This window comes from Blautia sp. MSK.20.85 (assembly GCF_013317245.1).
GTDB lineage: Bacteria > Bacillota > Clostridia > Lachnospirales > Lachnospiraceae > Blautia_A.
The window spans coordinates 1-57,671 of record NZ_JAAIUN010000012.1 but is presented as its reverse complement, the minus strand read 5'-3'; the positions used below and the strand labels follow the sequence as shown (position 1 = coordinate 57,671).

Here is a 57,671-nt window from a genome sequence, read left to right as displayed (position 1 = left end):
CCTGGACGAACTTACACCGGATGAGATCATTGAGATCGTAAAAGAAGCCGGAATCGTTGGTATGGGTGGTGCAGGTTTCCCGACCTGTGTCAAGCTGAAACCTGCAAAACCGGTTGATACCATCCTTCTCAACGGATGTGAGTGTGAGCCATATTTAACAGCAGACCATAAGGTTCTCCTTGAGTTTGCTGATGATATTATTTTCGGTCTGAAAGCGATCCTCAAGACAACAGGTGCTAAGAAGGGCATCATTGTCATCGAGGATAACAAGCAGGATGCGATCGAATTAATGCAGGAAAAAGTTGCCGATATCGGAAATATGGAAGTTTTTGTTGCAAGAACCAAATACCCGCAGGGTGCTGAGAAAACTCTCATCAAGCGCGTCATGGGCAGAAAGGTTCCAAGCGGCGGCCTTCCGGCAGATGTTGGCGTTATCGTAGATAATATCAGTACTGTAAAAGCGATCTCCGATGCGATCCAGAAGGGTATGCCGCTGATCGAGCGTGTTGCAACCGTAACAGGCGAGAAGATCAAGAATCCTGGCAACTTTATCATCAAGATCGGTACCAGCGTAAAAGAGCTGATCGATTACTGCGGTGGATTTACAGATGACGATGTTCTGGTCAAGATGGGCGGACCTATGATGGGATTCCCTCTGAACACTCTGGAGGTACCTATGATGAAGGGCTCCAACGGTATCATCGCCATTGATACAGACGAGACCAAAGAGCAGCCATGTATCAAGTGCGGACGCTGTGTGGACGTATGTCCGATGGAACTTTCTCCTCTGTATTTCGTAAAATATGCGAAAGAAGAGAACTGGCAGGGCATGAAGGACATGAATGTCATGGACTGTGTTGAGTGCAGATGCTGTCAGTATATCTGTTCTTCCAAGATTCCGATCATTAACAGTATCAAAGCCGGAAAAAATGCAGTAAGGGGGATGAAGTGATATGTTGATTACCCAGTTAAAAGCAAAAGAAACTATCGTATCACTGGCAGCCGGAAAGAAAGTTTTTATCATCAACTGCCATGGATGCAAGGAAGTTCGTTTTCCGGAAAAAGAAGCTGTTGAACTTCAGAAGGAGCTTTTCGCTGAAGGAAATGTGACAGGGATCATGACAACGGATTATATCTGTAATCCGGAAAATATGCAGTTACGTCTTCAGAAACACATGGATAAGATCAGGGAAGCGGATCTGGTCCTGGTATTCTCCTGTGGTGTTGGTGTACAGACCATCGCAGAATATCTGGAAGACAAGATGGTATGCGCAGCCTGCGATACATACCCGGTACCTGGTTTCCAGGGTGTAACACCGTTAGAATATAAATGTGACCAGTGTGGTGAGTGTTATCTGAACCTTACCGGCGGGATCTGCCCGATCACAGCATGCTCCAAGAGTCTTGTCAACGGCCAGTGCGGCGGTTCCAAGAATGGTAAATGCGAGGTGGACAGTGATATGGAGTGTGGATGGGAGCGCATCTACAGACGTCTGAAAGAGATCGGACGCCTTGACGCACTGAAATGCCCGACACAGATCCATAATTTCGCTACAGATGATGAAGTGAAATAATAAGCAAAGATTTATTAAGAAGCCAAATTAAATTATGATACGGTTCATCGGAAATATTCCGCAATGTATGTTGCAGAGCAGGTGGACCGTACCCCAAATTTTAAATGATTGGAGCAAATATAATATGAAAATGAAAGAATTATTCGACCGTGGTGAATTTGTAGTTTCTGCAGAAGTAGGACCGCCAAAAGGGATCCATGTAGATGAACTGGTAGAAGAAGCCAAAACTTATCTCAAGGGCGTTCATGCAGTCAATGTAACAGATAACCAGTCTTCGGTTATGCGTCTTGGATCTCTTGCAATGTGTAAAGTTCTCAAAGACGCCGGAATGGATCCGATCTTCCAGCTTGCATGCCGTGACAGAAACCGTATCGCACTGGAGTCTGATCTTTTAAGTGCTGCTATGCTTGGTATTGAGAACATCCTCTGTCTGACAGGTGACCATACGAAGATGGGTGATCATCCGCAGGCAAAACCGGTATTCGATCTTGATTCTGTATCTCTTCTTCATACAGTACAGCTTCTCGAGTCCGGTGTAGATCTTGGAGGAAACCAGCTGGTTGGTGAGCCTCCGAAATTCTCCAAGGGTGCCGTTGTATCTCCATGCAGCGATTCCGTTGACGCTCAGCTTGCAAAGATGGAAAGAAAGGTTGCTGCAGGTGCAGACTACTTCCAGACACAGGCTGTATTTGAGCCGGAGAAATTCATCAAATTTATGGAAAAAGCAAAACAGTTCGGAAAACCGGTACAGGTTGGTATCATCATTCCGAAGTCTGCTGGAATGGCTAAGTTCATGAACAACAACGTTGCCGGCATTCATGTTCCGGATGAGATGATCGAGGAGCTGAAAGCTGACAAAGAGAAGACAAAAGCTGGTATCACAGGTGTTGAGATCGCTGCACGTATCATCAAAGAGTGTAAGCCATACTGCCAGGGTGTACATATCATGGCACTTGGATGGGAATCCAAGATCCCGGCACTTCTGGAGCAGGCTGAGATCTGAGCAGAACGATTGCTTTATAAAAAATAACCAGAAAAGCTGTCCGGAACCGGATGCAGGAGATGCACACCGACCGGGCAGCTTTTGTGTAAGAAAAAGCTTCTCTATACGGAAAAACTCTTCGGGAAGCCTGCGGGATCCACAGCGGAAGAATTCTAGCTTAAGAGGTAAAAAGACGATGGAAAGTATTATTATCGGGATCGCCGGAGGGTCAGGCTCCGGCAAATCTACATTTACAAACAGACTGAAGAAGCATTTCGGAGACGATGTGGTGGTGATCTATCATGATAATTACTACCGCAGACAGGACGGAATTCCTTTTGAAGAACGTGTGAAGGTGAATTACGATCACCCGGATTCACTGGAAACCGATCTTCTGGTAGAGCATCTCAAAGAACTCAAGGAGGGCAAAACCATCCAATGTCCGGTATACGATTACAGTCAGCACAACCGCTCCGACAAAGTGCTGAAAATCGAACCAAGACCGGTCATTCTGGTAGAGGGAATCCTGCTTCTTGCAGATCCGCGTATCCGAGATCTTCTGGATATCAAGGTTTATGTGGAAGCAGATGCAGATGAGAGGATCTTAAGACGGATCTCCAGAGATGTGGAGGAACGTGGACGGGATTTAAACGGAATCATCGATCAGTATCTTACCACAGTAAAACCGATGCATTATCTGTATGTGGAGCCTACACGGGCGAAAGCAGATATTGTGATCAACAGCGGTAAGAATAATGTGGCCTTTGATCTGTTTGTGTCAAAGATCGGGCAGCTGCTGAAAGAACTGAAAAAATAATAAGTAAAATAAAAAAAGCATGTCATACTTTAGGACAATAAGCGGGAATCCTCGGCAATTCAATTACCGAGATGAAAGCGCAGGATTGTGCATATCTGCACATTGAAATAATATAATAATCTCCCAATCCCTTGATATTAATGCCGTAACCGGCATATAATCATTCGAAAATATGTTCGATTTCTGTTGCGCATTTTTACTCGTTATGTTATACTATATGTATGAAAGAAAATCTAATACATTACAGGACTTGTGTGTGTAATATTAATTACCATATGGTGTGGTCGGTGAAATACCGGCGGAAGATATTAAACCCAGAAATTGAGGAATACCTAAAGGAACTGGTGCAGCAGATCGCTGAGGATAAAGGTTTTACTGTTCATTTATTTGAATGTGGTGAAGGTGATCATGTCCACTGTTTTGTATCAGCTCCACCAAAACTGTCCATAACAGCGATTGTCAAGTATCTGAAGGGGATCACCGGCAGAAAACTGTTCGAACGTTTTCCGGAAATAAGAGACCAGCTATGGAAGGGAGAGCTGTGGAACCATTCCTATTATGTGGAAACGATCGGATCTGTATCGGAGGAAAATATCCGCCGTTATATTGAGCATCAGAGCAAGTCGTATTAAACCAAGGTGGAGTGTAGATCTCTATCTGCATAGCTGTCCAAAGGGGGAAGAGGAATGCTGCTGTCACACAGAACATCTGTAAATATCCGGCCGGAATATTCCAATATCATAGGGCATATGTGTTATGCAGCTTCCAAACTCTGGAATGTCTGCAACTACGAACGTCATCATTATAAAGAGCTGGGACTGGAAAAGTATCCTGACTGGTATTATCAGAAAAAAGCGCATAAAGGAGATCTGTGGTACAGACAGCTTCCGTCACAGACAGCACAGGAGACCTGCAAGCAGCTGGACAAAGCATGGAGATCTTTCTATGTCCTGAAAAAGACCAGAGGGATCAAAGATCCAAATCCGCCCCGTTTTAAACAGGACAATATCCCGGTCACATACATGCAGATGGGGATCCGGCATGAGAAAGGTTCAGACCAGCTGCGGCTGTCTCTGCCAAAGGATCTGAAAAGCTATATGGAAGAAACCTATGGGATCCATGAAAGATTTCTATATCTTGAAAATAAGATTTTCAGGGACATGGATCATATAAAACAATTGCGGATCTATCCGCCGGAAAACGGAAAATGTGACCTTATCGTTATCTATGAGATCGAAGGGACAGAGCAGCTTTCCCAGAATGGACATTATTTATCTATTGATCCTGGACTTCATAATCTGATGACCTGTTATGATTCCGGAAATGGCCGGACTTTTATCCTTGGAAGGAAATATCTTTCATTGGAAAGATACTTTCATAAAGAGATCGCCAGAGTGCAGTCTGTCTGGTATGCGCAGCAATCGGAAAGAGGGATAAGATATCCAGGATCATCGAAACATATCCAGAGACTTTACAGAAAAAAGCAGAATACAGTGAAGGATTATCTTCATAAAGTGACCAGATGGATTGCAGAATACTGCAGAAAAGAAGATATCCGCTGTGTGGTTGTGGGAGATATCCGAAATATCCGTAAAGAGAAAGATATGGGGCATAAAGTCAACCAGAAGTTTCACGGACTGCCATATAACAGGCTTTATATCATGCTGGGATATAAGCTGAAACTGTATGGAATCCAATTGATAAAACAGGAGGAAAGCTATACCAGCCAGTGCAGTCCGTTATCACCGGAAGTATCAAAAAGATATGCAGAAGCAACAAACCGAAAAGAACGGGGTATGTATATAACTGACAGAGTAAGCTACAATGCAGATGCAGTAGGCGCATTTAATATCCTGCGGAAATATCTTTCCGTATCCGGAAAGCAGAAGGAACTGTCCGTAACCGGACTAAAAAATCCAGAAGTAATAAAAGTAGCTGTATAGCCGAAAGGCAAGCAGTATTGGTGTCATGGACGCACCCTGAAAAAAGGCGGTATCCCGCCAGATTTCAGATGCTCTGGTAACTAAGTTGCCGAGTAGTTCACGACAGAGCGGATCAAGTTATATCCGTCTGGCTGTGTATGACATGCTTTTTTGAGCGGTTCAGGTGAAGCTGCCTGTATTCACACGCTCTGTATAAATTTTTCTACATAATATAAAGCTGCACCAATGGCAGGTGTATACTGTCCGTGGGTACCGACCAGAATCTGATCTTTATCCAGGGTAAAGGGTGCGCCTGTGTTGATGTGTTCCAGCAGATAAGTGATGTCTTCTTCCGTAAAATAAGGTGCCAGATATCCGCTGATGATGATCGGCGCATCGATGATCAAGTTCAGGTTTTTCATGGCAAAGGCCAGATGGTTCAGGTAATCTTCCCAGTGCTCAGCATGCTGGGGGGATTTTTTTTCGCGGAGCAGCGGGAAAAATTCCTTCACATGCATCCCGGCAGACTGTTCCAGAGCATTGGCAGAGCAGTAGGTCTCCAGACAGCCACGGTTTCCGCAGTAGCATAAAGGGCCGTCAGGGTTCACGCATATATGCTCAAGGGTTCCGCTGTGCATGGAGCTTCCCTGATGGATCTGATGATTGGTGATAATGGCACCGCCCAGGTTTCGGTTCAGAAGGAACACGACAGCACTGTCGAGCTCCGGGTGATTCCACAGCTCCAGAAAAGCGGCGGATTTGGAATCATGTTCCAGATGACAGGGGTAAGGAAGATGCCGGGAAAAATCCTCCAGCTTCATTCCGGTATTGTTCATGATGTTTCCATAGATCACAGTGGAATTATCCGGAGAAGTGATCCCCTGTGTGGCGATGGAAACGCCCAGAATCTTTTCTTCCGGATAGTGATTCTCTGCGATGAATTCCCGTATTTTATTGGTCAGCTGTCTGTAATACTCTTCTGTGTTGGAATAGGGAAGAGCAATGGTTTCTGTATAAAAAGCATTTCCATATAAGTCAATGGCTGTGATATGGAACATGTTTTTCAGGATCCCGATGCCAATGGAAATTCGAAAATCCGAGGCAATCTGGATGGCCTGTGCCTTCCTTCCGCCCGTGGAATCAAAATATCCGTTTCTGTCAATAAGCCCTTCTTTTTCCAGCAGGTTCAGGTTCTGGCTTACGGTGGAAAGCCCCATCTGAAGGTCTTGGACGATCTGCATTTTGGAAGTCTGGTGTGTTTGGTATATATATTGGTAAACCTTGGAGCGGTTTATTTTTTTTAAATTGATGGTGGTTAATCCTTTTTCACTCATGAGCTTCTCCTGATAAAAGTAATTATAGATATGTTTAAGTCTTAAATGTATTTTAGTATAAATCTGCGGGAAATGCAATGTCAGTGCATGAAGCAGAGCAGAACGAAAGTTTTTTTCGAGGAATAATAAGTAACGGTGTATAGATTGGTAAAGAATATATATCTTGTACATAAGTAAAAGTAAACAAAAATATAAGAGCAAAATTAGGTGTTTTGTCAATGGATTTTTTAAAAAAATAGTTTTATACTCTACTTACAGTTAAGATATAAGCATAAGTAAAAACTTAAATGATAACGAAATAGAAGAAAACAGGGAGGTTCAAGATTATGAAATTAACAAGAAATGGAATCAAGGAACGTGAAGCATGGAAGAAAGCAGGCATCGATCTTCCGGGATACGATGTAGAGGCTGTGACTGAGAAAGCGAAAAAAGAGCCAGGCTGGGTACATTTCGGAATCGGAAATATCTTCCGTGTATTTATCGGAGGTATTGCAGATGGTCTTTTGGAAGAGGGAGTTCTTGACAGAGGTATCACATGTGTAGAGACCTTTGATTATGACGTAGTAGATAAGATTTACGCGCCATATGATAACCTTGGCTTAAATGTCATCCTTCACGGTGATGGAACTCGTGAGTACAAAGTTCTTGGGGCACTTGCAGAAGCAGTGAAAGCACAGTCCTCTGATGCAGTACAGTGGAATCGCCTGAAGGAGATCTTCACAGCTAAGTCCCTGCAGCTGGTTTCCTTCACTATTACAGAGAAGGGCTATGCACTTCAGAAAGCAGACGGAACATGGTTCCCGTTTGTGGAAGCAGATATTAAAAACGGACCGGATAAGGCAACCGGAGCAATGGCAGTTCTTGTGGCTATGCTGAATGAGAGATATAAAGCAGGGAAATATCCGATCGCTCTGGTATCTATGGATAACTGCTCACAGAACGGTGCCAAGCTTCGTGAGTCCGTGCTGACTATGACAGAGGAATGGCATAAAGCAGGCTTTGTAGATGATGGCTTTGTAGATTATGTAACGGATGAGAAGGTGGTTGCATTCCCGTGGACCATGATCGACAAGATCACACCTCGACCAAGCGAGCAGATCGCAGCAGACCTTGAGAAGCTTGGCGTTGAAGACATGCAGCCGGTGATCACAGTAAAGAAGACATACATAGCACCATTTGTTAATGCTGAGAAGCCACAGTATCTTGTTATCGAGGACAGCTTCCCTAACGGACGCCCTGCTCTGGAAAAAGGCTTCGGCGTATACATGGCGGACAGAAATACCGTCAATCTTTCCGAGAGAATGAAAGTAACCGTATGCCTGAATCCTGTACATTCCGCAACCGGCCCTCTTGGTGTGGTACTTGGCTATGATCTGTTTGCACATATGCTGAACACGAACGAAGATATGATGAAAATGGCCCGTATGGTTGCTTATGACGAGGGACTTCCGGTAGTTGCAAATCCTGGAATCCTTTCCCCACAGGCATTTGTGGATGAACTCTTTAATGACCGTTTCCCGAATGAGTATCTTGGAGATACCAACCTTCGTCTGGCTGTAGATGTGTCCCAGATGGTAGGTATCCGTTTCGGTGAGACTGTAAAAGCATATGTGAAGAAATTTGGAGATGCTTCCAGACTGACAGCAATCCCGCTGGGAATCGCAGGCTGGCTGAGATACATGCTGGCTGTAGATGACGAAGGAAACAAATTTGAGCTTGCACCGGACCCGATGAATGAGGAGATCACAGAGCAGCTTGGCGATATCGTGATCGGAAAACCGGAAACCTTCAAGGATCAGCTGAAGCCGATCCTTTCCAATGAGAGACTGTTCTTCACAGACCTTTATAAAGATGGTGTCGGAGAGAAGATCGAGGATATGTTCCGTGAGATGATCGCAGGACCCGGAGCTGTAAAGGCAACTATTCATAAATATGTAAAATAAAACCAGGGTTACGAAAATAGCTTATGTAAGTATTGAATAAAGAGAAATCCAGAGCTTGCACAGGTAGAACGCAGAATTGCAGATTGATCGCATTTCTGAGCATGCAGTAAAGCGGGATGCGAACACCGGATTTATGAAAGGATGGGGTTTTGAAATGAATTTAAAAGATCAGATGAACGGAGTTCAGCACGTAGGCGTGCCAACCAATGACATTGAGACAACCATTAAATTTTATGAGGCACTGGGATTTAAGATCGCTTTCCAGACGGTGAACGAGGCTGCCAATGAGAAGGTTGCTTTCCTGAAGCTTGGAAATCTTGTGATCGAGACTTACGAGAACAAAGCAGCAAAAATGGAATCCGGCGCCATTGACCATGTTGCCATTGATGTGAAGGATGTGGAGAAAGTCCACGAGCTGGTGACAGCAGCCGGACTGAATACTACCAATGATGAAGTCCATTTCCTGCCGTTCTGGGAGAATGGTGTGAAGTTTTTTACTATTGAGGGACCGAATAAGGAGAAGGTGGAGTTTAGCCAGTACCTATAAGAAGTAAATAAAATTGTGTTCATGAGTGTGAAACAGAGTACAATACAGAGGTTCGTTTTGTGTTGCATACAGCCTGTCAGATATAAGATGATTAAAGATCATCGTGTATCCGGCGGGCTGTTTTATGTATTAGACAGAATTTGGGGCCGAGGGAAAATTTCTTGCATGAAATGGATAATGAGACTACAATGAGATGCAGATGTGCTATAGAAGATCGGGATCAGCAGTAGATGAGATGATTCCTGAAGAATAAAAACGGGAAATGGATTTCGGGTATCTGTTTCTTGGTATGATGGAGAATTATGAAAATACATTACAGAGTCAAAAATAATACAATAGAAATTATCCGTTGTTACGGAACAGACAGCCGGGTGGTGCTGCCGGAAGAGATCAATGGTCTTCCGGTAGTCAGTGCGGCGCCGTATACGTTTTCCGCACACAAGGATGGAGAAGAAGATGCAGAAACCTGGGAGAGCGAAGATGTAATTTCGTTCGGAGAAGAGAGGCTTCTTGCCGGAGAGGAAGTGCAGGAGATCGTTTTTCCCGATACACTGAAGGAAATCGGAAGATATATTTTTTATGGATGCAAAAAACTGGAACGGCTGGAATTTTCGGATACGCTGATGCAGGTGGGAACCGGGGCGTTTACGGGATGCAGCGGGCTGAAGGAGCTTGTGATCCATCAGAAAAAGGGAATCAAATCCTGTGCAAAGGAAATCCTTGGGGAACTGTGGCAGAAGATCGATGTGGATTTTCTGTATGAAAATGGTGAGGCAGGTGGAAAACGTGCGCATATGGTTTTTCCGGAGCATTATGATGAGGCGGTGGAGAATACGCCTGCGAGAATTTTGTTTACGGAGTATCATGGCTCAGGGACCAATTACCGGCAATGCTTCTACAGCAAAGAACTGGATTTCGCAGAGTATGACAGCCTGTTTGATATGGCAGTGGTAATGGATAAGCTGGAGGTCCTGGTGGATATGAGCTTCGGACGACTTTGTCATCCGTGGCAACTGAGTAAAAAGGCGAAGAAACAGTATGAGGATTATATCCGGGGAAATCTTAAGGATATCGGGGAATTTCTGGTGGAAAGCGGAAGCTTAAATGGTCTGGAGCTGCTTTCTCGGGAAAAACTCTGGAACAGAGAGGGACTGGAACATAGTATTGATGTGGCGTCCGGGAAGAAGGATATGGAGATTTCCGCATTTCTGATGAATGAACGCAGCCGGATGCAGAAGGAAGAGCAGAAGGTGGCCGGGGAGACAGAAAATGAGAGGTGCCCTGTTAAAAGGAGAAAGAAGTTTCAGTTATGAGTGATATAGAAACAACTGAAAACAATAAAAATAACTTCCTGCCCGGTCAGGGATCCAATTCCCAGGAGGCAGCCCAGCGTCTCCAGGACATCGGCAGCAGCATCCTCCGGGCGGCAAGAGACGAGCTGTATCTTGGCATGCGTTTTCTGGATGTGGCGCTGAGCAGCTTTATTTATCAGATGGATGGTTCGGTCAGTCCGTTTGGAACAGACGGGGCTGTGATGTACTTCCATCCGGCACAGCTTGGCGGGCTTTATAAAGAAAACAGGATTCTTGTGAATCGAGGATATCTCCATATGGTATTTCACTGCATTTTCCGGCACTTTGGGAAGCCGGGAATAGAGAAGCGTTTGTGGAATTTAAGCTGCGATATTGCAGTGGAGCATATGATCGACGGGATCTATCACCGCTCAGTCCGATATTCCAGAAGTCTTCTCCGGAGGGAAACCTACCGTCTTCTGGAAAAGGAAAAGAAGACGCTGAATGCAGAGAGAATCTACAAGATTCTGAAAGAAGAATTTCTGAAGGAAAAAGAACTGGCACAGCTTGAAAAAGAGTTCTATGTGGACGACCATAAATACTGGGCAAACCAGCAGCCTGACCGGAAACCCAATCCCCTGATGAGCAAAAAATGGGGAGATATCAGCGATGGGATCGAGACAGATCTGGAGACCTTTTCCAGGGAGTCAGGAGAGCAGGACGGAGATTTTCTGGACCAGCTGAAAGTGGAAAACCGGGAACGATATGATTATCGGGAATTTCTGCGGAAGTTTGCAGTATTTCGGGAAGAACTAACTGTAGATCCGGACAGCTTTGATTATAATTTTTATACCTACGGGCTTTCCCTTTACGGGAATATGCCGCTGATCGAACCCCTGGAAACCAGAGAAGTGAAAAAAGTTTCGGAATTTGTCATTGTGATCGATACCTCCATGTCCTGTTCAGGAGAACTGGTACAGAGATTTCTGGAGGAAACCTATGGGATCTTAAGCGACAGCGGGAATTTTTTCCAGAAGGTAAATATACACATTATCCAGTGTGATGAGAAGGTGCATTCGGATGTAAAGATCACCGGTGCAGAGGAATTGCAGGAGTATATGAACAGCCTGGAACTTTACGGTGATGGAGGTACAGATTTCCGTCCGGCTTTTGCTTATGTGGAAGAGCTGATGGAAAAACGTGAGTTTGAAAATCTTAAGGGCCTGGTGTATTTTACAGACGGATACGGGCTTTTTCCGGCAAAGATGCCGCCATACCGGACAGCATTTGTATTTATGGAGCAGGAGCCTGAGGATGTGGATATCCCGGCCTGGGCCATGAAGCTGGTGATCACGGAGGAAGAATTGTAAAGAATTATATCCATATCTTATGTCATGAATCTGATATTTTAATCTTTTATTTTGTATATTGCTATCTGCATATCAGTTATAGTGTAGAAAATAGGTAACAACAGACAATGTTACGGAAAATATACAGAACAGGAGATTGTATGGCATGAGATATGGGTATTTTGATGAAGAAAAAAAGGAATATGTGATTACCAGGCCGGACACACCTGCTCCGTGGGTGAATTATTTGGGATCGCCGGAATACGGAGCAATCGTTTCCAATAATGCAGGGGGATACAGCTTTGCAAAATCCGGGGCGAACGGCAGAATCCTGAGATATATTTTTAATCAGTTTGATCAGCCGGGAAGATATATTTATCTCAGGGATAATGACACAAAAGATTATTGGTCAGCATCCTGGCAGCCGGTTGGCAAAGATCTCAGTGAGTATAAAAGTGAATGTCATCATGGCACAGCCTATACTAAAATGATGGCAGATTACAGCGAGATACATTCAGAGGTGAGATACTATGTACCGCTTGGGCAGTCCTACGAGGTATGGAATCTGAAAGTTACCAACTGCTCAGACAGAAAACGTGAGATCAGTGTGACTGGATATGCAGAGTTTACAAATAACAGCAATTATGAACAGGATCAGGTGAATCTGCAGTATTCCCAGTATATTACAAGAACAGTATTCTGTGGAGATCGTGTACGTCAGATGATCCATGCGAATCTGGACGGCCTTAAGGATGGGGAAGAGGTTGATAACAAGAACGTGTTCAACCGATTCTTCGGCCTGGCTGGAGAGAAGGTTTCTTCCTGGTGTGGTGACAGGGAAAAATTCCTTGGAAGATATCACGGATACAACAATCCAGCAGGGGTTGAAGCCGGAGTATTATGTAATGAGGGAAATTATAATGAAAACAGCTGTGGAGCTCTTTCAACTGTAATTACTCTGGAACCGGGAGAAAGTCGGGAAATGGCTTTTCTGGCAGGAATGAAGGAGGATAATGAAGCAGCGGAGATTATAGCACATTATGCAGACTGTGAAAAAACATGCGCGGTGGAGCTTGAAGAACTGATCAGTTACTGGCACGGACAGCTTGCACATTTTCAGATCAGAACACCAAGTCCGGAATTCGATACCATGATCAATACATGGAACGCATATAACTGTTTTATGACATTTATCTGGTCACGTGCAGCATCTTTTACTTATTGCGGACTTCGTAACGGATATGGATACCGTGATACTGTACAGGATATCCAGGGTGTGATCCATCTTGCACCCGAAATGGCACTGGATAAGATCCGTTTCATGTTGTCAGCACAGGTAGATAACGGCGGCGGTCTTCCACTTGTGAAATTCACACATAATCCGGGACATGAGGATACACCGGATGATGCGTCCTATGTACAGGAAACCGGTCATCCGGCATACCGCGCAGATGATGCACTCTGGCTGTTCCCTACTGTATACAAATATATTTCAGAGACAGGAAATTTTGCATTCATCGATGAAGTGATCCCGTTTGCAAACAAGGATGAAGGAACTGTATACGAGCATCTGAAAAGAGCTATTGACTTCTCCATGAACCATCTTGGCAGACATGGAATGCCGGCCGGACTTTATGCAGACTGGAATGATTGTCTGAGACTTGGAAAGGATGGGGAATCTACTTTCGTTGCATTACAGTTCTATTATGCAATGACTATCCTGAAAGAGTTTGCAAAGTACAAAAAAGATGAAAAATATATAAAATACCTGGAAGAAAAACAAGAGCAGCTTGGAAAATTGATCCAGGAACTCTGTTGGAATGAAGATCGTTTTATCCGTGGGTTTACGGAGCGGGGAGAGGTTATCGGAAAGAGAACTGACCCGGAGGCAAATATGTGGCTGAATCCACAGAGCTGGGCTGTGATCAGCGGCCTTGCAACAGAGCGGCAGGCAGATTTGGCCCTTCAAATGGTTTATGAAAGATTGAATACAGAATACGGTGCAATCCTTATGGATCCTCCATATCATGCAAATGCTTTCGACGGAGCACTTGCGGTTATCTACAATGCAGGAACAAAGGAAAATGCGGGAATCTTTTCACAGTCACAGGGATGGCTCATTCTGGCAGAAGCACTTTGCGGACATGGTGAGCGTGCATTTAATTATTTCCTGGAGAATGCTCCGGCAGCGCAGAATGACAGGGCTGAGATCAGACAGCTGGAGCCATACTGCTATGGACAGTTTACAGAAGGAAAAGCAAGCCCGAATTTCGGACGATCTCATGTGCACTGGCTGACAGGAACAGCATCTACTGTGATGGTAGGATGTGTAGAAGGAATTCTTGGCATGCGTCCGGATTTCTATGGCTTACGTATAGCACCATCGATTCCAAAAGAATGGGAGAAGTTTGAGATAAGCAAGGATTTCCGTGGATGTCATCTCCATATCACTGTGAAGAATCCGGGACATGTGGAAGCTGGATGTAAAAAACTCTATGTAAATGGAGAAGAACTTCCGGGTAATTATATTCCGCAGGAGAAACTTACCGGTGAGACAGAAATTGAATTCTATATGTCATGACATAATGGATATAAATTGCGAGGAGATCACATTTATGAATACAAAGTAAAATGGAATATAAATACCGTTTTATTTTGGCAGGAAGGAGATCACAGAATGAAATATATAAAATTTCAGGATAAAAATGGAAGCTTTTCCATAGAAAATCCGGAGAATTACAGCGGTTTATATATACCTCTGGCCGGAGAAAACGGATTGAAATCCGCGATCACCCCTTCTCTGGGAGGAGACAGCAAACTGGATCAGAATCATTTTCTGCTGGAACCGGTAAGCATTGAGAATCTTCATAATAATCGAAACACCAGAAATTTCTGGTGCAAGATAAAAGGAAAAGGTTACTGGTCAGCATGCGGAGTTTCGGCAGAACAGGAATTTCAGAAATATACTGATAAACAGGATAAAAGCAGCCTGGAAGCCGGATTTATGTGGCAGAAGCTGCACAGAACTTCTGAGAAATACGGACTTCAGTCAGAGATTTTGTCTTTTGTGACAGTGAAAGGTGATGCGGAGGTCCATCTTGTAAAGATTACCAATATTGAAGAGGAAGAACAGGAGATCACACCGGTTGCTGTAATACCTGTATATGGAAGAAGTGCAGACAATCTCAGAGATCACAGGCATGTGACTTCCCTTTTGCACAGGATAAGAACAACGGAGTACGGTGTTGAAGTAAAACCGGTGCTTTCTTTTGATGAAAGAGGTCATCAGAAGAATAATACTACATATTTTGTATATGGATCTGAAGGCGAAGGAACGGAACCGGAAAGCTTTTATCCTGATGTGGAAATGTTTATCGGAGAAGGCGGTTCTTTCCTGATTCCGGAGGTGGTCAGAGAAGAGAAAAAAGGTGTTCCGGCAGGAACAGAAATTGAAGGAAAGGAAGCTGTCGGTGGTATTCGTTTTGCATCCAGGGTTCTGAGACCACATGAAACAGCTGTATATGTTGTGACAGCGGGAATATCTGAAAAAAATCAGCTGCCGGAGGAGACTGCACGGTTTTACAGAACTGAAAAACAGGTTGCAAGAGAATTTGAACATGTAAAAAAACACTGGACAGAAAAAGTGAATGTTTCTTTTGAGACAGGTGATGAGGACAGAGATAATTATCTGAAATGGATCTGTTTCCAGCCGATATTAAGAAGAATTTACGGTTGTTCATTCCTCCCGTATCATGATTATGGAAAAGGTGGAAGAGGCTGGCGTGATCTTTGGCAAGACTGTCTGGCACTTCTGATCATGGATCCTTCTGTTGTACGTCAGATGATCGTCGATAATTACGGTGGAGTACGCATCGATGGAACCAATGCCACGATCATCGGAAACAGACAGGGTGAATTTATCGCAGACCGTAACAACATTGCCCGCGTGTGGATGGATCATGCTTTCTGGCCATTTGTGACAACGCAGCTTTATATGGATCAGACCGGGGATATGAATGTCCTTTTTGAGAAGATTCCATATTTCAAGGATCTTCAGACAAAAAGAGGAACTGCGCATGATGAAAAATGGAGCAGTGCCTATGGAGAAAATCAGAAAACAGAATCCGGTGAGATTTATTACGGAACGGTTCTGGAACACATTTTGCTGGAAAATCTCTGTGCTTTTTATGATGTAGGAGAGCACAACGAGATGAAACTTCACGGGGCAGACTGGAACGATGCCATGGATATGGCATGGGAAAATGGTGAGAGTGTGGCATTTACCTGTGCATATGCTGGAAATATGAAGAACATCGCAGAATATCTGAGAAAACTTCAGGAAAAGGAAATGTTTGACAGGATTGAAGTTGCGGAAGAAATGGAAATCTTGTTTACCGGAGACCGTGAGCTTTATGAAAGCCCGGAGAAAAAGCAGCAGCTTCTGAGACAGTACACAGAAAAATGTGCACATGATATCAGCGGAAATACTATTGTGATCCGTCTGGACCAGCTTAGCCGGAATCTGGATGAAAAGGCAGACTGGATGATGGAAAACATCCGCAGAAGAGAATGGGTAAAAGACGGAGAAAACGGCTGGTTCAACGGATATTATGATGATCATAAACGTCCTGTGGAAAGGGCAGAAAACAGCCAGGTACGTATGATGCTTACCAGTCAGGTATTTGCGATCATGAGTAAAACCGCACAGAAAGATCAGATTGAGTCTATCTGTAAAAGTGCGGATAAATATCTTTTTGACCGTCAGGCAGGAGGATATCGCCTGAATACCAATTTCCATGAAGAAAAATTTGATCTGGGAAGAATGTTCGGGTTTGCTTATGGAGAAAAGGAAAACGGAGCGGTATTTTCCCATATGGCTGTTATGTATGGCAATGCACTGTATAAAAACGGCTATGCAAAAGAAGGACATAAGGTTCTGGAAACGCTTCTGGACGCTGCCATGGATTTTGAGAACAGCAGGATGTATCCTGGAATTCCGGAATATTTTGATAATCAGGGAAGAGGATTGTATGCATATCTTACCGGTGCTGCAAGCTGGTATATGCTGACTATGATCACAGAGGTATTTGGCGTCAGAGGAGATCTTGGAGATCTGGTGATCGCGCCGGCACTGATGCCGGAGCAGTATAATGAGAATGGACAGGCATCTCTTACTATGGAATTTGCCGGAAGAAAGCTGGAGATCTGTATCTGCAATCCGGAGAAAAAACTTCCTTCAGAATATAAAATAAAAACAGTATGGTGCGATGAAAAGGAAATGAAAAACAAACAGAGTACCTGTGTACGTATAGAGCGGGAACTGCTCGAAAAGCTTTCTGTAAAAGAAACACACAGGATCAAAGTGGAACTGATGTAACCGAAATCGGTTATACATAATTGTTAAATTACAGAAACAGAAGTATCAATAGGAAAACGGCATCCCACAGTTGTAAAAAGCTGCGGGATGTCGTTTTTGATGCTGATAAAAATATCAGCCATAATAATAAGGATGTTTACCACATGGATTTGTAATATTTGTCACGGTACTTCTTTGGGGTAAGGCCGGTGAAGTTTTCAAAGATCTGGATAAAATGACTCTGTGAAGAGAAATTCAGATAATTGGCGATATCAACGACTGCTTTATCAGAGTATCGGAGCAGGTGAGTGGCTTTTTCGATTTTTTTTTCGCGGATGTAATCACTTATGGATACTCCAAGATTCTGTTTGAATACTCTGGACAGATAACTGGGAGAGAGTCCGGTATGTTCTGACAGATCTTGAATGGTGATACGCTCCTTAATGTGACCGTAAATATAGTCCACGCATTGCATGACCGGTCTGGAAAGAATAGAGCTTTTTTTCTGGAGGATCATTTTTCCGGTAAAATCTCTGGCCATAATATGATGCAGATCTGCAATCTGGCGTACAGTGGTGCAGGAATCCATTTTCAGAATGTAAAAATCGCTGAGACGATATGCCTGTTCAGACTCCAGTCCACCGTCAATACAGTAACGGGTGAGCATGGCAGTAGTGACAACGAAATGATACTTCAGGTTGGTCAGAGGATTTTTGGAGAGGATACCGGTTCCCTTCAGATGAAGAAAAGAGTCTTCCTCGCAGTTTTTGTTTACAGCTTCCATATCACCGGCTCTTACGGCATTGTAAAAAGAATATTCCACAGAGGGAGAGCGATGAAGAGCTTCCAGTTCTGTATCTTCCAGTTCATTAGTAATCCAGTCTTGGGAAATGGACATATTGATATCCTCCTTATATGTTGATGTTTAAGGAATGTGTTGGTTTTTTATATTATGACATGAATTTGACATTTTGTTAAGATTAATAATATAATCGCAGATAAAAAAATGGTATATTTTTATCATCAAAGGTAAAGCATCGGGGATGCTACAGAAAAAGGAGGATTTATACTATGAAGAAAAGAGCGGTATCTATGATCCTTGCAGCAGCAATGGTTTGTGGAATGATGGCAGCAAATGTAAGCTGTGTATCTGCAAAAGGATCGGATGAGGGAAAAGTGATCAATATTTATTCCTGGAATGATGAGTTCCGTCAGAGACTGGAAGCTATTTATCCGGAAGTAGAGTCCACTTCCAAAGATGGTACAGTTACAAAACTGAAAGATGGTACAGAGATCCACTGGATCGTAAATCCGAACCAGGATGGCGTATATCAGCAGAAACTGGATGAGGCACTTCTCAACCAGGCTGATGCAAGTGCAGATGATAAGGTAGACATGTTCCTTTCTGAGACAGATTATGTATTCAAATATACAGACAAAGATGCGGATGTTGCAATGCCTCTTACTGATCTTGGCATTGATCCGGACAAGGATCTTGCAGATCAGTATGATTTCACGAAAACAACAGCTTCTGATGCGGATGGAGTACAGAGAGGCGCCACATGGCAGTGCTGCCCGGGTGTCCTTGTATATCGTCGTGACATTGCGAAAGATGTTTTCGGTACTGATGACCCGAAAGAAGTTGGCGAGAAGATGAAAGACTGGGATACAGCTAAAGAAACAGCAGCTCAGCTGAAAGAAAAAGGATATTATACATTTGCTTCTTATGCAGACACTTTTCGCTTATATGGAAACAGCATTGAGAATCCGTGGGTAGAGTCCGGTGATTCTGTGATCAAAGTAGATTCAAAGATCATGGACTGGGTAAAAGATTCCAAAGAGTGGCTGGATGCAGGTTATCTTAACAAAACTGTAAAAGGTCAGTGGAACGATGACTGGAACAAGGCAATGAGTTCTGAGTCCAAGGTATTCGCATTCCTCTTCCCGGCATGGGGTATCGACTTTACTCTGAAACCAAACTGGGATGGAGCAGAAGGTGACTGGGCTGTTACAAATCCTCCGCAGGAATACAACTGGGGTGGTTCTTACATTCAGGCTGCAACAGGAACAGATAATCCGGAACATGTCAAAGATATTATCCTGGCAATGACGGGAAATCAGGATAATCTTCTTAAGATTTCCAAAGAATACTCTGATTTTACAAATACAAAATCCGGTATGAAAGATGCAGCTACAAATGCAGATTTCGCATCTGATTTCCTTGGTGGACAGAACCCGTTTGAGTATTTTGCACCGGTTGCAGAGAATATCAAGATCGCACCGCTTTCCGCATATGACCAGGGTTGTGTAGAGCTGATCCAGAACGCTTTCAGTGATTACTTCCAGGGTAAAGTAGACTTTGACAAAGCAAAAGCCAACTTTGAGACAGCTATTCAGGAGCGTTATCCGGAGATCACAGAGATCCAGTGGCCGGAATAAATACCACATGAGGATAATTGTTGATGCTGCAGGATCTTTGGATCCTGCAGCTTGCTGGAAAGGAAGAGCATTATGAAGAAAAAGAGCGTTAATTACGGAAAATGGGGATACATATTTATTCTCCCGTTTTTTGTGATCTATTTTATCTTTTCGCTGATTCCGCTGTTTGATACAGTGAGATACAGCTTTTTTGAATATTTCCGTTCTGGAATCAAGCAGATTGGTCCTAATTTTATAGGACTTGCCAATTATGTCAGTCTTCTGCATTCTGACATGCTGAAATACGGACTGAATACACTGATCCTTTGGGTGATCGGATTTGTTCCGCAGATCGTTGTTGCACTGGTGCTTGCATGCTGGTTTACTGATGCCAGGTTGAAGCTTCATGGCAAGCAGTTTTTTAAGGTTGTAATTTATCTGCCGAACCTGATCATGGCATCAGCATTTGCACTTCTGTTTTTTACCATGTTTTCCACAAACGGACCTGTAAACTCCATTTTGTGTTCACTGGGCTGGATAAAGGAACCGATTGATTTTCTGGGCTCTGTTCTGGGAACAAGATCATTGGTAGGTTTCATGAATTTCCTGATGTGGTTCGGAAACACGACCATCATGCTGATGGCAGCAGTAATGGGAATCAGTATGGATATTTTTGAAGCATCGGATCTGGACGGATGCAACAGCATTCAGCGTTTCGTCTATATTACGCTTCCACTGATTCGTCCGATTCTTTCCTATACTCTGATCACTTCCATCATCGGTGGCCTTCAGATGTTTGATGTACCGCAGATCCTCACAAACGGACAGGGTAATCCGGACAGAACATCCATGACACTGATTATGTTCCTGAACAGCCATCTGAAGAGCAAGAATTATGGTATGGCCGGAGCATTGTCTGTATACCTGTTTATTATCAGTGCAATCCTCTGCTTCTTTGTATATCGTATGACTAACGACAATGATCCGGACGGATCTAAGAAAGCAGCGAAAAAGAGAGCAAGAGCAGAAAGGAGAAAAACAAAATGATGAAAGATAAGACAGCCAGCAGGATCAGAAGTATCGTGGCACATGTGGTACTTATTATTCTTTCCTTTATGTGTCTCTTTTTCTTTTATGTACTGATCGTGAATGCGTCTCATTCTCATGCAGAGCTTCAGAAGGGATTTTCTGCTCTTCCTGGAAAATATTTCTGGAAAAACCTGATGAATGTTGCAAATGACGGAAGCTTTCCGATGTTCAGGGGAATTCTTAACAGTATTATCGTGTCCGGATGCAGTGCAGTATTATGTACATATTTTTCCTCACTGACAGCATATGGTCTTTATGCCTATGATTTCAAGGCAAGGAATGTAGCGTTTACATTTATCATGGCGATCCTCGTCATGCCGACACAGGTAACTGCAATGGGCTTCCTTCGTCTGATCACAAAGATGGGATTATATGATTCCCTGCTTCCGTTGATTATTCCGTCTGTTGCGTCACCGGCCGTATTCTATTTTATGTACAGCTATCTGCAGTCCTCACTGCCGATGTCACTGGTAGAAGCAGCCAGAATTGACGGCTCCGGAGAATTCCGTACTTTCAACAGTATTGTACTGCCAATCATGAAGCCGGCAATCGCTGTACAGGCGATTTTTACATTTGTAGGCTCCTGGAACAATTATTTCGTTCCTGCTCTGGTTATCCAGTCTAAAAGCAAGATGACTGTTCCAATCCTGATTGCAACACTTCGTGGAGCAGATTATATGAATTTTGATATGGGTAAGATTTACATGATGATCACAGTTGCCATTGTGCCGATCATTATCGTATATCTCCTTCTTTCCAAGTTTATCATCGCAGGAGTGACACTTGGTGGCGTAAAAGAATAACAAAAGGTAGCAGGTAAGATATGACAGTTAAGAAATGGAAACACAGCGGAACAAAGAAACACAGCATGTCAGACCGTGAAATACGAAACGGTCTTCTTTCGGAAAAAGCAGCAGAGGAGGGTATTGTACTGCTGAAAAATGATAAAAAAATACTCCCTCTGAATATTTCCACGAAAATAGGTTTATACGGCGCCGGTGCGGGAAAGACAGTGAAAGGCGGAACAGGTTCCGGTGATGTGAATAACAGAAGTAACATTTCTATTTATCAGGGACTGAAAGAAAACGGTATTCAGATCGTAAGCGAGAAATGGCTGGCCAATTATGAGTCAATATACGCAGAAGCACGTCGGGCATGGAAAGAAAAAATACTGGAAGAAGCAAAGTTTGTGGAAAATCCTTTTGATGCCTATGCGGAAAATCCCTTTGCAATGCCGGAAGGCCGTGCAGTCACAGCAGAAGATACTGTCGATGCCCAGACAGCAATCTATGTAGTAAGCAGGATTTCCGGTGAGGGAAAGGATAGGCGCAGGGTCGAGGGAGATTATTATCTGAGCAGACGGGAGCGGGAGGATATCCGGTTCCTTGATGCACAGAAGATTCCTACAGTACTTATCCTGAATTCCGGCGGTCCGGTAGAACTGACAGATATTCTGGAAGAAACAGAAAATATCTGTGCTGTCCTGAATATTTCCCAGCTTGGACAAAGAGGCGGACTTGCCCTCGCCAATGTCCTTCTGGGAAAGGTAACTCCAGGCGGCAAGCTGACTGCAACATGGGCCAGAAGGTATGAGGATTATCCGTGTGCAGAGGAATACAGCTATCTTAATGGCAAGCTTGAAAGAGAAGAGTACAAGGAAGGAATTTATACAGGATATCGTTATTTTGATACTTTTGGTGTAAAACCGCTGTTTCCGTTTGGATATGGACTTTCTTACACAGAAATGCAGATACGCTTCCATGGGATGAAAACATCAGGGGATGGCGTTGAAGTTGAAGCAGAGGTAACGAATACAGGAGAAACTTTTTCGGGAAAAGAGGTCGTGCAGGTCTATGTGTCTCTTCCACAGGATGAATCAGGGAAGGAATACCGTCGACTGGCTGGCTTTGCAAAAACAAAACTTCTGAAGCCGGGGGAAAAAGAACTGCTGAAAATCAGGATCGACAGAAAGACACTGGCATATTTTTCCGAAGAGCAGCATGCCTGGATTGCTGAAAAAGGTTATTATGCTGTCTGGGTCGGAAACAGCATTGCATCGCTTACGCTGGCTGCAATGCTTGAAGTGCCGGAGAGTGTGATCCTGGATAAAACGAATATCCTTGAGAACCAGACTGATATTATTGAAGAAGTTTATGACCGCCAGAATCTTTCTGCCAGAACTCTGAAATGGAAAGAGAAGGCAGAGAATGAGAAGATTGGAAGATATATCTATTATCCTGAACCAGAGAAGAGAACAGAATGCACCTGCCAACCGGAAAATAAGATTCCTGCAAAGGATCTGCTCCCGCTGTTTTATGGGAATATTGCTGGAATCTCCAGTAATCTGGGGGCGGCAGGAATCCGTGTTCCTGGCTCTGCCGGTGAGACCACGGCTGCTCTTTATGAGCAATATGGCGTTTCCCCACTGATCATGGCCGATGGGCCGGCAGGACTGAGACTTCAGCAGAATTATGAAGTAGACAGAGAAACAGACACAGTATATGGAATCGGTGTCCTTGGATCTCTGGAAAACGGATACCTGAGAACAGATGAGACTCACGAAAACGCAGACAGATATTATCAGTTCTGTACGGCATTTCCGGTTGGAACTGCACTGGCTCAGACCTGGGATACTGCCCTTGTGGAAAAAGTTGGAATAGCAGTGGCAGAAGAAATGGAAGAATTCCACATAGATCTCTGGCTAGCACCTGGTCTTAATATTCAGAGAAACCCTCTGTGCGGCAGAAATTTTGAGTATTATTCCGAAGATCCGCTGCTTTCCGGAACCATGGCAGCAGCCATGACAAAAGGAGTGCAGAGCAGACCTGGCTGCGGTGTTACCGTTAAGCATTTTGCCTGCAACAATCAGGAAGATAATCGTATGGGCGTAGATGCACAGGTATCAGAACGTGCCCTGAGGGAAATTTACCTGCGTGGTTTTGAGATTGCAGTTAAAGAAAGCAGACCAGTGGCAATCATGTCTTCCTATAATTTACTGAATGGTGTCCATGCTGCAAACAGTGTTGATCTCTGTACAGCCATTGCCCGAAAAGAATGGGGATTTGACGGTGTGATCATGTCAGACTGGAATACAACGGTTCCGGAAGATGGAAGTATTCCGTGGAAATGCGTGACAGCAGGAAATGATATTATCATGCCTGGTAATGCAGTCGATGCAGAAAATATCCGAAAAGCTTTTGAAGACGGAAAGCTTTCGGAAGAAGTTGTCAGAATGTGTGCGGGACGTATTCTGAACCTGATACACACACTGACAGCAGAATAAAAAAAATTATATAGTAGTGAAAAACTTGCCTGAATTCAATTTTCGATTTATCATTGGATTCAGGCATATTTTTTGTAGATGTCGCGCAAGGCAACCCGTTTTAGGCGGAGGATCCTGCAGGCAGTTTTTTATATGCCGTGAAAAGGAGAATACCATGAACATAAAACGAGCAAAGCAGGAGATCAGAGATTCCATAGAAGCATATCTTTCAAAGGACGAATTCGGTGAGTACCGGATCCCGGCAATCCGACAGAGACCGATCCTTCTTATGGGCCCTCCGGGAATCGGAAAGACACAGATTATGGAACAGATAGCAAGGGAATGCGGGATTGCTCTTGTTTCCTATACCATTACCCACCACACCAGGCAGAGTGCTGTGGGACTTCCTTTTATTGTAAAAAAGAATTATGGTGAGGAAGAATTTTCTGTCACGGAATATACCATGAGTGAGATCATTTCGTCCGTTTACGACAAAATGGAAAAAACAGGTCTGAAAGAAGGCATCCTGTTTATTGATGAGATCAACTGCGTATCTGAAACACTAGCGCCGATGATGCTGCAGTTCCTTCAGGGAAAAACCTTCGGAAACCAGAAGGTGCCGGAAGGCTGGGTGATCGTCACAGCAGGCAACCCGCCGGAATATAACAAATCCGTCCGGGAATTCGATGTGGTCACTCTGGATCGTATCAAGAAGATTGATGTGGAGGCAGACTTTGATGTATGGAAGGAATACGCCTACCAGCAGGGAATTCATCCGGCGGTGATCTCCTATCTGGAGCTTCGCAGAAAAAATTTCTACAGGGTGGAGAATACCGTAGACGGAAAGATCTTTGCCACAGCCAGAGGCTGGGAGGATCTTTCCCGTCTGATCCAGGTTTATGAGATCCTTGGAAAAACCGTAGACCGTGAGGTGGTCAGCCAGTACATCCAGCACAGGATGATCGCGAAGGATTTCGCCAGCTATCTGGCTCTTTATTATAAGTACAGAACGGATTATAAAGTGGAGGACATCCTGAAAGGAAAGTGGGATTCCATTACTCTGGGTAAAATCCGCACGGCCTCTCTGGATGAGCATCTGAGCATTGTAAGCCTTCTCAATGGAAAGCTCAGCGAGCTTTTTACAGAATGCTATCTTACCGATGCCTATCTCACGAAACTGTATGATTATATGGTGTACTTCAGAGAAGCTCAGGACAGCCTCACAGCAAAAAATCTCATGGAAAAAGCAGAGGCGGATCTTGAAAAGGACAAAAAGAGTGAGCTTCTTACAAAACAGCAGGAGCGTATACAGAAACGTGTTGTGTCATTCTTTGAAAATGCGTCCGGATTGGAATCAGCTTCGGAATCAACCGGATCAGATAAAACCGGATCAGGTTCAGAGCCGGCAGGAGGCAGAAGTGCTGCAGCAGAATCGGAAGTTCTATCGTCAAACAGGAACTATGAGTTTGTGAAAGCCCTCTTTGAATCCGAAACCGAAGCCTACGAAAACCGAACCGACGAAATATCCTTTACTCTTCAGAACGTTTTCGACTTTATGGAAGCTGCCTTTGGGGACAGTCAGGAAATGGTGGCATTTATCACAGAACTGAATGCCAACTATTATAGTCTCTGGTTCATTCGGGAGAACGGTTCTGACCAGTATTACAGGCATAATAAAGGTCTTCTTTTTGACGACCGCCAGAAAATGCTTCTGGGCCAGATGGAGGAAGTAGAAAACATTCTCAATAATGGAATAAAATAATATGTCTTACCAATTTATTATTTACTATTGATTAAATTGGGGAATTATCGTATAATATTTACTATAAAAGTCCGGAAAATAGAGAGGGCAAATAGTCAAAATGCACAGACTGGCTGAATGGCTGCAGAGCGATCATTTGGTGCAGAACTGCATGATGACTGAGAATGGTAAATATCCACTTGTCTATATTCCGGGATTTTTATGTAAAGGAAGGCAACACAATAATAAAGGAAGGCGGCCGAAACGGACGACATGTTTACAAAGATTACAGAAGAACGAGCATTTGACGGAATATTAGCGCAGATCATAGAAAATATCCGGCGGGGAGAACTGAAGCCGGGGGACACTTTACCTGCGGAACGTGTTATGGCAGAATCACTGGGAGTTTCCAGACCTGCTGTCCGTGAAGTCCTGCGGGCACTGGAGCTGATGGGAATTGTCACAACGGTCCGCGGCGGAGCCAACTATATCACCGAGAATATGGATCAGTGGCTTTCAGCACCACTGGCCCTTCTTTTTCAGCTGAATAACAGCCATGTACAGCAGGTGCAGGAGCTTCGTTCTGCGCTGGAGCAGGAGGCTGCTCTTCTTGCAGCCGGGAATTGTACGGAGAAGGACGCATTAGATCTGCGTTCCATTCTGGCACAGCTGGAGAGCGCAGAGGATGAGAAAGCTCGTGCAGGTCTTGATAAGAAGCTTCATACGAAGATCGGCAGGATCGCAGGAAATCCTATGATCTATAATGTTCTGGATGCGGCAGCACAGCTGACAGAGGAGATCATTTCCGGTACTCGAGCCTATATTATGCAGAAACATAATTCCGCTCTTGAGGTGGATGACCAGCACAGAAGACTGGTGGAAGCCATTATTTCCGGAGACCGGAACCAGGCGGAGAAGCTGATGCGCGAACATATGGAAACCATTGAGAAATATATAATTGAGATCGCACAGCAGCAGGGTGAGAACAGCCTTGTATTTCATCGCTGATCCACCTGACAAAAATTAAATAAAATTTCAGTAAAAATCCCGTTGATCTGGTAAGACCACTATTGATTTTGGTAAGACCGAGTGCTATAATAGGGACTGTATTGGTAATACCAAAAAAGTTTGGTATTATGGCAGTAACCTGCCGGAAATATCAGGAGAAAGGACTTACGATTATGGGATATGTAAAATGGAGTTATGACACACTGAACCATTTCTGCGGAGACGTTTTCAAAGCGTTTGGCTTTTCTGAGGAAGAAGGAAGCATCATTAAAGATGTTCTTCTGACTGCTGATCTGTATGGGATCGAGAGCCACGGAATGCAGAGAATGGTTCGTTACCATAAAGGAATCGAGAAGGGGACGATCCATCCCCAGGCGAAACCGGAAGTTGTTTTTGAGACACCGATTTCAGCTGTGATAGACGGACATAATGGAATGGGCCAGCTGATCAGCCATTTTGCCATGGAAAAGGCAATTGAGAAGGCGAAGACAACTGGTGTGGGAATCGTAAGTGTACGAAATTCCAACCATTTCGGTATTGCAGGATATTATGCGAACATGGCCTGCCATGAAGGACTTCTTGGAATGGCATGCACCAACTCCGAGGCGATCATGGTACCGACCTTCGGAAGAAAGGCTATGCTGGGCTCCAACCCGATCGCAGTTTCTATGCCTGCAGATCCGTATCCGTTTTTCTTTGACTGTTCTACGACAGTTGTAACCAGAGGTAAACTGGAAATGTATAATAAGATGGGCAAGCCTCTTCCGGATGGCTGGGCACTTGACAAAAACGGTCATGCCAGCAATAATGCACCGGATGTACTTGCAAACATCGTAGCCAAGAAGGGCGGCGGGATCATGCCTCTCGGCGGAAACGAGGAAGTCAGCGGAAGCCATAAGGGATATGGCTATGGAATGCTCTGTGAGCTGTTCAGCTCTATTCTTTCCATGGGCGTTACCTCCGACAAGTGCTGTACATTCCCGGATAAGACCGGTATCTGCCATGGATTTATGGCGATCAACCCGGCGGCATTCGGAGATCCGGATGCGATCCGCAAGCATTTTTCAGAATACCTTGAGGCACTTCGGGAGAGCCCGAAGGCAGACGGTCAGGACAGGATCTATACACACGGCGAGAAAGAGGTAGCTGCTGAAAAAGACAGAAAAGAGAATGGCATTCCGGTCAACGACAATACCATGGTAGAGCTTGCTGATCTCTGTAGTTATCTGAAGCTTGATTTTGGCTCTTATTTTGAAGGCTATGAGCTTCCGAAGGACAGTAAATTCTTCAATGGTAATTATTAATTCAGGTAATCCTTTTGAAATGAAATATATCATAATTATCCAAGGAGGAAAAGAAAATGGATTATGCAAAAGAGTCATTAAGACTGCACGGAGATTGGAAAGGTAAGATCGAGGTTGTTACAAGAGTTCCGGTTGAGAATAAAGACGACCTTTCTCTTGCATATACACCAGGTGTAGCTCAGCCTTGCCTTGAGATCCAGAAAGATATCAATAAATCCTACGAACTTACAAGAAGATGGAATATGTGTCTTGTTGTAACAGATGGTTCCGCAGTTCTTGGTCTTGGTGACATTGGACCGGAAGCTGGTATGCCTGTAATGGAAGGTAAATGTGTGCTTTTCAAGGCATTCGGTGATGTAGACGCATTCCCGCTTTGCATTAAGAGCCATGATGTAGACGAGATCGTAAATACTATTTACATGATCTCCGGATCCTTCGGTGGTGTTAACCTTGAGGATATCTCCGCTCCGAGATGCTTTGAGATCGAGAAAAAACTGAAAGAGAAATGTGATATCCCGATCTTCCATGATGATCAGCACGGAACTGCAGTTATCACACTTGCAGGTCTTACAAACGCTCTGAAAGTTGTTGGAAAGAAGAAAGAGGAAGTACGTATCGTTATGAACGGTGCAGGTGCTGCAGCAATCTCCATCTGCAGACTTCTCCTGAAAGCCGGCTTTAAGGATGTTACACTCTGCGACAGAAAGGGTGCCATCTATGAGGGACGTACAGAGGGAATGAACCCGGTTAAAGAAGAGATGAGCAAGCTCACAAACCTTCAGAAGAAACAGGGCTCCCTTGCAGATATGCTTGTTGGCGCTGATGTATTTATCGGTGTTTCCGCTCCTGGAGCAGTTACAACAGAGATGGTTAAGACCATGAACAAAGATGCCATCATCTTCGCATGCGCGAACCCGACACCGGAGATCTTCCCGGATGACGCAAAAGCAGGCGGAGCTAAGGTTATCTCCACAGGAAGAAGTGACTTCCCGAACCAGATCAACAACGTTCTTGCATTCCCTGGAATCTTCCGTGGTGCATTTGACGTAAGAGCAAGCGATATCAACGATGAGATGAAGATCGCAGCTTCCAAGGCTCTTGCAGATCTGATCACAGACGAGGAGCTTTCTCCGGAGTATATCATTCCGAAGGCATTCGACAAGAGAGTCGGACCGGCTGTAGCCAAAGCAGTAGCAGAGGCAGCAAAAGCAACAGGCGTAGCACGTATCTGATTACAGATACAGCACGGATATCCGTCCGATACAGACCAGAACAGCCCTTCATAAGTTAAGAAAATAAATCAGACACCCGTACCCTGTAACCCGGTACGGGTGTCTTTTTGCATCTGACAGGTGGTATTACCCTTTGACAAATGTCCTTCCAGTGAGTACAATAGCAAAAGAATATGATAGGAGGTCAAGCACAGCATGAAACCATGGGAAGCTAATATACGAAAAGTAGTGCCGTATACTCCTGGCGAGCAGCCAAACGAGAGCGGTATGATCAAACTGAATACAAACGAGAATCCATATTCACCGGCCCCGGGTGTGGAGAAGGCACTGAAAGCCCTTGATACCGACACTCTGAGACTTTATCCGGACCCGACAGCCGGAGACCTGGTACACAGCATTGCTGCGTTTTACGGGCTGAAGGACGAGCAGGTATTTACAGGCGTTGGATCTGATGATGTACTGGCAATGTGTTTCCTGACATTTTTTAATTCAGAGAAACCCATCCTGTTCCCGGATATCACCTATTCTTTCTATGATGTATGGGCCGATCTTTTCCGGATCCCTTATGAGCGTCCGGCACTGGATGAAGAGTTCCATATCCGGAAAGAAGATTATTTCCGCGAAAACGGCGGAATCGTATTCCCGAACCCCAATGCACCTACCGGTGTGGAAATGCCTCTTTCCGAGATCGAGGAGATCGTAGCAAAAAATCCGGAGAGCATTGTGATCGTAGATGAGGCTTATGTGGATTTCGGAGCCACTTCCGCACTGCCGCTGATCGAGAAATATGACAATCTTCTTGTTGTGCAGACCTTTTCCAAATCCAGATCTCTGGCGGGCATGCGTATCGGTTATGCCTTCGGAAATCCGGAACTGATCAAATATCTCAATGATGTGAAATATTCCTTCAACTCCTACACCATGGACCGTACCACCATTGCGGCCGGTGTGGCATCTATGAAAGATCAGGCATATTTTGAAGAGTGTTGTAATAAGATCATTACAACAAGAGAGTGGACAAAGACAGAGCTTAAGAAACTGGGATTTTCTTTCCAGGATTCCAAGGCGAACTTCATCTTTGCCACACATGAGAGCTGTCCGGCAAAAAAGCTCTTCGGAGCACTCAGGGAGAAACATATCTATGTGAGATATTTCCCGAAGGACAGAATCGACAATCATCTCCGCATCACCATCGGTACCGATAAGGAGATGAAAAAACTGGTGGAATTCCTGAAGGAATATCTGCAGAAATAAATATTAAGGAGGTACTATGGAAGTACTGGTACAGTGGTTTTCAAACCATCTCTCACAGTTTATCTCTCCGGAGGGAGCTGTGTTCATCATTTCAATGATCCCGATCCTGGAGCTTCGAGGCGGTCTTCTGGCAGCCTCTCTGCTGAAGATCTCAGCGGCAAAAGCATTGCCGATCTGTATCGTGGGAAACATTATCCCGATTCCGTTTATCCTGCTTTTTATCCGGCAGATCTTTAAATGGATGAAAAAAACAAAACTGTTCAGGGGTCTGATCATAAAAATGGAAAACAGAGCCATGGGAAAAAGTGATCAGATCAAACGCTATGAATTTCTGGGACTTCTGCTGTTTGTGGGAATCCCCCTTCCTGGCACCGGTGCTTGGACCGGTGCACTGATCGCATCTCTTCTTGAGGTGGATATCAAAAAATCCTCCATTGCGATCCTGTGCGGACTTTTTATGGCAAGTGCGATTATGTATATTGTTTCCTATGGAATTGTAGGAAATGTAGTGCACTGATTAAGAAAAATAAAAATTCCTCATCACTGTCACGAAGTCTGGTAGGTGATGAGGAATTTTGTATTTTCAGGCATTGTTACATAAGCCGGCGTTTCAGCATATCCGGATTCATTGCATAGCTCACGGCTGTATCCTTAGTGATACGGCCTTTTTTGTATAATTCCAGAAGACTCTGGTCCATGGAACGCATCTGATCCTGGCTGGAAGTGGAGATTACGCCTTCGATCTGGTGGACTTTGTTGTCACGGATCATATTTCGGATGGCAGGTGTCAGGCGCATGATCTCAAAAACAGGAATGTTGCGGCCGTCCACATCCGGGATCAGCTGCTGGGAAATAACCGCCTGAAGGACCATGGAAAGCTGGATAGCGATCTGACGCTGCTGGGAAGGTTCAAAGACATCCATGATACGCTCGATGGTGTTGGCAGCGCCCAGAGTATGCAGACTGGAAAGAACCAGATGGCCGGTTTCTGCGGCAGTCATGGCGGTTTGTATGGTTTCATAATCACGCATCTCACCCAGAAGGATTACATCGGGGCTCTGGCGGAGGGTGGCACGAAGAGAAGTCAAGTAACTCTCGGTGTCGGTGCAGATCTCTCGCTGGCTGACAATGCAGCGGTCATGGCGGTGAAGATATTCCAGAGGATCTTCCAGGGTAATAATGTGGCCTTCCCGGGTGTGGTTAATCCGGTCAATGAGGCAGGCCATAGTGGTAGATTTACCGCTTCCGGCAGAACCGGTGACAAGGACCATGCCGCGTGTATAATCAGAAACACTCATCACATCTTCCGGAATGGAAAGCTCTGCAGGATCCGGCAGCCGGAAGGCGATCACACGGATCACGGCAGCCAGGGAACCACGCTGTTTATAAGCGTTGACACGGAAACGGGAGACGCCGGGAATGGAAAACGAAAAGTCATCGTCACCGGTTTCCAGAAGCCGGGATATATCACGGTTTTCCGCAAGTGTATAGATGGTGCGCAGAAGTGCTTCCGTTTCGGCTGGCATCAATCGGTCACCACTGCTGAAAAGGTGGCCATCAATTTTTTCGGCCAGAGGACGGCCTGCGATGATAAAAATATCGGAGACCCGTTTATTGGCAGCTTCTGCAAGAAATTCAGGAATTGGAGTATCCATTTGTTCACTCTCCTTTAAATAGATTTTGATGATTGTCAGGATTCCAGGTGCCATTAGATTCTGTGCTCCACTGAAGGATCTTCAATACGGAGGTTTCGGTCTTTCCTGGATAAAAAATCTCAAGTATCACCGAAAGCTGCTGACTGTCGGCAAATTTCGTGGAAAAAGACAGGGTGTGATCAGAGGAATTCCAGACAAGATCCTGTTGCGTATCTGCAAAAGTCTTCACCTGGGAAAAATATTCCGCTTTATCTTCTGCGGATGCCAAATATCCGGCCAGTGTACTGCGGATATCGGCTACACGCTCGGTAGCCTCACTGCAGGCTGAATAATATTTTTCTGTCTGTTCCATGGAATGTCTGGCTGTTGTTAAACTGGTCCGTGAACTGGAAAGAGTAAGCAAAGCTAGTACACAGAGGCAAAGTACGGAAAAGATCAGAAACAGCGAAGGAATTCCTACTGTTACGAAAAAAGTATGTTTTTGTTTCAATGGATTTCCTCCTTTCCGTTGCCACAGTCAGGAAAATTTAAGGTGATCTGATAAAGCAAAGTATTTTCCGGGATATTGCGGAAGGAAAGCTCTCCGGATTTTTCAGAGGAGGTTGTGGACAAAACGAAAACCATTTCGTAATCTGCCTCATCTCTGGAACAGTTCTGCCAGGAATGGTCGTAATACCAGATCAGGCTGTTGTCGGTCTGTGTGCCATCCGGAAGAAGAGCAAGAAGCTGTTTGGGAGATCCATTGCTGCCTTCCAGTGCTTCTCCCACAGAAGTGGTGAGTGCCTGAATCTGATTCCACTGTTCTGCCTGTATACGGTTTTTACGGGCTGCCGCAAAAATCTGAATGCAGGCAGCCGAGCAGAGAGAAAGAAATAAAAGCGCCAGGATCATTTCCATAAGAAAAAGACTGGTACTGGAATTATGCTGTGATTTCTTCATGATGCCTCCTTTTTGCCTGCATCTGTACCGGTAACGGAAGATTCGGCTGTGCTGTGCAGCAGAAAGTGTGCAGAGATTCCGGTTGCACTTTTCAGGGAAATGCGGTAAAAACCATTATCCAGGTTTTCTGCCTGAAAATCCGAAAGCTGAGAAATGGAAGTACCGGCCGATGCGCTTGCCTGAGAATCCGCAACGGTGAAAAGTTCTGTAAGATTTCCATCTTTTAGATAAATATAGGTAATATAATCTTTTCCCTTCAGTGTGTCCCGAAAACAAAGTGCAGGGATATCATCCAGGGAACCTGAGAAAATCCCGTCGGCCTGGTCATGCTGCCGGAATTTGGTCGTCAGATAGGTGATGGCAGTCCCAAGCCCGGAATCGGAATCCGTCTGTTTTACAGTCTGCTGGTAAACTCTTGCGGAGAACAACAGCATCAGCATAAGAAACAGCGCAAAAACACTGAACAGAAGGAGTGAAAAAAGAGAGGATATGGAATGGCCGGTATTTTTTTTCAGTTTCATGAAGAAGCGCCTCCTTTCGAACTGCCAGGACGCGCAATAACGCTGATAGAAGGCAGGAGATTGGAACCGTTGGGGATATATTCTACGATAAATCGGTTTTTGTCATAGGTGATATGGTAATCATTAAGGAGCTGTGCAAGATCTTCAGGATATTCACCGGTCATGGCGTAGCTGCGGACAGCACTGTTCTTTAATGCCTGCTCCAGAGCATCCTGTTCTTTCACGAGAGCCTGGCCGGATGTATGACTGACGCCCGCTACAAACAGAATACAGGCAAATATCAGAAGAAATACAGGAAAAAGAAGCAGAAGCCCCCGGAAAATTTTTTTTCGTCGACTTTCAAAAAGTTCCATGTTGTCACCACCTTATATCGCAAAATCTGAAAGGATTCCCAGAAGCGGCATCATTACGGAAAGCAGGACAAGTCCTACAAGCAGGGAAAGCAGGATCACAATAGTTGGTTCCACAACAGATACTGCCTGAGAGATCAGATCTATGGATTTTTCTGTGTACTGCTGAGACAGCCTGCGAAAAGTTTCGTCACTGGTTCCGGAGTAGAAGGAAATACTGATCAGACGTCCCTCCATGCCACTGAACAGTTCGGACTCTGTCAGAGCCTTTGAAAAAGCTTCCCCGTTGTTCAGAAGTTCGGAAGTTTTTCGGAGCTTCTCAAGAATTTCCGGTTGTGTGAGCATTGCTTCTGTAAGCTCAAGACTGGTTTCCGGAGAAAGACCGCTTCGAAGCCCCAGAGACAGTCCCTGCGCCAGACGGCTGTAATCCATGGCAACAGGAATCTCACAAAAAACAGGAAGATGTGTGACCAATTTTCGAAGTTTGGCATGACCTTTTTCTGTGAGACTGAAAAAAAGAATGCAGCCAATGAGAAGTACTGCAAGAATCAGAAAAACAGCAGAATAGCGACTGATCATATTGCCGGCATTTAAAAGTCCCTGTGAGATTCCGTTCATTTCCAGACCCATCTGATGAAAGACCTGCTGGAACACGGGGAGAACTTTTACAAGAAGAACCAGGATTACTACTGCCATCATTCCAAGCATGATCAGCGGATAGGTGACTGCACTTCGTATCTGCTGGGAAATTTCCTGCTCCTGATCATAATGCCGGGAGAGGCTTGTCATGATCTCATCCAGACAACCGGTTTCTTCGCCTGTTTTTATATAGGCGGTCATAGCTTTTGGAAAACAGCCGGAATCCTCAAGAGCCTGGGAAAGAGAACCGTTTTTTTCCATGGAATTGATAAGTGGCTTCAGAATCTCACGATCTGTGTCGGTTTTGCTTTCTTCACAGAGGATATGGAGTCCTTCTGTTGTTGATATGCCGGAATGCAGCAGTATTCCCATCTGCCCGCAGAAATTGGATAATTCCCGGGCTGTCAGTTTAGATTTCATAATAAAGTCTCCTTTTTTGCGGGTGGTTGGTCAGTGTGTATACTGTACCGTGTAGTTGCTTTCGTCTCCGATATATTCCTGGATCGCTTCATTGCCGTTGCTGTTGGCATCAAAGGTTGGGTCCATAAGTTTCCATGTATCTCCGTTAAAGGAGATTGCTTTTGTTACCCAGCCTTTGTTCTGGATGTAGACATCGATCCAGGCATGCTTGATGTCGCCGGAATAGCCAATCTCAAGTTTGCAGGGAATATCCTGACTTCGAAGCATTGCCGCAGTCAGTGCTGCATAATCAAAGCAGATGCCGGTGCCTGACTGAAGGGTTTCGTCTACATCAGGAAGATATCCGGCCTCTACAGAATCTGCCTTATCGTAATCGTAGGTGATATGTTCTGTGACATATGTATAAAAAGCTTTCAGGATTTCCACATCGTTCATACCATCTTTGACCAGTGACTGTGCCAGAGTACAGGCTTCACTTTTGACGGAAAAATCCACATACTGGTTGGGATACAGAAATGGAAGAAACTCATTTTGAAGTTTTACAGTAAGAGTTTCTGCATAAAGTGCGGCATACTGGCTTCCGTCTACCTGCTGGTAACAGGTAATGGAATAATCTCCGGAGCCTTCCGAAAAGGGAATAACAGCCTGTTCCTCCGGCTCCAGAAAATAGGAGTAAAGGACACCGGACGGGGAAGTAAGCTGTATATTCATACGGGAATCTCCTGAGTCGGAGCTGGCAGTCATATAACCCTGGTCCTGATTGGAAATATCCAGGATCAGAGGGGAACTTCCCAGTGTCTGTTTACCGGGTGCCTCCGGAGTGAGAACACGGGCTGGTGAGTAAGACGGAGGCTTGTCACCGGAACTTCCGGAATTCCCGCAGCCAGTCAGAAAAAACACAGTTCCGAAAAGCAGCAGTACAAAAAAGAGACGGGCAGATAAAGTTTTTGACATATTTGCCGTTCTCCTGTCATATAATGTTTTTTTCTTTTTTTACAGATAACAGTATAGCAGATTATGAAAAAAAAAGACAGAACAAGCAGAGAGAACAGGGAGTAAAATGTTGACATTTCGAAAGAAAAAACATATACTATACATATAAAAGGCAAACCTGTTGAAAAGCAGGGACGCAAAGCCAAGGGTCTAAGGTCACAATTGAAAGACTATGACAGCCGGTTGCCGCATTAAATTCCGATTTAGTGACGTAATCAGACAGCATCCAGGTGAAAAGGATTTATGTGTTGACGCGGCCGTTTATTTAAAATAAGCGGTTTTTTTGATGCAGTAAATTCTGCGGCCACCGAATATGGATGACGGTCGGAACGTCCGTTTTCAGAAAGGTGTGAAAAGTATGAAAAAAATGAACCTTAAAAATTTCTTTATGAAAAAGAAGATCGCAGCTGGATGTATTGCAGCTGCTGCACTGATCACAGCAGGAAGCTTTGCAATGGTATGGCAGGACTCACAGGTGCCGGAACTGCCGAATTACACAGATCCGGTAGTCGAGCAGACGATTGAAGATGATGATACACCGCTTGCTTCACAGCCGAAGGTTACAACCAAGACAACCAAGAGCAGCAAGACAACCAAGAAGAACATCAAGTTAAAAGCAGCAGCTACGAAGACTTATACCAAGAAACTTCCGACAACCAAGAAAACTACAAACAAGACAACCAAGAAAAATCAGACTACAACCATAAAGACAACAACAACCGTACAGACAGATACAAGCCGGAAATACACCAAAAAATCTAAAAATGTAGTACAGACACAGAAGGTTACCACTACAGTGCAGACAACTACAACAGTTGTTGCAGCGGCATCTACAACTGTGAATGCTACTACTGCAGGAAGTACAACTGCTAAAAAAGAGAAATACACAGTCAGCAATGTAGCATCTATTGCACCTCAGATGGACAGCAGAGTATTAAATGCATTTACAAAGATGGGATTTACCGTCATTGTTGATCCAAGCGTTTCCTACGCCGGATATTTTGATGGAAGATCAAGAACGATCACTCTTAAAGTGGAGGATGATACGATCTACCATGAGCTTGGCCATTATCTTGCATTTATCGCTGGTAATGTAGATAAGAATGCAGCTTTCGCATCTGTTTATAACAGTGAGAAATCTAAATTCACAGGTGTCAGAAAGGCTTATGCAACACAGAATGCGTCTGAGTACTTCGCAGAATCCGTTCTGGAGTATACAGAGAATCCTTCTGTACTGAAGGCACAGCGTCCTCAGACATACGAAGCAATCACCAATGCACTGTCAAAGGTTACAGACGCACAGGTAAACAAGATCATGAATGTTTATAAGGTAATCTGGAAATAATAAGTTATACAGCCGAATCCCCGGGAGTTTATCCCGGGGATTTTTTGAATAACTGCGCATCGCATTCTCGTTACTTGAGATATCCAGCCCCTCCTTCCGGTAACGGAAGATTCATTGTCGACAAAAATTTCTTGCATTGCTTCAAAAATAGTGTATATTATTATCATAATCATATTTCATAACGGTTCAGATACCAGTGCGGTCATGTCAGACTGCATCAGATTTCCATTATAAAATTACAATTTATCATAATTAAGCAAGAATAGAGGATTTATTTATGAGAGAAAAATATGAATCATTGTCTCTGGCAGTGCTGAAAGATCTGGCAAAGGCAAGAGGGATGAAGGGAATCTCTACTTTGAGAAAACCGGCACTGATCGAGAGAATGCTGGAAGAAGACGCAAAGGAAGCGGTGAAGGAGAAGACGGAAGAAACACCGGGAAATACAGCGGGTGAGAATTCTCTGAAAGAGAAAGTACAGGAAAATGAAAAAAATGAATATCGAACCCGTCCAGCATCTGAAAATCAGCAGGAACGGAAAGAGTATCGTACGGAGCGGAATGATCAGGAACACAGAAATATAAACGGACGCAGAGAGAACAACAGAGAAAGCTACAACCGCAGTGCATATAACAGGGAGAATTACAGAAGGCCGGCACAGGAAGAACGTGCTTATACACGTGATGGCAGCCACGAGGCAGAAGCGCGTCCGGAGAATGGCAATGTTCCTTCAGAATCCACACAGCTGGACAGTGGTGAAAAAGCCAATGGGATCCTGGAGGTACTTCCGGATGGATATGGATTTATCCGCTGTGCCAACTATCTTCCTGGTGAAAACGATATTTATGTTTCGCCTTCCCAGATCCGCCGCTTTAATTTAAAGACCGGTGATATCATCCAGGGAAATATCCGGATCAAGACCCAGGGAGAGAAATTCAGTGCACTTCTTTACGTGTCCTCCATCAATGGATTCCATCCGAGTGAAGGCCAGAGAAGATATAATTTTGAAGATATGACACCGATCTTTCCTAATGAGAGACTGGTTATGGAGCGTGCAGGCGGTACAACTGCCATGCGCATTGTAGACCTGATCAGCCCTATCGGAAAGGGACAGAGAGGAATGATCGTATCTCCGCCGAAAGCCGGTAAGACAACCCTTCTGAAGGACGTTGCAAAGTCCATCCTTAAGAATAATAAAGATATGCATCTCATTATCCTTCTGATCGATGAGCGTCCGGAGGAGGTTACCGATATCAAGGAAGCAATCCAGGGACCTAATGTGGAAGTGATCTATTCCACGTTTGATGAACTTCCGGAGCATCATAAGAGAGTTTCCGAGATGGTTGTGGAGCGTGCCCGTCGTCTGGTAGAACATAAACAGGATGTGATCATCCTTCTGGATTCCATTACACGACTTGCCAGAGCCTATAACCTGATTATCCCGCCAAGTGGAAGGACTTTATCCGGTGGTCTTGATCCGGCGGCCCTTCATATGCCTAAGAGATTTTTTGGCGCAGCCCGTAATATGCGTGAGGGCGGAAGCCTGACGATTCTGGCAACGGCACTTGTGGATACCGGAAGCAAGATGGACGATGTCATCTACGAGGAGTTCAAGGGAACCGGTAATATGGAGCTTGTCCTTGACCGTAAATTACAGGAAAAACGTGTATTCCCGGCCATCGATATCCAGAAATCCGGAACCAGAAGAGAGGATCTTCTTCTCAGCAAGGATGAGCAGGAAGCTGTTTATATTATGCGAAAAGCACTCAACGGAATGAAGTCCGATGAGGCGGTAGAACAGATTCTGAATACCTTTGCCAGAACCAGGACCAATGCGGAGCTGGTACAGACTGTAAAGAAACAGAAATTTTTATAAAGTCCTTGCATTTTCAGGAAAGCTGTGTTATACTTAGCAAGCTGTTTAAAATGGAATTCGTCAATTGTATACGAATAATATTAAATTATATAGAGAGGTGAAAATCATGAGAGAAGGAATCCATCCGAACTACTATCAGGCAACTGTAACCTGCAACTGCGGAAACACTTTCGTAACAGGTTCTACTAAAGAGGACATCCACGTTGAGATCTGCTCCAAATGCCATCCGTTCTACACAGGACAGCAGAAGGCTACACAGGCTCGTGGACGTATCGATAAGTTCAACAAGAAATACGGCCTGAATAAGTAATTATTGCGAATACAGGAAATGAGAAGGTTGAGGTTGGGAAATCTCAACCTTTCTTTAACTGAAAAATTTTTTCAGTTTGCACAGGAGAGAATGAATGAAATCATCGAATATTGGCGGACAGGCCGTGATGGAAGGCATCATGATGCGCCACAAGGACAAATATTCTATCGCAGTGCGCCGTCCGGACCAGGAGATCGAGCTGAAAGTAGAAGACTATAAATGTACCTTCGGAAACCATGCGTTTCTGAAGAAGCCCATCATCCGTGGTGTGGTAAGTTTTGTGGATTCTCTTGTGGTAGGCACGAAATGCCTGATGTACTCTGCGGAGATCGCAGGTGACGAGGAAGATGAAGAAACTGCGAAGAAGAATGAGCAGCTTACAGAAGAGGAGCTTTCCGCAAAGAAAGCCAAAGAAGATAAGCAGTTCAAGTGGCTTCTTTACATTACGGTAGCTGTTTCTATGGTAGTATCTGTGGCTGCTTTTATGTTTCTTCCGTATATACTGGCCAGTCTGATCCGCAAGGTAGGCGCTTCGGAATTCCTGGTTACTGTAGTAGAAGCTTTTGTAAAGCTGGCACTGTTTATGGGATATATGTTCCTGATCTCTAGAATGAAGGATATCCAGAGAACTTTTATGTACCACGGTGCGGAACATAAATGTATCAACTGTGTGGAACATGGACTGCCACTGACTGTGGAGAACGTACTGAAGAGTTCCAGGCTCCATAAGCGCTGTGGAACCAGTTTTCTGTTCCTGGTCATGCTGGTAAGTATTGTGCTGCACTTTGTGTTTGTGCTGGTCCCGGTTTACTGGGTAAGACTGTTTGGAAGACTTCTTATGGTACCGGTAGTTGCGGGAATCTCTTTTGAGATCATCCAGTGGGCAGGAAGAACGGACAGTAAATTTGCGGACATTATGAGTAAACCAGGTCTTGCCATGCAGAAATTCACCACCAAGGAACCAACTGCAGATATGGCAGAAGTAGCCATTAAGGCAGTTGAGGCGGTTTTTGACTGGAGAGCTTATCTGAAAGAGGAATTTGACCTGGATATCCCTTATGAGACAGAGGAGACAAGCCATGCAGACTCTTGAGTCACTTCTCAAAAAAGGAACAACGATACTGAAAGATAACGGATTGGAAGAAGCCGGGCTGGATGCCTGGCTCCTTCTGGAATATAAGACCGGAAAGAACCGGGCATACTATTTTGCACATGGTGATGAACCGGTGTCTGATGAGACCGCAGCAGAGTATCTTGAGCTGATCGGCAGGCGGGCAGGACATATTCCTGTACAGCAGCTGACTCATCAGGCTTTTTTTATGGGCTATGAGTTTTATGTAAACGAAAATGTGCTCATCCCGAGACAGGACACCGAGACACTGGTGGAGGAAGGTCTGAAATGCCTTGAGGATGTGGAGAAACCGGAGATCCTGGATATGTGTACGGGCTCCGGCTGCATTCTCATAAGCCTTCTTCTGGAACGGCAGGATGCCCGTGGTGCGGGTGTGGACGTTTCTCCGGAAGCACTGGAGGTGGCGAAAGAGAACGCCAGCCTTCTGAAAGTGGAGAACCGGGCGGATTTTTTGGAAAGTGATCTGTTCTCGGCACCGTATTTTTGCGAAAAAGGTGGAAAAGAGGGTGGGAAATATGATATTCTTATTTCAAACCCGCCTTATATCGCGACAGAAGAAATTGAAACATTAATGGAAGAAGTCCGTCTTCATGACCCCAGAAAGGCTCTTGACGGAATGGAGGATGGGCTTTATTTTTACAGAAAGATCACCAAAGAGGCAGGGAAATACCTGAAGCCGGGTGGATGGCTTCTGTATGAGATTGGCTGCACTCAGGGGGAGGCAGTCAGTGAAATGCTGAGAAATGCCGGTTTTGAAAAGGTTCAGGTGGTAAAAGATCTTCCGGGCCTTGACCGTGTAGTGATGGGGCAGAAGCCTTTGTAAAAATTGTGATTCACAGGTATCAGAAACAGGAGGAAATACATGTTTGATAAACTGGATGATCTGCTGGTACGTTTTGAAGAGCTTCTCAATGAGCTGGGAGAACCGGGAGTAACCGATGATCCGGCGCATTTTCAGAAGCTGATGAAAGAGCAGAGCGACCTGCAGCCGATCGTTGACGCATATAAAGAATACAAGAAAAACAAAGAGACCATCGAGGACAGTCTTTCCATGCTGGAGAGCGAGAAGGACGAAGAGATGCGTGAGATGCTGAAAGAGGAGCTTTCCGACGCAAGAAAGAGAGTGGAGGAGCTGGAGCATGAGCTGAAGATCCTTCTTCTTCCGAAAGACCCTAATGACAGCAAGAACGTTATCGTTGAGATCCGTGGAGGTGCAGGCGGTGATGAGGCGGCTCTCTTTGCGGCAGAGATCTATCGTATGTATGTGAAATATGCAGAGTCCCGTCGCTGGAAAACCGAGATGCTCAGCCTTAATGAGAACGGTATCGGCGGCTTCAAGGAAGTTACTTTCATGATCAAAGGTGAGGGTGCGTATTCCAGACTGAAATACGAAAGCGGTGTACACCGCGTACAGCGAGTACCGGAGACAGAATCCGGCGGAAGAATTCATACTTCCACCTGTACTGTGGCCATCATGCCTGAAGCAGAAGAGATTGATTTCCATCTGGATCTCAATGAATGTAAATTCGATGTGTTCCGTGCTTCCGGAAACGGTGGTCAGTGTGTCAATACTACAGACTCCGCGGTACGTCTTACCCATATCCCTACAGGAATCGTAATTTCCTGCCAGGATGAAAAATCTCAGCTCAAAAACAAGGACAAGGCACTTCGCGTGCTCCGTTCCCGTCTGTATGAGATGGAACTTGCCAAGCAGCATGACGCTGAGGCAGAGGCAAGAAGAAGCCAGATCGGTACCGGTGACCGTTCCGAGAAGATCCGTACCTACAACTTCCCGCAGGGACGTGTGACGGACCACAGGATCAAACTGACCCTTCATCGCCTTGAGAATATCCTTAACGGAGATCTGGATGAGATCATCGACAGCCTGATCGCGGCAGACCAGGCAGTGAAGCTGACCAAGCTCAATGAACAGGAGTAATCGTTAATTACAGAGATAGAGTTCAAAAAACTATAATAAATCAGGAGGAAACGAAACATGAAAAAGACAGCACTGGTAATCATGGCAGCCGGAATTGGCAGCCGTTTTGGAAAAGGAATCAAGCAGCTTGCACCGGTAGGACCGAAGGGTGAGATCATTATGGACTATTCTATCCATGATGCACTGGAGGCAGGATTCAACAAGGTTGTATTTATTATCCGTAAAGACCTTGAGGATGAGTTCAAAAGAGTGATCGGAGACCGTATCTCCAAGATTACAGAGGTTGCTTATGCATTCCAGGAGATCGATGATCTTCCGGGAGATTTCCGGAAACCGGCAGACCGTACCAAGCCATGGGGAACCGGACATGCCGTACTGGCAGCAAAGAAAGTCCTTTCCGAGCCATTCGCTGTTATCAATGCAGATGACTACTATGGAAAAGAGGCCTACGTAAAAGTTCACGACTATCTGGTACAGGATCATCCGCAGGATGGCCCGATGCACATCTGCATGGCAGGTTTCCGCCTTGGAAATACATTAAGCGACAACGGAAGCGTTACAAGAGGTGTGTGCCATATTGAGGACGGCAAGCTTGTCGGCGTTACAGAGACACATAACATCTTCAAGACAGCAGACGGCGCAGAGACAAGAAATGACGATGGTACAGCAGAAGCGCTGGATACCAAGAGCCTTGTTTCCATGAATATGTGGGGACTGACACCGGAATTTATGGAAATCCTTGAGAAAGGTTTCATTGAGTTCCTTGGTGGGATCAAAGAGGGAGACATCAAGAAAGAGTATCTTCTTCCAGAGCTTATCGACCAGCTGATCCATTCCGGGAAAGCAGCAGTTGACGTTCTTGAGACAAAGGACGAGTGGTTTGGTGTTACTTATCAGGAAGATAAGGCATCTGTACAGGCTGCATTCAAAAAACTTACAGATGACGGCGTTTATCCGGAAGGACTGTATCAGTAATAAAGGAGAGCATTATGGGTAAATATTTCGGAACAGATGGTTTTCGTGGTGAAGCAAATGTAAAACTTACAGCAGATCATGCATTTCGTGTGGGACGTTATCTTGGCTGGTATTACGGCAGAGATCACAAGGCGAAGATCGTGATCGGCAAGGATACAAGAAGAAGCAGTTACATGTTTGAGTATGCTCTTGCGGCAGGACTTACCGCATCCGGAGCAGATGCTTATCTGCTTCATGTAACCACAACTCCAAGTGTGTCCTATGTAGTACGTACAGAAGATTTTGACTGCGGTATCATGATTTCCGCAAGCCATAATCCGTTTAACGATAATGGAATCAAAGTCCTCAATGAGAACGGACAGAAGATTTCCGCAGATATTGAAGCACGTATCGAGGCTTATCTGGATGGAGAGATCGAAGAACTTCCGCTGGCAACCGGAGAAGATATCGGCTGTACGGTTGATTTTGCATCTGGAAGAAACCGTTATATCGGACATCTGATCTCTATTCCATGCCACGATTTCAAGAATATCAAGGTGGGACTGGACTGCTCCAACGGAAGTTCATCTGCCATTGCCAAGAGTGTTTTTGACGCACTCCGTGCAAAAACTTATGTGATCAATAATGAGCCGAACGGAACGAATATTAACCGTGGATGTGGCTCCACACATATTGAAGTTCTGAGACAGTTTGTGATCGACAAAGGTCTGGATATCGGTTTTGCTTATGATGGCGATGCAGACCGCTGTATTGCTGTAGACCACCGCGGAAATATCATTGACGGTGACAAGATCATGTATGTCTGCGGCAAATATTTAAGAGAAAAAGGACAGCTGAACGGAAATACGGTTGTAACAACTGTTATGTCAAACCTTGGTCTTTACAAATCTCTGGAGCGGGAAGGCATCGACTACGAGCAGACTGCAGTTGGTGACAAATACGTTGCCGAGAACATGATGGAAAACAATTACAGTATCGGCGGTGAGCAGTCCGGACATATTATCTTCAGCCGTTATTCTGCTACCGGTGACGGAATCCTTACTTCTCTTATGATCATGGAGGCATGCGTGGATCAGAAAGCCACACTTTGCGACCTTGCCAAGGAGATGAAGGTTTATCCGCAGCTTCTCCGCAATGTGCGTGTTTCCGATAAGAAAACCGCCCTGGAGAACGAGAAGGTAAAAGCAGCCATTGAGGCCGCAGCGGAGGCACTTGGCGATGATGGCCGTATCCTGGTACGTGAAAGCGGTACAGAGCCGTTGATCCGTGTTATGGTAGAGGCGGGAACGGATGAACTCTGCCACCAGTATGTAGACAGTGTTGTTGATGTAATGGAAGCCGAAGGGCTTGTTGTAGAATAAGGAATTCCATGAAAAATACAAAGACCGTATTGATTCTTGCAGCCGTTACAGGAGCTTTGCTTCTGGGCGGCTGCGGCAGTGAAAAAACAAAAACATATGAGCAGGCGGGTAAAGATCTTTCTCAGGGAAGCTACAAGTATGCCCTGGAGGAGTACCAGAGTTCTATCCAGAACGGGGTAAAACTGGCACAGTCCTACCGTGGGGCGGGGATTGCAAGCCTGCGTCTTGGCAAATATGAGGATGCGGTGAATAATTTTACAGAGGCATTGGGCTGTGACCGGGTAAGTAAAAGCCTGCGCAGGGATATTTTGTCTTACCGTGCCACCGCAGAGCTGAAAGCTGGAAATTATGAGGACGCCATGGCAGACTGCCAGACATTAGGAGAAGATTTTTCCATGGATGCCAGCAGTTATTTCCTTACCGGAAAAGTTGCCCTTGCCATGGATTCCTACGAGGAAGCGGCATCGAACTTTAAGCAGGCCTATGGAGAGGACTCCACCTATGATATGGCGATCCAGATCTATGAAGCGTATCTGGATAAAGATATGGAAGCAGACGGAACCAGATATCTGGAGGCTGCCCTTTCTTCTGAGGCCAAGGACGCGCAGGATCACTGTGACAGAGGCCGCGTTTACTATTATATGGAAGATTACAGCAATGCAAAAAAAGAGCTCCTGGAAGCAACCAAGAAGGATAATACGGAAGCTCTTCTTCTCCTGGGAATGGTATATCTGGCTCAGGATGATGTGGAAAATGCCCAGGCAATGTATAAACAGTATATTTCCGCAGTGGGAGATTCCGCCAAGGGATATAACGGCCTGGCACTGTGTGATATCCGGAATGGGGATTATGATTCTGCTCTTGATAACATTACAAAAGGTCTCCCGACTGCTACCACAGACGAGATGCAGAGCCTTCTGTTCAACGAGATCGTAGCCTATGAGAAAAAACTGGATTTTGCCACCGCACTGACCAAGGCACAGGAATATGTTGATATGTTCCCGGAAGATTCCGCTGCCAAAAAAGAGCTGGCTTTCCTGAAAACCAGAACGTCTTCGGAGGGCTGATATGGAATATTTTGAGGAAATACAGGACCGGGTCATCCTGATCGGGGTTCAGGCAAATCTGGGGGATGACATGGAGGAATCCCTGGATGAACTTGGGGAGCTTGCGGCTACAGCAGGTGCGGCCGTTGCTGGCAGGATCATCCAGAACCGTGAGGCAGTACATCCTGGTACCTATATCGGAAAAGGCAAGATCGAGGAGGTAAAAGGTCTTCTCTATGCTTTGAATGCCAATGGTGTGATCTGTGACGATGAGCTTTCTCCTGCACAGATGAACAATCTGGAGCGGGAACTGGAATGCAAGGTTATGGACCGTACCTTGCTGATTCTTGACATTTTTGCGAAGCGTGCCGTGACAAGCGAAGGTAAGATCCAGGTAGAGCTTGCACAGCTCCGTTACCGTTCTGCACGTCTTGTGGGACTTCGTTCTTCTCTCTCAAGGCTTGGAGGAGGAATCGGTACCAGAGGTCCCGGTGAGAAGAAACTGGAGACAGACCGCCGTCTGATCCGAAACCGGATCTCCGCACTGAAGCAGGAACTTTCCCAGGTGGAAAAGCACAGGGAACTGCTCCGTTCCAGAAGAGCGGCAGGAAATCTGAAGACTGCGGCTATTGTCGGCTACACCAATGCGGGAAAATCCACGCTTCTGAATACACTGACCGGTGCGTCGGTGCTTTCGGAGGATAAGCTTTTTGCCACGCTGGACCCGACCACACGTCTTCTGACACTGGATGACGGACAGCAGCTTCTTCTTACGGATACTGTAGGATTTATCCGGAAGCTTCCCCACAATTTGGTAGAAGCCTTCAAGAGTACCCTGGAAGAAGCCAAATATGCGGACTACATCATTCATGTGGTAGATGAGTCCAATCCCCAGGCGGAGATGCAGATGCATATCGTATATGAGACCCTGAAAGAGCTGGGCGCCCTTGGGAAAAAGACGATCACACTTTTTAACAAGCAGGACCGTGTTTCCGGGGAAAGTCTCCGGGATCTCCGTGCAGATCATACGCTGAAGATTTCCGCACGGACAGGAGAAGGACTTGAAGAATTTAAGGAACTGCTCTCTGAGATCCTTGCAGAAGGCCAGATTTATATGGAGCGGCTTTTTCCGTATTCGGAGGCCGGTCAGATCCAGCTGATCCGTGAGTATGGACAGCTTCTTTCGGAAGAGTATACAGAAGGCGGAATTGCTGTAAAAGCAAGGGTTCCGCGGGAAATCTATCCGAAAGTTACATAATGTTAAAAAAACTACTCAGTACCATATATAGTACCGTGAACAAAATGGACACTATATATGGTGCTTTTTGTGTTGACGCAAAGGAGTGTGTCTGATACAATAAGCCTACAGCGCTTTGAACATAGATCGTGAAACGGGGTATGTTCATGGGCAGGTAAGTGAGGCGGAATAAGAGAGTCCGCTTTATAAATACATGCATGAGGGAGGCATTTTCTTATGTTTCAGGTAGTAAAAAGAGACGGTGAATTAGACGAATTTAAAATGGGGAAGATCACCGCAGCCATTGATAAGGCGTTTGATGCCAAGGGCAAGAATTACAGTCCGGATATGATCGACCTTCTGGGACTTCGTGTTACTGCGGATTTTCAGAATAAGATCGAGAACAACCGGATCTCTGTGGAGGATATCCAGGACAGTGTGGAGAACGTACTGATCCAGGCAGGATATTCCGATGTTGCCAAGGCGTATATCCTTTATCGCAAGCAGCGTGAGAAGATCCGCAATATGAAATCTACCATCCTTGACTATAAAGAAATCGTAAACAGCTATGTAAAGGTTGAGGACTGGCGTGTAAAAGAGAACTCAACAGTAACCTATTCTGTAGGAGGACTGATCTTAAGCAACTCCGGAGCTGTTACTGCCAATTACTGGCTGTCTGAGATCTATGACAATGAGATCGCGGAGGCACACAGAAATGCGGATATCCATATCCACGATCTGTCCATGCTGACCGGATACTGTGCAGGATGGTCCCTGAAACAGCTGATCCGTGAGGGCCTTGGCGGAATCGAGGGTAAGATCACTTCCGCACCGGCCAAGCATTTAAGCGTGCTCTGTAACCAGATGGTAAATTTCCTGGGTATCATGCAGAATGAGTGGGCAGGCGCACAGGCATTTTCATCCTTTGATACCTATCTGGCTCCTTTTGTAAAGGTGGACAACCTTTCTTATCCGGAAGTGAAGAAATGTATTGAATCTTTTGTATATGGGGTGAACACACCGAGCCGCTGGGGAACCCAGGCACCGTTTTCCAATATTACACTGGACTGGACTGTTCCGGATGACCTTGCAGAACTTCCTGCCATCGTAGGCGGCAAGGATATGGACTTCAAGTATAAAGACTGCAAGAAAGAGATGGATATGGTCAATAAGGCATTTATCGAGACCATGATCGAGGGAGATGCCAACGGACGTGGATTCCAGTATCCGATCCCGACTTATTCCATCACAAAGGAATTTGACTGGTCCGATACCGAGAATAACAGACTTCTCTTTGAGATGACTTCCAAGTACGGTACTCCGTATTTTTCCAACTACATCAACAGTGATATGAAACCGAGCGACATCCGCAGCATGTGCTGCCGTCTCCGCCTGGATCTCCGTGAGCTCCGCAAAAAGAGCGGCGGTTTCTTCGGTTCCGGTGAGAGTACAGGTTCTGTAGGTGTTGTAACTATCAATATGCCACGTATCGCATATCTTTCCAGAACACCGAAGGAATTTTATCAGCGCCTGGATCACATGATGGATATCTCCGCGAGATCTCTTCACATCAAGAGAGATGTGATCAGCAGACTTCTGGATGAGGGACTGTATCCGTATACCAAGAGATATCTTGGAAGTTTTGAGAATCATTTTTCCACCATCGGTCTTGTGGGAATGAACGAAGCGGGCTTAAATGCATGCTGGCTGAAAAAAGACATGACAGATCCGGAGACCCAGAAGTTTACGAAAGAGGTTCTGGAGCATATGAGAAACCGTCTTTCTGACTATCAGGAGCAGTATCCGGGAGAGCTTTTCAATCTGGAGGCAACACCGGCGGAATCCACCGCATACCGCCTTGCCAAACACGACAGAAGCCGTTATCCGGATATCAAGACAGCAGGAAAAGAGGGCGATACTCCGTATTACACAAACAGCTCCCATCTGCCGGTTGATTATACCGCTGATATTTTTGACGCACTGGATATTCAGGATGATCTGCAGACTTTGTATACATCCGGAACTGTATTCCACGCATTCCTGGGAGAGAAACTTCCGGACTGGAAGGCAGCAGCGTCTCTGGTACGTAAGATCGCAGAGAATTATCGCCTGCCGTATTACACCATTTCTCCGACCTATTCCGTATGTCAGGAGCATGGCTACATCAGCGGAGAGCATTTCACCTGTCCGAAATGTGGAAAGAAGGCTGAAGTTTACAGCCGTATCACCGGCTACTACCGTCCGGTACAGAACTGGAATGATGGTAAGACACAGGAGTACAAGAACCGTACCCTCTATGATATTACCCACTCCCAGTTGAAAAAGGTACACACCAGCATGATGACCATGAAAGGCGACGAGGTTGAGATCCAGCCGGTGGCATCGCACAAATATCTCTTCACGACCAGCACCTGTCCAAACTGCCGTATGGCAAAGAAAATGCTGGAAGGTGAGGAACTGGAGATCATCGATGCCGAGCAGAATCCCGAACTTGTTAAGCAGTACGGGATCCGTCAGGCGCCTACACTTGTGATCACTGACGGAGCGCAGGTTAAGAAGTATGTGAATGCTTCTAATATACAGAAGTATGTGGATGAAGAACTGGATTGAGCTCTTTCAAAATAACTGCAAGTAAAAAATGTATAGCTGGACGCATGTCTGTTGGATGTGTGTCCGGCTTTTTTATATATTATTTTTGTTTTTTATGTTGGGGATTTTTGTTTTGGAAAAGGTGGTTGACATTTCTTATCAGGAGGGTATACTTATATTCAAAATTTAGTGATTAAAAGCGTTACGCTTTAATGTATGAATGCAAACGTATCGCTGTGATACAGCGGGGGAAATCCGGGAATTGTTTCCCGGCGGAAATTTGCGAGGGGGAAAGCGCTCGGAGTTGCGAAGCCCGCGTATTTCCCCCTCGCGCTCCCCCTTTCTGGGCACGCTTTTTTGGAGCGTACGTTGTGGTGTGTGTGACGTTTTTGGTGGGGCGATGGATTCGACAGTATCGAGGACGCCAGGCTGAGCCGATGGATGAGGGCGGACGGGAAAGCGGCCCGCGTAGCGGGCCTGTTCCCTGTGTTTTTGGTAGAAGAGTGTTTGTGAATATGATTAAGTGTGTCATTATAATGGGGGATATGATGTAATATGGATGCTTAAATTATGGGATATTGTATTAGTATTTGTCAGTAATGAGATAACAGTAGAACATCCACTCATATCGGCACAACCTACAACAACCAACACCGTAGAATACATCACCTCACCAGCAAAGCAACACATTCCACAGCGCAGAACAGCGGCGTGGCCGGGAGGGGGGGAGCGCGAGGAGGGGAGCATGGCCTTCGCAACTATGAATGCTTCCCCTCCTCGCAACTGCCGCATGCAAAATACTCCCGCCGGAAGGAGATATACCTGCCGCATGCGAAATGCTCCCGCCGGAAGGAGATATACCTGCCGCATGCGAAATGCTCCCGCCGGAAGGCGATATATCTGCCGCATGCAAAATACTCCCGCCGGAAAGGGAATCCACCGTATGTGGAAATGCTCCATCCCGGAAGGGAATCCGCCACATGCGAAATGCTCCACCCTGGGAAGGGATTCACTTCCCGCAAATTTCATGCTAAAATAAGAAAAGAATAAAAAGAAAAGAGGAAACACATCATGGTAAAACAGAACATCGTCTTCGTAGAAAACACCCCAGGGAGTCTTCAGAAAGTTACAAAGATTCTTGCAGAGAATCAGATCGACATCTACGGCTTCGGCTGCTTCGACGCACCGGAATTCGCAAACTTCCGTATGGTATGCGATGATCCGGAAAAAGCAGATCAGATCATGGCTGAAAACGGATACATGACCCGTATCACTCAGGCCATCCTGGTGGATCTTCAGGATGAGATCGGCGGCCTGGACAAACTTTTAAGTGTCATGGGCGACAGCAACGTAAACCTTCACTACATCTACACCTTCTTCCACAGAGGCCTGAAAGTCCCGGTAGCGATCATGCACTGTGAGGATCTTCTTGTTGCAGAGAGTGTTCTCCGTAACAATGGCTTCAAGGTTCTGAACCGCCTGGTAGATCCGGATGGAGCGGAAGAAGCGTAAACATAAAAAGGACGAACAGGAATGAAGTATCGTATTTTTATTGTAGAAGATGACGAAACAATCGCGAATCTTCTGAAAAAACATCTCAGTTCCTGGGGATATGAAGTTTTTCTGGCTGAGGATTTTTCCAATGTACTGCAGGAATTTGCGGGGAAAGATCCTCAGCTTGTTCTTCTGGATCTGAAACTTCCCTTTTATAACGGCTTCCACTGGTGTGAGGAAATCCGAAAAGTTTCCCAGGTGCCGGTGATCTTTATCTCCTCCGCAGCCGACAATATGAACATGGTCATGGCCATGAGCCGTGGAGCAGATGATTTTATCGCCAAGCCTTTTGACATGGATGTACTGGTAGCCAAGATTCAGGCAATCCTCCGCAGGACCTATTCCTTTGGAAATCCGGGAAATGTACTGGAACATAAAGGAGCAGTGCTCAACCTTTCCGGGGCTACGCTGACCTGGAACGGGATGGAGCTGGAACTGACCAGAAATGAACTGCGTATTCTGGAGTTGCTTTTTTCCCAGGCAGGCAGACCGGTATCCAGAGATGCCATTATGACCAAACTGTGGGAAAGTGACAGCTTTGTGGACGACAACACCCTGACTGTAAACATTACACGCCTTCGCAAAAAGCTGGAGGCAGCAGGCCTTGTGGATTTTATTATCACGCGAAAAGGTTTGGGCTACATGGTGTGAGGTTTTTATGGAATTATTACGCGTATATTTGAAACAGACAAAAATTTTTCTCATTGCCTTTGTTTTTGCGGTGGCTGCATCGGCAGCAGTGGTCTGCCTGTACCAGCTTCCCGCTGAGGCAGTGATCTATATGGCAGTTCTGTGGCTTGGAGCAGGAGCTGCCGCTTTTTTATATGGGTATGTCCGCTACCGGCAGAAGGCTCAGGCGCTCTGCCTGGTGGAAAAAGCTCCGGAGATCAATCTGGATCGTCTGGACGCGACCACCGATGAGGTGGAACTTCTTTACCGGGAGATCATCCGCAAGCTGGACGGCATGCGGATGGAGGTGGAGACAGACCGGCATCGTTCCCTGGAAGAGATGACGGATTACTATACCATGTGGGCACATCAGATTAAGACGCCGATCTTTGCCCTGCGTCTGCTGCTTCAGGAGGAACCGGAGCGGAACCGGGAATCCCTGGCACAGCTTTTTCGCATTGAACAGTATGTAGAGATGGTGCTGGGCTACCTTCGAACAGAAGACATGTCCGCAGACCTGAAGCTTGCCCGGTCTTCTCTGAATCGGATCATCCGGGAACAGATCCATAAATATGCAGGGATCTTTGTGGCAAAAAAGCTCTCATTGTCCTATGAGGGAACAGATGCGACCGTTCTCACCGATGAAAAATGGCTCGGTTTTGTTATCGGACAGATACTTTCCAATGCGCTGAAATATACAAGAACGGGCGGCATTGAAATCTGGCTGGAGGATGAGCGTGGAAACCGGACATCGAATACAGCACCGGCAATCCTTGTCATCGCAGACACCGGCATCGGAATCCAGGCAGAAGACCTTCCACGGATCTTCGAAAAAGGCTACACAGGAGTCAACGGCCGGGAGGACAACCGCGCCACCGGGATCGGACTGTATTTAAGCCGGAAGATCCTGAAAAAGCTGGGCCATGAGATCACTGTGGATTCCCAGGTGGATAAAGGTACGGAAGTCCGGCTGAGCCTGTGGAAAAAAGAGCTGGAGATGTATTGAAATTTTTTTGCAGAAGCCAACCTTACATAAATGTAAGCTTCCCCCACAAAATGTAAGCCACTTCGATGGCAGCCGCCGGAGAATTTTCTTATACTGAAAACATAATATAGCGACACAGGTAATTCCTGCATCGGATTCAGTCACTTATAGTATTTCCATAAATTCCTGCATCAAGTTCAGCACGTCATGCTCTGAACAACTTTCTTTTGATGCATTGATTCCTGGGACTGCTATAGAATGTGATGCACGAATTCCCTGGAACGCTGCAAACACAGATAAGAAAGGAATTGGCATATGGCATTACTGGAAGTAACAAATGTAAAAAAGATATACAGCACCCGCTTCGGCGGAAACAAAGTACAGGCACTTTCCAATGTGACTTTTTCAGTGGAAGAGGGAGAATATGTGGCGATCATGGGAGAGTCCGGTTCCGGAAAAACAACGCTTCTGAACATTCTGGCAGCCCTGGATCGCCCAACATCCGGTGAAGTACTTCTGGAAGGAAAAAGCATCACCCACCTGACAGAAAAAGAGATTTCCGCATTTCGTCGGAAAAACTTAGGCTTCGTATTCCAGGATTTTAACCTTCTGGACACCTTCAGTCTCCGGGATAACATCTATCTTCCCCTTGTGCTGGCAGGCGAAGATTATCAGGAGATGGAACAGAAGATCCGCCCCATTGCAAAAGCCCTTCACATTGACCAGCTTCTGGAAAAATTTCCCTACGAGGTTTCCGGCGGACAGAAACAGAGGGCGGCAGTTGCAAGAGCGCTGATCACAGATCCCAGGCTGATCCTTGCGGACGAACCAACCGGAGCGCTGGACTCCCGTGCGGCGTCCGATCTTCTTTCCATGTTCAATGAAGTGAATCAGGAAGGCCAGACCATTCTCATGGTAACCCACAGTGCACAGGCAGCCAGCCATGCATCCAGAGTTCTTTTTATCAAGGACGGACAGGTGTTCCACCAGATCTACCGTGGCACAAAAACGAGACAGGAAATGTACCAGATGATCGCAGATACCCTGACGATCCTTACGACAGGCGGTGAGAGCCATGCGTAGAGGACTGTTTGGAAAACTGGCAGTACAGAACATCCGCAACAACCGGAGCACCTATATTCCCTATATGCTTACCTGCATTTTCTGTATTGCCATGATGTATATGATGGAATTTCTGCGGGACTGTCCCACATTGGAGAAAGCAGTGCCCCAGGCATCAGAAGTGCGGCTGATCGTGGGAACCGGTGAAGTGGTTGTTGGAATTTTCTGTGTCATCTTTCTGATCTACAGCAACAGTTTTCTTATGAAACGGCGCCAGAAAGAGATTGGACTTTATAACATTCTGGGCCTGGAAAAAGGCCATATCGGAAAAGTGATGTTTCTGGAAACGATCATGACGTCTCTGCTTTCTCTGGCAGCAGGTATCGGGTTTGGAATCCTTGGAAGCAAGCTTTCGCTGCTTTTGCTTTTCCGTTTTCTTCATGTTCCGGCGGTATTGGGATTTTATGTTTCCATTACTGGAATCCTGTTTTGTATCGCAGGATTTGGAGGGATTTTTCTTGTGATTCTGGCACTGAATCTTACCAGAGTAAGAATGAATAATCCGGTAGAACTTCTGAAAGGCGGAAACACAGGAGAGAAGGAGCCCCGGGCAAAATGGCTCATGGCATTTCTGGGTGTGATCTGTCTTGGCGTGGGATATTATCTGGCAGTAACCACGGAATCTCCGATCCAGGCGATTTTTATTTTTCTTCTGGCGGTAATCCTGGTCATGGCAGGAACGTATCTTCTTTTTACAGCAGGAAGTATTGTGATTCTGAAACTGCTTCGAAAGAACAAAAAGTTCTACTATAAAACCAGCAACTTTATCAGTGTTTCCGGCATGATATACCGTATGAAACAGAATGCGGCAGGCCTGGCAAGTATCTGTATCTTAAGTACTGGCGTACTCTTGCTCCTTTCCATGACTGTGTCCCTGTATTTTGGAATGGGGGACATTATGGTGAACCGGTATCCTTTTGATACGGATGCCCAAATCTCCGGTATCAGCCAGGAACAGAGTGAACAGTTTAAGAAGGTTTTTGCACAGGCAATCGAAGATTATCAGGTGCCGGCAGAAAAAACAGTGACTGAAACGTATCTCGAGATCGGCTGCAAGCAGGGAAAAAACGGCATTATGATCGGACAGGCCTACAGTTACTCGGAAGATGGGAATTCCGTAGACCTGTATACAATCCGCCAGTCTGAGTATGAGAAACTTACCGGGGAAAAAACAGATCTCCACGATGGCGAGATCTTTGCCTGGTATCCGTCTGAAAGGGAAACAGACACATTAAAAATTGATGACTGGGATTTTGCAGTAAAGAAATGGCTGGAAAAAGCACCTTTAAGTGCGATGACCAATCTGGTTTCCAATATGGCGGCAATTGTTGTAACGGATTCGGACTTTGAGTATATTGACGGGCTCCGGACAAAGATGTACGAAGGACTTGATGCCTACGAGGCGGGAAAAGATCTCACAGTTCATCTTGGTGTAGATATCCGTGGCAGCAGTGAGGAAAAGATCCGGTATGGCCAGGCTGTTTATCAGGCGCTGAAAGATTACTGCCACAGTGATGGTTTTTCTGAGAATACCATCGTGATCGGTGGTGTCCGCCAGAGTGAGTATGAAACTTATTATGTGGATAATGGAAGTATCCTGTTTATTGGAATCTTTCTGGGAGCACTGTTCCTTATGGGAACGGCGATGATCATTTATTATAAACAGATCTCCGAAGGCTACGAAGATCAGGGAAGGTTCCAGATTATGCATAAAGTGGGCATGAGCCGCAGAGAGGTAAAAGGAGCCATCCGCAGACAGATCCTTCTGGTATTTTTTATCCCGCTTGTGATGGCGATGGTTCATATTTCCATGGCATTTCCGCTGATCCGCCGGCTTCTGCTGCTGTTTGGAATGGCCAATACAAAACTGTACGTGGGCTGTACGGCAGGAACGGTTCTGGCTTTTGCGCTGGTCTATGGACTGATCTACTCCATGACAGCCAGATCTTACTATAAAATCGTAGAAAAAGCATAAAATCAAAGAAAAAGCACAGGTGTGTTTGCTGTGAAGTATTGAAGTTTTGATATGTCAATGCTACAATGAAAGAGCGTGTCAGGAAGCGAAAAAAGTTTCCAGGCACGCTCTTATTTACGTGTGCAACCGGGTTCATGACAGGAGAGGATCTTATGTGCCTGGCTAACATACATACAATGGAGGAAATCGATGAAAAGAGAAAGTTTCAGAAAAGGTATGAAGGATGGCGTGCCCATTGGACTGGGATATTTCGCGGTGTCGTTCACCTTTGGCATGATGGCCGTTGCCGGAGGCTTAAGTATCTGGCAGGCAGTCCTGATCTCACTGACTAACCTGACATCGGCCGGTCAGTTTGCGGGACTGGACATTATTTTTGCGGGAGGTTCCATGTGGGAGATGGCAATGACTCAGCTGATCATCAACTTAAGATACTGCCTGATGTCTTTTTCCCTGTCCCAGAAATTCCGGCGTGAGGAATCCGGCATCCTGAAGTATATCGCCGCCTTTGGTATCACCGATGAGATCTTCGGGATCAGTGCGGCCCAGGAGGGAAAAGTCAGCGTATTTTACAATTATGGAGCCATGTGTGTGGCGATCCCCGGATGGACTCTGGGAACTCTGGTAGGCGGTATTTCCGGAAGCCTTCTTCCGGATTTTATGCTCAGTGCCTTAAGTGTTGCCATTTACGGAATGTTCCTGGCCATCATCATCCCGCCGTCCAAAAAGAGCAGACCGGTTCTTGGAGTGGTTGTGGCATCCATGGCAGTCAGCACCATTTTTGCGGTGACACCGGTATTAAAACAGGTATCATCCGGATTTATGATCATTATCACAACACTTCTGGTAGCAGGCCTGGCAGCTTATTTCTGTCCGGTGGAAGAGAAGGAGGAAGCATCTCATGAGTCATAATGTATATCTCTATATCCTGGTGATGGCAGCAGTCACCTATCTCATCCGTATGCTGCCCCTCGCTCTTGCAAAAAACGAGATCAAAAGCCCGTTTATCAAGTCCTTTCTGTACTATGTGCCATACGCCTGTCTTGCAGCCATGACCTTCCCGGCCATCCTGAAAGCCACAGACAGCATCATCTCCGGCGCCGCGGGATTCTTCGTAGCCCTTATTGCGGCATATAAAGAGAAAAGTTTAATCACAGTAGCGCTACTGGCGTGTGCGGCGGTGTTTATTGTGGAGCGGGTTCTGGTATTTATCTGAAAAATAAAATAAATAAACATTGTGTTCGGAAATAATTATGTGTATAATAAAAAATATAGATACAATATCCTGCTTCAGGAAAACAATTACACAGATATGGGATAAGTATCCGGGACACAACAATTAAGACAGATGAACTATAACCGGGAAAATCTTTTCTGAGGAAATGGCAGTATTTCTTACAGAGGGGGTTTTCCCTTTTTTATCCTCTTCTAGCAAGAAGACTCCAACATCTAAGGTGGGAGATGAATTGCGTCTGTTACCTACTTGATAGAGTATCCTAATCATAGTAGAGTATATTTAGTCAAATAATAAAAATTAAAATACAATAAATTTAAATAATAACACACATTTAGCATTCTTACTATACTATCATCTTGTGCTTGTGGTCGAGTATCGTAG

General features: G+C 45.4%; 49 protein-coding genes and 1 riboswitch (1 of these 50 running past the window's edge). Of the genes, 40 read left to right on the top strand and 9 right to left on the bottom strand.

Annotated features, from left to right (window positions below; all coding sequences use genetic code 11):
- The 6 genes from rsxC to G5B12_RS08735 all read left to right on the top strand — a co-directional run.
- Positions 1-952, top strand: the 3' end of a protein-coding gene (rsxC, locus tag G5B12_RS08760) for an electron transport complex subunit RsxC (protein ID WP_161209970.1). 1,013 nt of this gene lie to the left of the window's left edge; only the last 952 of its 1,965 coding nucleotides appear in the window; its start codon lies beyond the left edge, outside the window; it ends in the stop codon at positions 950-952.
- 1 nt (position 953) lies between these two features.
- Complete coding sequence (locus G5B12_RS08755; RefSeq protein WP_015526189.1) at positions 954-1,574, top strand: methylenetetrahydrofolate reductase C-terminal domain-containing protein; 621 nt, start codon at positions 954-956, stop codon at positions 1,572-1,574.
- A 124-nt stretch (positions 1,575-1,698) separates the two neighbouring features.
- Entirely contained in the window at positions 1,699-2,577 is an 879-nt protein-coding gene (locus tag G5B12_RS08750) for a methylenetetrahydrofolate reductase (RefSeq protein WP_015526188.1), read from the top strand.
- Between the two features lie 175 nt (positions 2,578-2,752).
- Positions 2,753-3,373 carry a uridine kinase gene (gene udk / locus G5B12_RS08745; protein ID WP_021976352.1) on the top strand — a complete coding sequence of 207 codons (621 nt, stop codon included), beginning with the start codon at positions 2,753-2,755 and terminating at the stop codon, positions 3,371-3,373.
- A 221-nt stretch (positions 3,374-3,594) separates the two neighbouring features.
- Positions 3,595-4,005: an IS200/IS605 family transposase gene (gene tnpA, locus G5B12_RS08740; protein ID WP_180214424.1), complete on the top strand. Its 411-nt coding sequence runs from the start codon at positions 3,595-3,597 to the stop codon at positions 4,003-4,005.
- A gap of 54 nt (positions 4,006-4,059) precedes the next feature.
- On the top strand, positions 4,060-5,316 hold the full coding sequence (locus G5B12_RS08735; RefSeq protein WP_244096069.1) for an RNA-guided endonuclease InsQ/TnpB family protein: 1,257 nt from the start codon (positions 4,060-4,062) through the stop codon (positions 5,314-5,316).
- Between the two features lie 179 nt (positions 5,317-5,495).
- Here the strand turns inward: G5B12_RS08735 and G5B12_RS08730 are convergent, their stop codons facing one another.
- Complete coding sequence (locus G5B12_RS08730) at positions 5,496-6,629, bottom strand: ROK family transcriptional regulator (protein WP_174088066.1); 1,134 nt, start codon at positions 6,627-6,629, stop codon at positions 5,496-5,498.
- A 326-nt stretch (positions 6,630-6,955) separates the two neighbouring features.
- Between G5B12_RS08730 and G5B12_RS08725 the strand changes: the two genes are divergently transcribed.
- The 6 genes from G5B12_RS08725 (at position 6,956) to G5B12_RS08700 (ending at position 17,137) form a co-directional block, all read left to right on the top strand.
- A complete protein-coding gene (locus G5B12_RS08725; RefSeq protein ID WP_174088065.1) occupies positions 6,956-8,572 on the top strand; it encodes a mannitol dehydrogenase family protein in 1,617 nt (538 codons plus the stop codon).
- Positions 8,573-8,726: 154 nt separating this feature from the next.
- Positions 8,727-9,119 (top strand): VOC family protein, encoded by a 393-nt coding sequence (locus tag G5B12_RS08720; protein ID WP_015526181.1) that lies wholly within the window; start codon positions 8,727-8,729, stop codon positions 9,117-9,119.
- Between the two features lie 302 nt (positions 9,120-9,421).
- A complete protein-coding gene (locus G5B12_RS08715) occupies positions 9,422-10,432 on the top strand; it encodes a leucine-rich repeat protein (RefSeq protein ID WP_174088064.1) in 1,011 nt (336 codons plus the stop codon).
- Positions 10,429-11,781, top strand: a complete 1,353-nt coding sequence (locus G5B12_RS08710) for a vWA domain-containing protein (RefSeq protein ID WP_174088063.1) — start codon at positions 10,429-10,431, stop codon at positions 11,779-11,781. The genes G5B12_RS08715 and G5B12_RS08710 overlap by 4 nt, the downstream gene beginning before the upstream one ends.
- 145 nt (positions 11,782-11,926) lie before the next feature.
- On the top strand, positions 11,927-14,341 hold the full coding sequence (locus G5B12_RS08705; RefSeq protein WP_059086721.1) for a GH36-type glycosyl hydrolase domain-containing protein: 2,415 nt from the start codon (positions 11,927-11,929) through the stop codon (positions 14,339-14,341).
- Positions 14,342-14,437: 96 nt separating this feature from the next.
- Positions 14,438-17,137, top strand: a complete 2,700-nt coding sequence (locus G5B12_RS08700; protein ID WP_174088062.1) for a GH36-type glycosyl hydrolase domain-containing protein — start codon at positions 14,438-14,440, stop codon at positions 17,135-17,137.
- Between the two features lie 136 nt (positions 17,138-17,273).
- On the opposite strand, the gene G5B12_RS08695 is transcribed toward G5B12_RS08700, so the two are convergent.
- Entirely contained in the window at positions 17,274-18,014 is a 741-nt protein-coding gene (locus G5B12_RS08695) for a helix-turn-helix domain-containing protein (protein ID WP_118608163.1), read from the bottom strand.
- A 173-nt stretch (positions 18,015-18,187) separates the two neighbouring features.
- On the opposite strand from G5B12_RS08695, the gene G5B12_RS08690 reads away from it, so the two are divergent.
- The 10 genes from G5B12_RS08690 (at position 18,188) to G5B12_RS08645 (ending at position 30,941) form a co-directional block, all read left to right on the top strand.
- Positions 18,188-19,555, top strand: coding sequence for an ABC transporter substrate-binding protein (locus G5B12_RS08690; protein WP_015526173.1), 1,368 nt, complete (start codon positions 18,188-18,190; stop codon positions 19,553-19,555).
- 72 nt (positions 19,556-19,627) lie between these two features.
- Entirely contained in the window at positions 19,628-20,581 is a 954-nt protein-coding gene (locus G5B12_RS08685) for a carbohydrate ABC transporter permease (RefSeq protein ID WP_129974721.1), read from the top strand.
- The gene (locus G5B12_RS08680) at positions 20,581-21,426 is read left to right on the top strand and encodes a carbohydrate ABC transporter permease (protein WP_044961860.1); all 846 of its coding nucleotides are present in this window, start codon (positions 20,581-20,583) and stop codon (positions 21,424-21,426) included. The genes G5B12_RS08685 and G5B12_RS08680 overlap by 1 nt, the downstream gene beginning before the upstream one ends.
- A 20-nt stretch (positions 21,427-21,446) precedes the next feature.
- The gene (locus tag G5B12_RS08675; protein ID WP_174088061.1) at positions 21,447-23,906 is read left to right on the top strand and encodes a glycoside hydrolase family 3 protein; all 2,460 of its coding nucleotides are present in this window, start codon (positions 21,447-21,449) and stop codon (positions 23,904-23,906) included.
- 154 nt (positions 23,907-24,060) lie between these two features.
- On the top strand, positions 24,061-25,647 hold the full coding sequence (locus G5B12_RS08670; protein ID WP_174088060.1) for an ATP-binding protein: 1,587 nt from the start codon (positions 24,061-24,063) through the stop codon (positions 25,645-25,647).
- A gap of 252 nt (positions 25,648-25,899) precedes the next feature.
- Positions 25,900-26,634, top strand: a complete 735-nt coding sequence (locus G5B12_RS08665; RefSeq protein ID WP_118070577.1) for a FadR/GntR family transcriptional regulator — start codon at positions 25,900-25,902, stop codon at positions 26,632-26,634.
- A gap of 128 nt (positions 26,635-26,762) precedes the next feature.
- Entirely contained in the window at positions 26,763-27,938 is a 1,176-nt protein-coding gene (locus G5B12_RS08660) for an Ldh family oxidoreductase (RefSeq protein WP_330384714.1), read from the top strand.
- 56 nt (positions 27,939-27,994) lie between these two features.
- The gene (locus G5B12_RS08655; protein WP_174088059.1) at positions 27,995-29,170 is read left to right on the top strand and encodes an NAD(P)-dependent malic enzyme; all 1,176 of its coding nucleotides are present in this window, start codon (positions 27,995-27,997) and stop codon (positions 29,168-29,170) included.
- Between the two features lie 195 nt (positions 29,171-29,365).
- Positions 29,366-30,424, top strand: a complete 1,059-nt coding sequence (gene hisC / locus G5B12_RS08650; RefSeq protein WP_021976355.1) for a histidinol-phosphate transaminase — start codon at positions 29,366-29,368, stop codon at positions 30,422-30,424.
- A gap of 16 nt (positions 30,425-30,440) precedes the next feature.
- The gene (locus G5B12_RS08645) at positions 30,441-30,941 is read left to right on the top strand and encodes a COG2426 family protein (protein ID WP_021976356.1); all 501 of its coding nucleotides are present in this window, start codon (positions 30,441-30,443) and stop codon (positions 30,939-30,941) included.
- 76 nt (positions 30,942-31,017) lie between these two features.
- On the opposite strand, the gene G5B12_RS08640 is transcribed toward G5B12_RS08645, so the two are convergent.
- The 7 genes from G5B12_RS08640 to G5B12_RS08610 are packed head-to-tail and all read right to left on the bottom strand — an operon-like array spanning position 31,018 to position 35,902.
- Positions 31,018-32,079, bottom strand: coding sequence for a type IV pilus twitching motility protein PilT (locus G5B12_RS08640; protein ID WP_021976357.1), 1,062 nt, complete (start codon positions 32,077-32,079; stop codon positions 31,018-31,020).
- A gap of 4 nt (positions 32,080-32,083) precedes the next feature.
- Positions 32,084-32,569, bottom strand: a complete 486-nt coding sequence (locus tag G5B12_RS08635; protein WP_021976358.1) for a hypothetical protein — start codon at positions 32,567-32,569, stop codon at positions 32,084-32,086.
- The gene (locus tag G5B12_RS08630) at positions 32,566-33,018 is read right to left on the bottom strand and encodes a hypothetical protein (RefSeq protein ID WP_021976359.1); all 453 of its coding nucleotides are present in this window, start codon (positions 33,016-33,018) and stop codon (positions 32,566-32,568) included. Before G5B12_RS08630 ends, G5B12_RS08635 begins: the two co-directional genes overlap by 4 nt.
- Positions 33,015-33,539 (bottom strand): DUF4860 domain-containing protein, encoded by a 525-nt coding sequence (locus tag G5B12_RS08625; protein WP_174088058.1) that lies wholly within the window; start codon positions 33,537-33,539, stop codon positions 33,015-33,017. Before G5B12_RS08625 ends, G5B12_RS08630 begins: the two co-directional genes overlap by 4 nt.
- On the bottom strand, positions 33,536-33,892 hold the full coding sequence (locus G5B12_RS08620) for a hypothetical protein (RefSeq protein WP_118061877.1): 357 nt from the start codon (positions 33,890-33,892) through the stop codon (positions 33,536-33,538). The genes G5B12_RS08625 and G5B12_RS08620 overlap by 4 nt, the downstream gene beginning before the upstream one ends.
- Before the next feature lie 12 nt (positions 33,893-33,904).
- Positions 33,905-34,948 carry a type II secretion system F family protein gene (locus tag G5B12_RS08615; protein WP_021976362.1) on the bottom strand — a complete coding sequence of 348 codons (1,044 nt, stop codon included), beginning with the start codon at positions 34,946-34,948 and terminating at the stop codon, positions 33,905-33,907.
- 30 nt (positions 34,949-34,978) lie between these two features.
- On the bottom strand, positions 34,979-35,902 hold the full coding sequence (locus G5B12_RS08610) for a transglutaminase-like domain-containing protein (protein ID WP_174088057.1): 924 nt from the start codon (positions 35,900-35,902) through the stop codon (positions 34,979-34,981).
- Between the two features lie 140 nt (positions 35,903-36,042).
- A riboswitch (cyclic di-GMP riboswitch) is annotated at positions 36,043-36,132 on the top strand.
- Between the two features lie 167 nt (positions 36,133-36,299).
- On the opposite strand from G5B12_RS08610, the gene G5B12_RS17460 reads away from it, so the two are divergent.
- The 18 genes from G5B12_RS17460 (at position 36,300) to G5B12_RS08520 (ending at position 57,269) form a co-directional block, all read left to right on the top strand.
- Complete coding sequence (locus tag G5B12_RS17460) at positions 36,300-37,286, top strand: anthrax toxin lethal factor-related metalloendopeptidase (protein ID WP_244096068.1); 987 nt, start codon at positions 36,300-36,302, stop codon at positions 37,284-37,286.
- Between the two features lie 277 nt (positions 37,287-37,563).
- Positions 37,564-39,162, top strand: coding sequence for a transcription termination factor Rho (gene rho, locus G5B12_RS08600; protein WP_021976365.1), 1,599 nt, complete (start codon positions 37,564-37,566; stop codon positions 39,160-39,162).
- 106 nt (positions 39,163-39,268) lie between these two features.
- Positions 39,269-39,472, top strand: a complete 204-nt coding sequence (rpmE, locus tag G5B12_RS08595) for a 50S ribosomal protein L31 (protein WP_015526151.1) — start codon at positions 39,269-39,271, stop codon at positions 39,470-39,472.
- A gap of 94 nt (positions 39,473-39,566) precedes the next feature.
- Positions 39,567-40,565, top strand: coding sequence for a DUF1385 domain-containing protein (locus tag G5B12_RS08590; protein ID WP_021976366.1), 999 nt, complete (start codon positions 39,567-39,569; stop codon positions 40,563-40,565).
- The gene (prmC, locus tag G5B12_RS08585; RefSeq protein WP_021976367.1) at positions 40,552-41,427 is read left to right on the top strand and encodes a peptide chain release factor N(5)-glutamine methyltransferase; all 876 of its coding nucleotides are present in this window, start codon (positions 40,552-40,554) and stop codon (positions 41,425-41,427) included. The genes G5B12_RS08590 and prmC overlap by 14 nt, the downstream gene beginning before the upstream one ends.
- Positions 41,428-41,466: 39 nt before the next feature.
- On the top strand, positions 41,467-42,543 hold the full coding sequence (prfA, locus tag G5B12_RS08580; protein ID WP_021976368.1) for a peptide chain release factor 1: 1,077 nt from the start codon (positions 41,467-41,469) through the stop codon (positions 42,541-42,543).
- A 57-nt stretch (positions 42,544-42,600) separates the two neighbouring features.
- Complete coding sequence (locus tag G5B12_RS08575) at positions 42,601-43,518, top strand: nucleotidyltransferase family protein (protein WP_118061878.1); 918 nt, start codon at positions 42,601-42,603, stop codon at positions 43,516-43,518.
- Positions 43,519-43,532: 14 nt separating this feature from the next.
- On the top strand, positions 43,533-44,879 hold the full coding sequence (gene glmM, locus G5B12_RS08570; protein WP_118061879.1) for a phosphoglucosamine mutase: 1,347 nt from the start codon (positions 43,533-43,535) through the stop codon (positions 44,877-44,879).
- A gap of 8 nt (positions 44,880-44,887) precedes the next feature.
- Positions 44,888-45,946 carry a tetratricopeptide repeat protein gene (locus tag G5B12_RS08565; RefSeq protein ID WP_021976371.1) on the top strand — a complete coding sequence of 353 codons (1,059 nt, stop codon included), beginning with the start codon at positions 44,888-44,890 and terminating at the stop codon, positions 45,944-45,946.
- Between the two features lies 1 nt (position 45,947).
- The gene (gene hflX / locus G5B12_RS08560; RefSeq protein WP_174088056.1) at positions 45,948-47,183 is read left to right on the top strand and encodes a GTPase HflX; all 1,236 of its coding nucleotides are present in this window, start codon (positions 45,948-45,950) and stop codon (positions 47,181-47,183) included.
- 216 nt (positions 47,184-47,399) lie between these two features.
- On the top strand, positions 47,400-49,772 hold the full coding sequence (locus tag G5B12_RS08555) for a ribonucleoside triphosphate reductase (protein WP_118061881.1): 2,373 nt from the start codon (positions 47,400-47,402) through the stop codon (positions 49,770-49,772).
- A gap of 1,050 nt (positions 49,773-50,822) precedes the next feature.
- On the top strand, positions 50,823-51,263 hold the full coding sequence (locus tag G5B12_RS08550) for an ACT domain-containing protein (protein ID WP_021976916.1): 441 nt from the start codon (positions 50,823-50,825) through the stop codon (positions 51,261-51,263).
- 21 nt (positions 51,264-51,284) lie between these two features.
- Positions 51,285-51,956: a response regulator transcription factor gene (locus G5B12_RS08545; protein ID WP_174088055.1), complete on the top strand. Its 672-nt coding sequence runs from the start codon at positions 51,285-51,287 to the stop codon at positions 51,954-51,956.
- Between the two features lie 7 nt (positions 51,957-51,963).
- A complete protein-coding gene (locus tag G5B12_RS08540; protein WP_174088054.1) occupies positions 51,964-52,980 on the top strand; it encodes a sensor histidine kinase in 1,017 nt (338 codons plus the stop codon).
- A 294-nt stretch (positions 52,981-53,274) separates the two neighbouring features.
- Positions 53,275-54,042, top strand: a complete 768-nt coding sequence (locus G5B12_RS08535) for an ABC transporter ATP-binding protein (RefSeq protein WP_021976913.1) — start codon at positions 53,275-53,277, stop codon at positions 54,040-54,042.
- On the top strand, positions 54,035-56,056 hold the full coding sequence (locus G5B12_RS08530; RefSeq protein WP_174088053.1) for an FtsX-like permease family protein: 2,022 nt from the start codon (positions 54,035-54,037) through the stop codon (positions 56,054-56,056). The genes G5B12_RS08535 and G5B12_RS08530 overlap by 8 nt, the downstream gene beginning before the upstream one ends.
- Before the next feature lie 189 nt (positions 56,057-56,245).
- Positions 56,246-56,965: an AzlC family ABC transporter permease gene (locus G5B12_RS08525; protein ID WP_021976911.1), complete on the top strand. Its 720-nt coding sequence runs from the start codon at positions 56,246-56,248 to the stop codon at positions 56,963-56,965.
- Positions 56,955-57,269 (top strand): AzlD domain-containing protein, encoded by a 315-nt coding sequence (locus G5B12_RS08520; RefSeq protein WP_021976910.1) that lies wholly within the window; start codon positions 56,955-56,957, stop codon positions 57,267-57,269. The genes G5B12_RS08525 and G5B12_RS08520 overlap by 11 nt, the downstream gene beginning before the upstream one ends.
- The last annotated feature ends 402 nt before the right edge of the window (positions 57,270-57,671 follow it).

Excerpts from the sequence above, each read along its gene's own strand:
- G5B12_RS08755 (WP_015526189.1), top strand. The coding sequence starts at position 954 with ATGTTGATTACCCAGTTAAAAGCAAAAGAAACTATCGTATCACTGGCA.
- G5B12_RS08750 (WP_015526188.1), top strand. The coding sequence starts at position 1,699 with ATGAAAATGAAAGAATTATTCGACCGTGGTGAATTTGTAGTTTCTGCA.
- udk (WP_021976352.1), top strand. The coding sequence starts at position 2,753 with ATGGAAAGTATTATTATCGGGATCGCCGGAGGGTCAGGCTCCGGCAAA.
- tnpA (WP_180214424.1), top strand. The coding sequence starts at position 3,595 with ATGAAAGAAAATCTAATACATTACAGGACTTGTGTGTGTAATATTAAT.
- G5B12_RS08735 (WP_244096069.1), top strand. The coding sequence starts at position 4,060 with ATGCTGCTGTCACACAGAACATCTGTAAATATCCGGCCGGAATATTCC.
- G5B12_RS08730 (WP_174088066.1), bottom strand. The coding sequence starts at position 6,629 with ATGAGTGAAAAAGGATTAACCACCATCAATTTAAAAAAAATAAACCGC.
- G5B12_RS08725 (WP_174088065.1), top strand. The coding sequence starts at position 6,956 with ATGAAATTAACAAGAAATGGAATCAAGGAACGTGAAGCATGGAAGAAA.
- G5B12_RS08720 (WP_015526181.1), top strand. The coding sequence starts at position 8,727 with ATGAATTTAAAAGATCAGATGAACGGAGTTCAGCACGTAGGCGTGCCA.
- G5B12_RS08715 (WP_174088064.1), top strand. The coding sequence starts at position 9,422 with ATGAAAATACATTACAGAGTCAAAAATAATACAATAGAAATTATCCGT.
- G5B12_RS08710 (WP_174088063.1), top strand. The coding sequence starts at position 10,429 with ATGAGTGATATAGAAACAACTGAAAACAATAAAAATAACTTCCTGCCC.
- G5B12_RS08705 (WP_059086721.1), top strand. The coding sequence starts at position 11,927 with ATGAGATATGGGTATTTTGATGAAGAAAAAAAGGAATATGTGATTACC.
- G5B12_RS08700 (WP_174088062.1), top strand. The coding sequence starts at position 14,438 with ATGAAATATATAAAATTTCAGGATAAAAATGGAAGCTTTTCCATAGAA.
- G5B12_RS08695 (WP_118608163.1), bottom strand. The coding sequence starts at position 18,014 with ATGTCCATTTCCCAAGACTGGATTACTAATGAACTGGAAGATACAGAA.
- G5B12_RS08690 (WP_015526173.1), top strand. The coding sequence starts at position 18,188 with ATGAAGAAAAGAGCGGTATCTATGATCCTTGCAGCAGCAATGGTTTGT.
- G5B12_RS08685 (WP_129974721.1), top strand. The coding sequence starts at position 19,628 with ATGAAGAAAAAGAGCGTTAATTACGGAAAATGGGGATACATATTTATT.
- G5B12_RS08680 (WP_044961860.1), top strand. The coding sequence starts at position 20,581 with ATGAAAGATAAGACAGCCAGCAGGATCAGAAGTATCGTGGCACATGTG.
- G5B12_RS08675 (WP_174088061.1), top strand. The coding sequence starts at position 21,447 with ATGACAGTTAAGAAATGGAAACACAGCGGAACAAAGAAACACAGCATG.
- G5B12_RS08670 (WP_174088060.1), top strand. The coding sequence starts at position 24,061 with ATGAACATAAAACGAGCAAAGCAGGAGATCAGAGATTCCATAGAAGCA.
- G5B12_RS08665 (WP_118070577.1), top strand. The coding sequence starts at position 25,900 with ATGTTTACAAAGATTACAGAAGAACGAGCATTTGACGGAATATTAGCG.
- G5B12_RS08660 (WP_330384714.1), top strand. The coding sequence starts at position 26,763 with ATGGCAGTAACCTGCCGGAAATATCAGGAGAAAGGACTTACGATTATG.
- G5B12_RS08655 (WP_174088059.1), top strand. The coding sequence starts at position 27,995 with ATGGATTATGCAAAAGAGTCATTAAGACTGCACGGAGATTGGAAAGGT.
- hisC (WP_021976355.1), top strand. The coding sequence starts at position 29,366 with ATGAAACCATGGGAAGCTAATATACGAAAAGTAGTGCCGTATACTCCT.
- G5B12_RS08645 (WP_021976356.1), top strand. The coding sequence starts at position 30,441 with ATGGAAGTACTGGTACAGTGGTTTTCAAACCATCTCTCACAGTTTATC.
- G5B12_RS08640 (WP_021976357.1), bottom strand. The coding sequence starts at position 32,079 with ATGGATACTCCAATTCCTGAATTTCTTGCAGAAGCTGCCAATAAACGG.
- G5B12_RS08630 (WP_021976359.1), bottom strand. The coding sequence starts at position 33,018 with ATGAAGAAATCACAGCATAATTCCAGTACCAGTCTTTTTCTTATGGAA.
- G5B12_RS08625 (WP_174088058.1), bottom strand. The coding sequence starts at position 33,539 with ATGAAACTGAAAAAAAATACCGGCCATTCCATATCCTCTCTTTTTTCA.
- G5B12_RS08620 (WP_118061877.1), bottom strand. The coding sequence starts at position 33,892 with ATGGAACTTTTTGAAAGTCGACGAAAAAAAATTTTCCGGGGGCTTCTG.
- G5B12_RS08615 (WP_021976362.1), bottom strand. The coding sequence starts at position 34,948 with ATGAAATCTAAACTGACAGCCCGGGAATTATCCAATTTCTGCGGGCAG.
- G5B12_RS08610 (WP_174088057.1), bottom strand. The coding sequence starts at position 35,902 with ATGTCAAAAACTTTATCTGCCCGTCTCTTTTTTGTACTGCTGCTTTTC.
- G5B12_RS17460 (WP_244096068.1), top strand. The coding sequence starts at position 36,300 with ATGAAAAAAATGAACCTTAAAAATTTCTTTATGAAAAAGAAGATCGCA.
- rho (WP_021976365.1), top strand. The coding sequence starts at position 37,564 with ATGAGAGAAAAATATGAATCATTGTCTCTGGCAGTGCTGAAAGATCTG.
- rpmE (WP_015526151.1), top strand. The coding sequence starts at position 39,269 with ATGAGAGAAGGAATCCATCCGAACTACTATCAGGCAACTGTAACCTGC.
- G5B12_RS08590 (WP_021976366.1), top strand. The coding sequence starts at position 39,567 with ATGAAATCATCGAATATTGGCGGACAGGCCGTGATGGAAGGCATCATG.
- prmC (WP_021976367.1), top strand. The coding sequence starts at position 40,552 with ATGCAGACTCTTGAGTCACTTCTCAAAAAAGGAACAACGATACTGAAA.
- prfA (WP_021976368.1), top strand. The coding sequence starts at position 41,467 with ATGTTTGATAAACTGGATGATCTGCTGGTACGTTTTGAAGAGCTTCTC.
- G5B12_RS08575 (WP_118061878.1), top strand. The coding sequence starts at position 42,601 with ATGAAAAAGACAGCACTGGTAATCATGGCAGCCGGAATTGGCAGCCGT.
- glmM (WP_118061879.1), top strand. The coding sequence starts at position 43,533 with ATGGGTAAATATTTCGGAACAGATGGTTTTCGTGGTGAAGCAAATGTA.
- G5B12_RS08565 (WP_021976371.1), top strand. The coding sequence starts at position 44,888 with ATGAAAAATACAAAGACCGTATTGATTCTTGCAGCCGTTACAGGAGCT.
- hflX (WP_174088056.1), top strand. The coding sequence starts at position 45,948 with ATGGAATATTTTGAGGAAATACAGGACCGGGTCATCCTGATCGGGGTT.
- G5B12_RS08555 (WP_118061881.1), top strand. The coding sequence starts at position 47,400 with ATGTTTCAGGTAGTAAAAAGAGACGGTGAATTAGACGAATTTAAAATG.
- G5B12_RS08550 (WP_021976916.1), top strand. The coding sequence starts at position 50,823 with ATGGTAAAACAGAACATCGTCTTCGTAGAAAACACCCCAGGGAGTCTT.
- G5B12_RS08545 (WP_174088055.1), top strand. The coding sequence starts at position 51,285 with ATGAAGTATCGTATTTTTATTGTAGAAGATGACGAAACAATCGCGAAT.
- G5B12_RS08540 (WP_174088054.1), top strand. The coding sequence starts at position 51,964 with ATGGAATTATTACGCGTATATTTGAAACAGACAAAAATTTTTCTCATT.
- G5B12_RS08535 (WP_021976913.1), top strand. The coding sequence starts at position 53,275 with ATGGCATTACTGGAAGTAACAAATGTAAAAAAGATATACAGCACCCGC.
- G5B12_RS08530 (WP_174088053.1), top strand. The coding sequence starts at position 54,035 with ATGCGTAGAGGACTGTTTGGAAAACTGGCAGTACAGAACATCCGCAAC.
- G5B12_RS08525 (WP_021976911.1), top strand. The coding sequence starts at position 56,246 with ATGAAAAGAGAAAGTTTCAGAAAAGGTATGAAGGATGGCGTGCCCATT.
- G5B12_RS08520 (WP_021976910.1), top strand. The coding sequence starts at position 56,955 with ATGAGTCATAATGTATATCTCTATATCCTGGTGATGGCAGCAGTCACC.